The organism is Roseomonas sp. BN140053, assembly GCF_047690175.1.
GTDB lineage: Bacteria > Pseudomonadota > Alphaproteobacteria > Acetobacterales > Acetobacteraceae > Roseomonas.
The window spans coordinates 1-55,174 of the sequence record NZ_JBLLEB010000022.1; the positions used below are offsets into that span (position 1 = coordinate 1).

Here is a 55,174-nt window from a genome sequence, read left to right on the forward strand (position 1 = left end):
GCGGCCGGGGCCGCCGCGGGGGCGGCCGCCGGCGCCGCGGCCACCGCCGCCCCGCCCCGCCCGCCCGAGCCGCCGCCGGAGCCGGAACCCACGGTGGGCTCCGTCACCGGCCTGCCGCTGCCGCGCTTCGCGGCGCTGCGCGACGACGTGAACCTGCGCGTCGGCCCGGGCCTGCGCTTTCCCATCGAGTGGACCTACAAGCGCGGCGACCTGCCGGTGGAGATCGTGCGCGAGTTCGACCAGTGGCGCCGTATCCGCGACCTCGACGGCACGGAAGGCTGGGTGTCGCAGAGCGCCTTCCGCCTGGGCCGCCGCACCTTCATGGTGCGCGGCGAACAGCGCACCCTGCGCCGCACCGCCGATGACGGCGGCGTGGCGGTGGCGCGGCTGCAGCCCGGGGTGGTCGGCCGGCTGCGCAGCTGCCCCGCCGGCAGCCCGTGGTGCGAGGTGCAGGTGGGCGACCTCCGCGGCTGGCTGAAGCGCAGCGAGGTGTTCGGCGTCGGCCCGGACGAGGCGATCCCGAACTGACCCTGGCGCCGCGGCCTGCCGCGGCCGGATCGCGGGCCCGCTCCTCGCCGGCGCGTCGCGGCCCTGCCGCGAAGGGCTGGCATCCCGCGCCCGGCGCTCTATCCTGCGTTGCAGCATGACCTCCCTGCTGCACGATGCCGAACGCGACCGGCTGCTCCTGCTCCTGCGCCAGCGCCTGTTGCGCGACGCGGCGGTGGACGGCCGGGCGCACCGGGCCCTGGCCGCCACCGCCGCGTCGCGCGGGCCGCTGCCGGTGGGCGCCAACGCCGCGGCGCTGGAACTGTTCTGCCAGCCCGCCATCTGGCCCGCGGAAGCGGCGCTGGGGCGGGGCGTGCTGGACTTCCTGCTGGCGGTGAACAACGGCCCCGTGCCACCCCGCCGCTGGGTGCCGCCGCGGCTGGAGGTGCGCGACGACGACCCGCGCCGCTTCCTGGTGGTGTCCGGCACGGCGCGCTTCACCGGCGACCTGTCGCGCGGCGTGGTGATCGAGTCGCTGCACCCGCCCGAGGGCGACCGCGAGGGCCACGACCCCGACGCGGCGCGCCACACCGGCAACCTCGTGGAGTTCCGCCTCGGCCGCGTCCGGCACTGCCTGGACGTGGAGGACACGGTGACCGGCTACGGCCTGCGCCGCACCGCCGAGGGCGTGGTGCTGCACCACGAGAGCCGGCTGGTCGCCCCCGGCGGCGGCTGGCTGCGCCGCGGCAAGGTGCGGCCGGTGGTGCGCGTGCTCTACGAGTACCTGATCCGCGCCGACAGCCCGGTGCTGCGCCTGTCCGTGACGGTGCAGGCGGAACCGGGGGTGACGCTGCGTGACCTGCGCATCACCACCGCCTGGGACGAGATGAGCGAGGGTGGCGCCTTTGCCCGCGCCGTGGGGCTGCGCGACGGCGCCCCCGCCGCCGACTGGCTGCTGCCCGAAGGCGCGGCGCGGGACGCCGCCCCGCCCACCCGGCGCATGCTGTCCGGCCCGCTCGACCACTTGGCGCTGGTGCAGAACGGGCCGCCGGCGCGCGCCCTGGCGCTGCACGCCCGCATCCACGCGCCGGAGCGGCTGCTGAGCGTCACCGGCACGCGGCGCGACGACCGGCTGCACTGGGTGCTGACCCGTTACCGCCTGGACCGGCTCTCGGGGGGCGAGAGCGTTACGCTGCGCGAGGACCGGCTGCTGGTGGCGGGTGGGCGGCACGACGATCCCGCCGCCTATGCAGCCCTGCTGCGCGCCCCCGAACTGTGGCCGGGGCGCGACTTTTCCGCCGCCGAGGACGAGGGCGCCGCGCTGAGTGCCGTGGCCGCCGCCCTGCTCTTCGCCGCCGACGGCAGCCTGGCCGGGGCACCGTCCCCGGCCGCGCTGCGCGCCTGGGTGGAGCGGCAGCTGGACGGCTTGTTCCACGCCACCGGCGGCGGCGTTGCCTCGCTGGAACGCGCTTCCTCGCGCTTCCTGGCCTTTCTGGCGCTGGCGCTGGACGCGGCTTCGCGCGCCACCGGCGCCCCGCAGCACGCCGCCCGGCTGGCCGAGGTGGTGGAGCGCATCCTGCGCCGCCAGGACCCGGAGGAGGGCAGCTTCGCCACACCCGGCGAGGCGGCCGGCTTCGCGGGCCACGCCGCCTCCCTGCTGGCCCTGGCGCGGGCGGCGCTGCACGGCGTGCCCGACACCCGCCTGCCCGAGGCGGTGACGCGCGGGCTGCTGGCGATCCGCCCGGGGCGTGCCGAAGGAGGCCGCGCCGAGGGCCCCGAGGCGGAGGCCGCCGAGAGCCTGACGGTGCGCAGCCGCGGCCCCGATGGCCGCTGGCAGGCCGATGGCGCGCAGGCCACGGAAAAGCTGGGCCTGCTGCTGCGGGCGCTGGCGGCGGTGCGCCTGGCCGCCGAGGACGGCGCGCTGCCGCTGCCCGACGCCGCGCTGGACCAGGCCGACGCGCTGACCGAGGCGGCGCTCGAACTGCTGCGCGCGGTGCTGCGCGACCGCGGCCCGGCGGGACTGGAAATCCTGTCCCGGCCCGGCGCCGAGAACACCGACCTCGCCACCCAGGCCCGGGTGATGCTGGGCCTGCTGCAGCCCGATGCGGAGATCGCCGCCCGCCGCCCCGCCGCAACCGAGGCTCCCGAACTGGTGTCGGGCCTGGCGCGATGAGGACCCCCCCGTGGTGCCGGGCGGTGCTGGCCGCCCTGCCGGCGCTCGCCCTGGCCGCCTGCGCCACCCCACCCGCGCCGGTCGCCCCCCGCGCGCTGCGGGAAGCGCCGCTCTCCTACCCGCCCTCGGCCCGCGAGCGGGTGATCCGCTTCGCCCTGGAGGAATGGCGGGAATGGGGAAGCATCGTGGTGGAGCCCGGCCCGCGTCTCCCCACCCCCCCGGCGGCGATCGGGCCGGAAGGGTCGATCCCCTCCTTTCCGCGCGTGCTGGCCTATTGGCGCGCCGTGGAGGACGAGGGCGGCGCCATCGCCCGCAACCGCGCCCGCTATGCCGGCGTGCTGAGCGGCTTCGCCCCGGATCGCGGGTTGTGGAGCGAGCCGGCCTGGTCGGCGGCGTTCATCTCCTGGGTGATGCGCTCGGCCGGGGTGGACCGGCGCGAGTTTCCCGGCTCCGCCTCGCACGCCTTCTACCTGGACGGGTTGCTGGCCGATGCGCGGGACTTCCCCGCCACCGCGCCCTTCGTGCCGCACGACGTGGCGGCACGCGCCCCCGTGCCGGGCGACCTGGTCTGCGCCGACCGGTCTCGCCGGCCGCTGGTCGACTGGCGGCAGCGCCTGGCCGAGGCCGGGCAGTTCCGTCCCATGCACTGCGACATCGTGGTGCGCAGCGGTCCCTTCAGCGTGGAAGCGGTGGGCGGCAACATCGCCGACGCCGTGACGCTGTCCCGCCTTGCAGCGGACGCAGGGGGCTACCTCCTGCCACGGGCACCCGGAGCCCCCAGTTGGGTGGTGGTAATGGAAAATCGCCTGGGCTCCCTGCCGCCCTTCGACACCGCGCCGCGGTTCGAGACCGGGAGCCCCCCGCCGCCCGACGGAGTTCCCGGATCTTGACCGACACCCAGCCTGCCGCCGCCTCGCCCGGCCTGTTCGACCCGCTGGTGCAGCGCGGGGTGACGCTGCGCAACCGCATCGGCGTGTCGCCGATGTGCCAGTACTGCTGCGGCCCCGACGGCCGCCCCACCGAGTGGCACCTGCAGCACCTGTTGTCCCGCGCCCTCGGCGGCGCCGGGCTGGTGTTCACCGAAGCCGCGGCGGTGACGGCGGAAGGCCGCATCACGCCGCGCGACCTCGGCCTCTGGGAGGAAGCGCAACTCGCCGGCCATACCCGGCTGGCGGAAGGCATCGCGCGGCTGGGTTCCGTGCCGGGCATCCAGCTGTCGCATGCCGGGCGCAAGGGCAGCCGCAATCCCCCCTGGGTGCACGGCCCCGCCACGGTGAACCACTGGCAGCCGCTCGGCCCCAGCACTGTGCCCTTCGAGACCTACCTCGAACCGCGCGCCATGAGCGAGGCGGAGATCGGCGAAACGATCGAGGCCTTCGCCACCGCCGCCAAGCGCTCGGTGCTGGCGGGCTACCGGGTGATCGAGCTGCACGCCGCGCACGGCTACCTGCTGCACCAGTTCCTGTCCCCGCTGAGCAACACCCGCAACGACGGCTGGGGCGGCGACTTCGCCGGCCGCACCCGGCTGGTGCGGGAAGCCGCCGCCGCCGTGCGCGCGGCCATCCCGGCCGACGTGCCGCTCTGGGTCCGCGTCAGCCACACCGACTGGGTGGAGGGCGGCTGGACCACCGAGGACACGGTGGCGCTGTGCCAGGCGCTGGAAACTCTGGGCGTGGACGCGATCGACACCTCCTCCGGCGGGCTGTCGGCGAAGCAGCAGATCCCCGTGGGCCCCGGCTACCAAGTCCCGGGCGCCGAGGCGGTGAAGCGCAACACCGGGCTGCAGGTCGCGGCGGTGGGCATGATCACCGAGCCGGCCCAGGCGCAGGCGATCATCGCCGAGGGCCGCGCCGACCTCGTGCTGCTGGCCCGCGCCGTGCTGCGCGACCCCTACTGGCCCGTGCATGCGGCGCAGGCGCTGGGGCACGAGGCGAGCACCGCCATCCCGCCGCAGTACGAGCGCGGCTGGGGCGCGCTGCCGATGCGCGACGAGACCGCGGTGCCGATGCCGGCGCTCTGAAGGGAAGAAAGGCCGGGGGAGTGAACTCCCCCGGGCCCCCTCCTTTCTTCGGGAGTAAAGGAGGGACGGCAGGCACCGGCGCGCCCGAAAACTCCCGAAAATAGAAGGGGGTCCGGGGGGATACCTCCCCCCGGCTTTCCTGCCTCCGCACCAGGAGGCCCGACGCCACGGGTGAGTTCCGATCCATGCAAGATTTCGACGTCGTGATCCTCGGCGCCGGCGCGGCCGGGCTGATGTGCGCGATGGCCGCCGGGGCACGCGGCCGTCGCGTGCTGCTGCTCGACCACGCGGCGCAGGCCGGGTCGAAGATCCTGATCTCCGGCGGCGGCCGCTGCAACTTCACCAACACCGACACCGCGCCCGACCGCTTCCTGTCGGACAACCCGCATTTCGCGAAGTCGGCGCTGAAGCGCTACACGGCGCGGGATTTCGTGGCGCTGGTGGAAAAGCACCGCATCCCCTTTCACGAGAAGACGCTGGGCCAGCTGTTCTGCGACGGCTCGGCGCGCGCCGTGGTGGCGATGCTGCTGGCGGAATGCGACGCCGCCGGCGTGGACCTGCGCCTGAACCACCGCATCACCGAGGTGTCGCGCGCCGACCGCTTCCGGGTGGACACGGATCGCGGCGGCTTTTCCGCCACCTCGCTGGTGCTGGCCACCGGCGGGCTGTCCATCCCCAAGATGGGCGCCACCGGCTTCTCCCTCGACCTCGCGCGCCGCTTCGGCCTGCCGGTCACCGCCACGCGCCCGGCGCTGGTGCCGCTCACCTTCAGCGGCGAGGAACTGGAACTGATGCAGCCCCTCAGCGGCGTGTCGCTGGAGGTGGTGGCGCGCTGCGGCCGGCAAGCCTTCCGGGAGGCCATGCTGTTCACCCATCGCGGCCTGTCCGGCCCGGCGGTGCTGCAGGTCTCCTCCCTGTGGCGGCCCGGCGAGAGCCTGACCCTGGACCTGCTGCCCGGCACCGACGCCGCGGCCTTCCTGCTGGAACGCAAGTGCAGCCGCCCGCGGGCGGAACTGCGCACCGTGCTGGGCGAGGTGCTGCCGGGGCGCCTGGCGCAGGCGCTGGGCGCCGGGGCGGCGCAGGAGATGGGCAACCTTCCCGACAAGGCATTGCGCGCCGTGGCGGAAGGGCTGGGCCGCCGCCGCGTCACGCCCTCCGGCACGGAGGGCTACGCCAAGGCGGAGGTCATGGGCGGCGGCGTGGACACCGCCGCCCTGTCCTCGCGCACGCTGGAAGCCGCGGCCGTGCCGGGCCTCTACGTGGTGGGGGAGGCGGTGGACGTCACGGGCTGGCTCGGCGGCTACAACTTCCAATGGGCCTGGTCGAGCGGCTGGTGCGCGGGGCAGGTGGCCTGAACGCCCCGTCCCGAAGCGGCGCCGGGCGTTGCTGGGCGGCCGCGAGGTTCAGCGCGGGGCGGGCGCTTCGCCGGGCTCGAAGCGGAACAGCAGCAGCGTGACGGCGCGGCCGCGCGTGTAGTTGAAGCCGCCGACCTGCCCGTCCTCACGCAGTGGCAGCGCGCGCTGCGCCGCGGCGGCGGCCAGGGCGGCGCGAACCGGGGCGGGCACCGCCACCAGCCGCGCCTCGCCGCGCGCCTGCCCTTCGGCCAGGAACGCCATCGCGTCCGGCACGTCGCGCAGCAGCCGCACCCGCGTGCCGATCGCGAACACCCCCGAGGGCTCGTGGAAGCCCATCAGCCCGACCTGCTGCGCCGGCATGCCCAGCGCGTCGGCCGCCGCCGCCAGCCGCGGCGCGATCCAGGGCGCGTGCAGGCGCGGCAGCACGCCGCCCAGCAGCACCCATTGCAGCGGCACCGCCAGGACCGCCGCGGCCAGGCCGGCCCGCGCCCATTGCCCGTCGCGCCCGTGCAGCACCACCTGCCACACCAGCAGCCCCGCCGCCGGGATCGCCAGCAGCGCCACCGGGTCCACCCGGCGGTCGGCGATCCAGGGCAGCACCGCGGCCACGGCCGCCAGCCCCAGCGCCACCCCGCCCAGGGCCAGCCAGCCCAGCCCGGCCAGCCAGCGCGGCGGGCGGCGGCGCAATGGGTCCAGCGCCCAGGCGCCGGCCAGCAGCATCAGGGCGGGAAAGGCGGGCAGGACGTAGTGCGGCAGCTTGGTGCTCACCGCCTCGAACACCAGCCAGGTGGGGGCCGCCCAGGCGAGGAGGAAGCGCGTCGCGGGCTGCAGCCGGGCCGCCCAGGCGCCGGGAAGGGCGCGCAGCACCAGGAAGGCAGCGGGAAAGGCGGTCAGCCCGGAGATCAGCAGGTAGTAGCCCGGCGGCCCCCAGTGGGACTCCTCGCCGGAGCCGACCTTGCTGAGCATGTCGCCGCCCACCGCCTGGGCGAAGAAGCGGCCCTCCGTGGCGATGCCGATCGCCACCAGCCAGGGCACCGCCACGGCCAGCGCCAGCGGCAGCCCCCAGCCCGGGCGCAGCGCCCGCAACCAGGGCGCCCGGCGGTCCGACACGGCCAGGGTGATGCCCGCCAGCAGCGGCACCAGCGGCCCGATCGGCCCCTTGAGCAGGATGCCCACCCCCAGCGCCAGCCAGAACCCCGTCGCCTGCCGCGCCGAGAAGGTGCCGGGCGACAGGTAGGCCCGCCCCATCAGCCCCATGGACACCGCCACCGTGGCCAGCAGCGCCGCGTCGGTCTTGGCGATATGCGCTTCCACCCCCAGCAGCAGCGTGGAAGCCAGCAGTGCCGCCCCCAGGAAGGCCGCCCGCCGCCCCACCAGGGCGCGGCCCAGCCCGAAGGTCGCCAGCACCGCGATCCAGGCGCCCAGCGCCGAAGGGATGCGATAGGCCCAGATGGCGTCGCGGGCGGGCAGGCCCGCCGCGTCCAGCAGCGTCACCACGCCGGCCTGCGCCCAATGGATGCCCACCGGCTTCTTGTTGCGCTCCTCCTCCTGGTTGCGGATGCGCACCCAGTCGCCGCTCTCCACCATCTGGCGGGAGGCCTGGGCGAAGCGGCTCTCGTCGCGGTCGCCGGGGGGCAGGGTGAAGAAGCCGGGCAGCCACAGCAGCAGGCAGAGCAGGCTCAGCAGCAGCCGGGGCCGCCGCGTTTCCGGAAGCCGGTCGAGAAGTTGCGGGCCCATGACGGCCGCGCCTCTAGCACGCGCGCGCCAGGGGGGACATACGCACAACCCTGATGGCCCCATCCCCCCACAATCCCACGCGCCAGGCCGCGGCATCCCTGTTGAGCGCCGTGCTGGACCGGCACCGCGCGCTGGAAGAAGCCCTGGACGCCCTGCCGGCGCTGGAACCGCGCGACAAGGCGGCGGCGCATCGCCTGGCCTCCGCCGTGCTGCGCCGCCTGGGCACGCTGGACGCGGTGCTGGAACCCTTCCTGCGGCGCGAACCGCCGGCCCCCGCCCGGCTGGCACTGCGCATCGGCGCCGCCGACCTGCTGCTGCTCGGCACCCCGCCGCACGCCGCCGTGTCGGCCGCGGTGGACCTCGCCCCCAAGCCGCTGGCCGGGCTGGTGAACGCCGTGCTGCGCCGCGTGGCCGCGGCCGGGCCGGCGGCGATCGAGGAGCTGGACGGCGAGCGGCTGGACACCCCGCCCTGGCTCTGGTCCTCCTGGCACGCCGCCTACGGCCCCGCGGTGCGCGCCATTGCCCGCGCGCATCGCGACCCGGCGCCGCTGGACCTGTCGCTGCTGCCCGGCACCGCCCCGCCGGAGGGTGCGACCATCCTGCCCACCGGCACCGCCCGCCTGCCCGCCGGCACCCGCTTCGCCGACCTGCCGGGCATGGCGGAGGGCGGCTTCTGGGCGCAGGACGCCGCCGCCGCTCTGCCGGCCCGGCTGCTGGCCGTCCGCCCCGGCGAGCGCGTGCTCGACCTCTGCGCCGCCCCCGGCGGCAAGACCGCGCAGCTGGCTGCCGCCGGCGCCCGGGTCGCCGCGGTGGAGAAGGACGCCCGCCGCGCCACCCGGCTGCGCGAGAACCTCGCCCGTCTGCACCTGGAGGCGGAGGTGGTGGAGGCCGACGCCCTGTCCTGGTCGCCGGCCGAGCGCTTCGATGCCGTGCTGCTGGACGCGCCCTGCACCGCCACCGGCACCATCCGCCGCCATCCCGACGTGCCCTTCCTCAAGCGGGCCAGCGATGTGCACGGCCTGGCCGCGCTGCAGCGGCAGTTGCTGGAAGCCGCGGCCCGGCTGCTCGCCCCCGGCGGCCGGCTGGTCTTCGCCACCTGCTCCCTTCAGCCGGAGGAAGGCGAGGCGCATTTCGCCGCCGCCGCCTCCCTGGGCCTGGAACCCGACCCGATCCGCGAGGAGGAACTGCCCGGCCTCGCCGCCGCCCTGACCCCCGAAGGGGCCCTGCGCACCCGCCCCGACCTTTGGGCCGAGCAAGGGGGCATGGACGGCTTCTTCGCCGCCCGCTTCCGCAGCCGTCCCGCGAGCTGAGCCGTCGGAGGAGAACACCGTGCCGCAGAAGGTGATCGGGCTGCTCGGGGGCATGAGCTGGGAAAGCTCGGCCGAGTATTACCGCATCATCAACCAGGGGGTGCGCGACCGGCTGGGCGGCCTGCATTCCGCCTGCTGCCTGCTGTGGTCCTTCGACTTCGCCGATGTCGAGGCGCTGCAGCACGCCGGCCGCTGGGAGGAGGCGACGGCCCTGCTGGTCGAGGCCGCGCGGCGCTTGGAACGCGGCGGGGCGGATTTCCTGGTGCTCTGCACGGTCACCATGCACCGCATGGCGGACGACCTGCAGGTCGCCGTGCCTCTGCCGCTGCTGCACATCGCCGACCCCACGGCCGGGCGCATCCGCGCCGCGGGGCTGCGCCGCGTCGGCCTGCTGGGCACCGCCTTCACCATGGAACAGCCCTTCCTGCGCGGCCGCCTGAAAGACCGGCACGGGCTGGAGGTGCTGGTGCCCGAGGATGCGGACCGCGCCCTGGTGCACCGCGTCATCTACGAGGAGCTGGTGCAGGGCCGCGTCGAGCCCGCGTCCCGCGACGCCTATCGCGCGGTGATCGCGCGGCTGGTGGCGCGCGGCGCCGAGGCGGTGATCCTGGGCTGCACGGAGATCATGCTGCTGGTCCGCCCCGAGGACAGCGCCGTGCCGCTCTTCGACACCACCGCCCTGCATGCCGAGGCCGCGGTGGATCTGGCGCTGGCGGACGAACCGGCGCGCATCGATCAAACCCGGTTCAACGAGGGCTGAAACGGCCCGCGGCGCCGCGGCCTGCCGCAACCGGCCCTTCGGCCATCCTGTTGGTTCACCCGGATGCCGGCCACGACGGCGAGGCCCCAGGAAAACCCGCAGGGGAAACACACAGCATGCCGACGCGCCTGCCCACCCTCGCCGAGAGGGCTGCCACCCCCACCGCCAGCCACGACGGCGCCGGCCGCATCCTGCTGGAAGGGCTGCTGGCCGGCCTGGCCGGCGTGGCGGCGATGACACTGGCCGAGAAGCTGGAACAGGCCGTCACCGGCCGCCCGAACTCCTACGTCCCCGCGCATACGCTGGAACGGGTGCTCGGCCTGCCGCACCGCCCGGATAGCCAGCGGCTGGGCCTGAACTGGACCATGCACTGGGGGCAGGGGATCGTCCTGGGCGTGGTGCGGGCGGCCATGGCGCGGGGCGGCATCCGCGGCCCGGTGGGGTCCTTCCTGTTCCTCAACCTCCGCCTGCTCAACGACCAGACACTGGAAAACGCCACCGGCGTCGGCGCCCCACCCTGGACCTGGCCGGTGGGAGAGCAGGTGGTCGACCTGCTGCACAAGGGCGTCTACGCCTTCGTGGCCGGCGCCGTGGCCGACCGCCTCGTGCGCGGCGGCCGCCACCACCCCGGCGACCCCGACCGCAGCGCGCCCAGCCGCCGCCCGCGCCCGTTCTGACGACCCCGGCTGGGCGGGCGCGAAGAACTGCGCTCGCTGGCTCGCGTCGGGGAGTGACCTGCTCGGATCGGTTGCTCTCTGATGTTCGGACGGTGGCCAGGGGCGCTGCCCCTGGACCCCAAGGCAAAGGCAAAGCCTTTGCCCGAGCCGGGGAGTTACGAACTCCCCGGTGTCCCGCGGTGAGTGCCTCCGGCGGGGGCGGGATGGCCGACGGCAGCCACGATGGGCAGCGCTGTCCAGCCCGCCCCCGCCGGAGGCACTCATGAGGTCGAGGAGCCTAAGCTCCTCGCGGGGGCTCCAAGGGGGCAGAGCCTCCTTGGCCACGGCCGAACACCCCGGGACAACCCGACCCGACCCGCGCCACTCCCCGAAGCGACGCGGGCAGTGCCCGCCGTCCCGTGTTGCCGGCGGGCGTCAGCGCGACGGCACGGCCGCAGCCGGCACGGCGGGGCGGCGCAGGCGGCCGAGCCAGGCGCCGAGGTCGTCCAGCACCGCGTAGACCACGGGCACCACCACCAAGCTCAGCAGCGTGGAGGTGACGAGGCCGCCGATCACCACCAACGCCATGGGCGCGCGGAACTCGGCATCGGCACCGACGCCCAGGGCGATATGGGCCATGCCCGCGGTCATGGCGATGGTGGTCATCACGATGGGGCGGGCCCGCTTGCGCGCCGCTTCCACCAGCGCGGCGGTGCGCGGCATGCCGGCACGGCGCGCCTCGATGGCGTATTCCACCAGCAGGATCGAGTTCTTGGCCACGATGCCCATCAGCATCAGCACCCCGATCACCGCCGAGATGCCCAGCGCCTTCTGCGCGAGCAGCAGCGCCATCAGCGCGCCGCCCAGCGAGAGCGGCAGGGCCGACATGATGGTCAGTGGCTGCAGCACGCCGCCGAACAGCAGCACCAGCACGACGTAGACCAGGCCGACGCCGGTCAGCAGCGCGATCACGAAGCTGCCGAACAGTTCCTGCATGATCTCGGCATCGCCGGTGGCGCGCTCGCGCACCCCGGCGGGCAGGTCGCGCATGATCGGCAGCGCGGCCGCCAGCTTGGTGGCGTCGCCCAGCGCCAGGCCGTTCAGCTCGGCCTCCACCGTGGCCTTGCGCACGCGGTCCAGCCGTTCGATCTGCGCGGGCCCGGCGCCGTGGCGGATGCTGGCCACCGCGTCCAGCGGCACCGTCAGCCCGGCGCGGCCTTCCACCCGCAGGGAACGCAACGCCGACAGGTCGCCGCGCGCGGGCTGGTCCAGCATCACGCGGATCGGGATCTGCCGGTCCGGCAGGTTGAAGCGCGCGAGGTTCTGGTCCACGTCGCCGGTGGTGGCGATGCGCGCCGTGGCCGCGATGGCCGCGGGCGACACGCCCAGCTCCGCCGCCCGTGCCGCGTCGGGGATGATCTGCAGCTCCGGCCGCGCCAGCGAGGCGGTGGAGCGCGCATTGGCGAGCTGCGGGATGGTGCGCACCTGCCGTTCCAGGTCGCGCACCGCGCCGGCCAGCGCGTTTGCGTCGTCGGACACCAGCGTGACTGCGAGCTTGGCGCCGCTCTGCCCGTCGGCGCCGAAGCGGAAGCGCGCGCCGGGGATGCGTTCCAGCTGCGGGCGCAGCGCGGCTTCCACCTGCTGCTGCCGCAGCGCCCGCTGCGCGCGCGGCACCAGGGTGACGGTGAAGCTGGCCAGGCGCGGCTCGCCTTCCTGCGTGCTGCTGCCCAGGGCCGGGCCGCCGCCGGCGCTGCGCGTGCCCAGCGAGGCGAAGACCGAGGCCACCTCCGGCCGCGCCCGCAGGATCCGCGTGGCTTCCGCGGCGGCGGCTTCCGTGTCCGCCAGCGTGGCGCCGGGCGCCAGTTCCATGGCCAGCGAGGTGCGGCCGCGATCGGCGGCGGGCACGAAGTCCTGCGGGATCAGCGGCACCAGCCCGACGGACAGCGCGAAGAAGGCCGTGGCGCCGAACAGCGTCGCCCAGCGATGCCGCAGGCACCAGTTCAGCAGGCCCAGGTAGCGCCGGCCCACCATGCCGTCGCCGACCTCCTCGGACCGCGCGTGCTTCTTGGGTTTCAGGAAATACGCCCCCAGCAGAGGCGTCAGCATCCGCGCCACCACCAGGGAAAAGAACACCGCCGTCGCGACCGTCAGCCCGAACTGGCGGAAGAACTGGCCGGGGATGCCGGGCATGAAGGCCACGGGCACGAAGACCGCGAGGATGGTGGCGGTGGTGGCCACCACCGCCAGCCCGATCTCGGCCGAGGCGTCCAGCGCGGCGCGCATGACGTCCCCGTCGGCACGCTCGCGCAGGTGGCGGACGATGTTCTCGATCTCCACGATCGCGTCGTCCACCAGCACGCCCACCACCAGCGTCAGCCCCAGCAGGGTGATGTTGTTGACGGAGAAGCCCAGCCACTTCATCGCCAGAAAGGTCGGGATCAGCGACAGCGGCATCGCCAGGGAGGCGATGGCCGTGGCGCGCCAGTCCCGCAGAAAGGCCCAGACCACCAGCACGGCCAGCCCCGCGCCCACCAGCAGCGCCTCGATGGCGCCGTGATAGCCGGCGAGCACGAAGCTGACGGTGTCGGCGACCTTGCCGATGCTCACGCCGGGATGCGCCGCCTCCAGCGCCGCCACCTGCGCCGCCACGCCCTCGGCCACCCGCACCTCGGAGGAGCCGCGCGTGCGCAGTACCTCGAAAGCCACCACGGGGCGCCCGTCCAGCCGGGCGGCGGAGCGGACCTCGGCGGTGGCGTCCGACACCTCGGCAATGTCGCCCAGCCGCGCAGTGCGGCCGCCGGGCAGGACCATCGGCCGCTCGCGCAGCGCGGCAACGGAAGGGGCGGAGCCGAGGGTGCGGATCGCCTGCTCACCCTCGCCGATATTGCCGCGGCCGCCGGGAAGATCGACGTTGAGGGCGCGCAGCTGCTCGTTCACCTGGCCCGCCGTCAGGCCCAGCGCCACCAGCCGGTCGGGCCGCAGCGCCACGCGGATCTCGCGCGTCACGCCGCCGACGCGGTTGACCTGCGCCACGCCGGACACGGAGAGCAGCGACTTGGCCACCGTGTCCTCGACGAACCAGGACAGTTCCTCCTCCGTCAGGCGGGGGGAGGACACCGTGTAGGTCAGGATGGCGCCGCCGGTGGCCTCGACGCGGGTGATCACGGGGTCGCGGATGCCGGCCGGCAGGTCGGTGCGGATCTGCGCCACCTTGTCGCGCACGTCGTTCGTCGCGCGGTCGATGTTGGTGCCGACGGTGAACTCGATGGCGGTGGTGGAGGCGCCGTCCACCACGGTGGAGGTGATGTGCTTCACGTCGCCCAGCCCGGCGACGGCATCCTCCACCCGGCGCGTCACCTGGGTTTCCAGCTCCGACGGCGCCGCGCCCGGCTGGGCCACGGTGACCACCACGGCCGGCAGGTCCAGGTCGGGCGTGTTGTTGACCCGCAGCGAGGGAAAGGCGAACAGCCCGCCCACGGTGAGCAGTGCGAAGAGCACCGCCGTGGCCACGGGGTTGCGGATGGCCCAGGCCGACAGGTTGCGGTGGTCGGCGGAGGAAGCGGTCGGCATGGCGGGTCCTACCGGTCGAGGAGACGGACGCGGTCGCCGTCGCTGAGGAAGCCCGCGCCGGACACCACCACGCGCTCGCCCTCGGCGAGGCCATCGGTGATCTCCACCGCGTCCTCGCTCCGGCGGCCGGTGGACACCGGGCGCAGGGCCACGCGGTCCCCCGTCACGGCCAGCACGGCGGGGCGGCCGTCGCGGAACAGGATGGCCGATGGCGGCACGGTAAGGCCCGGGGCCTCGCCGGGGCTGACCGCGGCGCGGGCGAACATGCCCGGGCGCAGGCCGGAATCCGCGGGCAGGGCGACATGGACGATGCCCAGCCGCGTATCGGCCGACACGGTGGGCGCGATGGCCCGCACCTCGCCGGTCACCGCGCGGTCGCCATGCGTCACCTGCACGGGCTGGCCGGGGCGCAGCGCGGCCAGCTCCAGCTCCGGCACGCGGGCGTCCAGTTCCAGCCGGTTGTCGCGGATCAGGCGCAGCATCTCCTGCCCGGCGGAGGTGACGTTGCCCGGCAGCACGCTCCGCTTGGACACCACCCCGTCCGCCGGCGCCACGATCCGCGCCTGGGCGAGGCGCGCCGCCACTTCCTCCCGCCGTGCCACGGCGGAAGCAACGCGGGCCTCGGCCTGTTCCGCGGCGGCCTGCCGCAGTTCCAGCGTTTGTCGCGGCGCATTGCCGGTGCGCGACAGGTCGGCGGCGCGGGCTAGGTCCTGCCGAGCGTTGCGCAGTGCCGCCTGGGCTTCCGCCACCGCCGCCTCGGCCTGGCCGAGCACGGCGCGCAGCAGCGTCTCGTCCATGCGCACCAGCAGCTGCCCGGCCCGCACCGCGTCGCCTTCCTCCACGCGAACCTCGGCCACGCGCAGGCCACCGGCCTCGGCGCCGATCACCAGCTCCTGCCAGGCCACCACGGACCCGTCTCCCACAACCGTCCGCGCCAGGGTGCGCGGCGTCGCGGCGGCGACGGCCACGGTGAGGGCGGGCGGCGGCTCGGCGGCGACTACGGGGGCAGCGGGCGGCGCCGGGCGGTGCAGCAGCGCCGCGATCTCGCCGCGCAGGAACACGGCCGCGCCGAGTGCCGCCAGTGCCAGGAGCACCAGCAGCCAGCGGCCGCGGCGGCGGGCAGGCCGCCCTGCGGTGACGGCCGGGGAACCCAGGCCTGGAAGATTGTGATCCGGCATAGCAGAACGCGGTCCCGACACCTTGCCTATCGACCGAAGGGTCAATAGCTAAGGTGATATGGGCTTGTTGACGCTTCGGTCAATTGCCGATGGCCGCGGGAGGCGCGATTGGGCGAGGGTCTGACGGGAACCGGGGGCACGCCGCGCCGGCGCCTGACGCCGGCGGAACGGCTGCCGCAGATCCTGGACGCGGCGCTGGAGGAATTTGCCGAGCAGGGCTACGGCGGCGCCAGCATGGCAGGCGCTGCCGCCCGGGCGGGCGTCGCCAAGGGACTGCTCTACCACTACTTCCCCGGCAAGGCGGAACTGTTCGGCGCCGTCGTCCGCTCCTGCATCCAGGGCGTCTTCGCCGAGGCGGAGACGCTGGTGGCCGCCCATGCCGGTTCGCACGCGGCGCTGCTGCGGCAACTGATCGAGCTGGGCTACAGCCGCGTGGTGACGCAAGCGCGGGAAAGCCTGCTGTTCAAGCTGCTACTGACCGAGGCCGACCGCTTCCCCGAGTTGGGGGACTGCTACCAGCAGGAGGTGCTGTCGCGCAGCTTCGCGCTGGTGTCCGCGGTGGTGCGCGGGGGCGTGGCGGCGGGCGAGTTCCGCCCGGACGCGGCGGAGGAACCCGGCCTGGCCGCGGTGTTGCTGGCACCGATCGCCATGGCCTCGGTGTGGCGCGGCATGCTGGGGCCGGACAAGGCGCCCGCGCTGGAAGCGATGTGCGCGGCGCAGCTGAGCCTGGCCCTGAACGGCCTGAAGCGGGCCGAGCCGATGTGAGGACGGAAGGCCGGGGGAGTGAACTCCCCCGGGCCCCCTCCTTCTTTCGGGAGTTTCAGGAGACGCCATCGGCCAGGGGCGCGCACCCAGACTCCCGAAAATAGAAGGGGGTCCGGGGGGATACTTCCCCCCGGCTTGAAAGCGTACCCGCCCCTACCCCGGCGGCTCGCGCGCATCCTCGCGCGCCACGATCTGGTAGGCGCGCTCCAGCAACTCGAACAGCGTCTCGACCTCCGCCGGGGACAGCCCGTCGCGGATGCACTGTTCCGTGGCCTGGGCGGCGGCGGACATTTCCTGCATCAGTGCCTCGCCCGCCGGCGTCAGCGCCAGGCTGTTGCTGCGCCGGTCGATAACGGAGCGCGTCCGCACCGCCAGGCCCCGCTCTTCCAGCTGGTCCACGATGGCCACCAGCGCCGACTTGTCCAACCCGCCCTCGCGCGCCAGCCGGATCTGCGACAGGCCGGGATTGGCGGCGATCAATGCCATGGTGGTGAAGGTGCCCGGCCGCAGCCCGAAGGGCGCGAAGGCCGCCACCACGCGGGCGCCCAGCAGGTTCTGCAACAGCCGCATGCGGAAGCCGATGCGCCGCGCCATCAGGCCCAGCGCGAGGCCGTCGGCCGTTCTCGCCTCCCCACCCTTGTCGGCCGCGCTGCGCGGCAATGGCTTGCTCATCCGTCCGGACCGATCCCTTCCGCGCCTGTCTGGCATACCCGGTTGCAGGGAACAAAGGCCACAAAGATCGTCTGAAATAAAACGATCTGTTTGACAACGATACCGGCCCGGGCCTAGCTTCAACCTCGCATGGAGCGGGCCGGCCGAACACCGGCGCAGGCGGGCGAACCCGCCGCGAACAGGGGAGGGGAAGCATGAACGTCGTCACGCGTCCGGCGATTGCGGGCCAGGACCGCATGGTCGTCCACAACCCCGTCGGCTACCCGCCCGCGATCACGCCCAAATCGCCGGCGCCGCGCCTGGACAGCCTGGACGGCAAGACGGTGTTCCTGATCGACAGCCGCTTCGACGATTCCGTGGAGCTGCTGAAGCAGGTCGCTGCCTGGTTCGCCGAGAAGATGCCCGGCGTGGCCACGGAACTGGTCTCCCTCGCCAGCTATTACGGCCAGGACGACCCCGCGCTCTGGACGCGCATCAAGGCGGAAGGCCACGGCGCCATCATCGGCGTCGGCCATTGCAGCACCTGCGCCCCCGCGGTTTCCACCCACGCGGTCACGCTGGAAACCAGGTACGGCGTGCCCACGGTGGCGCTGCACACCAGCAAGTTCGACAAGGTCGTGCGCTCCGTCACCCGCATGGCCGGGCTGCCGATGGCGCCCTGCGTCTTCGTGCCGCAGCCCGTGATGGGCAAGACCGCCGCCGAGCTGCGCGCCTACGTCGAGGGCAACGACCCCATCACCGGCCGGCCCGTGATGGCCGAGGTGATCGAGGGCCTGACCGTGGGCCTCGCCGCCGCCGCGACGGCAGCCCCCTATGCCCGCACCACCCCCCGCCTGGTGGAGCCGGACACGGAGGACGCGCTGCACGAGCTGTTCCTGCGCGAGAACTGGACCGACAAGCTGCCGATCGTGCTGCCCACGGAGGAGCGGGTGACGGCGATGCTGCGCGGCACCAGCCATGCCCCGGACGAGGTGGTCGGCCGCATGCAGCCCACGCCCAATCGCGGGTTGTGGGAATGCACCGTGGAAAAGGTCGCGGTGAACGCGGTGATGGCGGGGGCGCGGCCGGAATACTTCCCGGTGATCCTGGCGCTTGCCGCCTCCGGCGTCACGGCGCGCGGCAGCACCTCCAGCTCCGGCTCCGCCATGGCGGTGGTGAACGGGCCCATCCGGGGCGAGATCGGCATGAATGCCGGCATCGGCGCCATGGGGCCCTTCAACCACGCCAATGCCACGATCGGCCGTGCCTACGGCTTGCTGTCGCAGAACCTGCAGGGCGGCTCCGTGCCGGGGGAAACCTTTCTGGGCTCGCTGGGCAACGGCTACACCTACAACAGCCTCACCTTCGCCGAGAATGAGGAGCGCAGCCCCTGGGAGCCGCTGCACGTCGGCAAGGGCTTCCGCGCGGAGGAAAGCGTGGTCAGCATCTTCTTCGGCTGCCGCTCCACCTCCTTCGGCCTCGGGCTGCGGGAGAAGTACTGGCGCGAGCACGTCCGCGACATGCTGCTCGCGGTGGACACGGTGACGGCGCCGGTGCTGCTGCTGGACCCCATCACCGCGCGGCAGTTCATCGACCGCGGCGGCTTCACGACCAAGCAGCAACTGGCCCGCTTCATCGCGGAAACGGCGCAGATGCCGGCCGGGCGGTACTGGGACATGCAGCTGGTGCAGAACTACATCTATCCCCGCGCCACGCTGGGCACGGAGCCGATGGCGAGCAAGCTCAAGGCGGCGGAGGACGAGCTGATCCCGATGTTCGCGGAAGACAGCGTCCGCATCGTGGTGGTGGGCGGCGAAACCAACGGCTACTGGCAGATCATGGGCGCGCGCGAGAGCGCCACCGTGTCGATCGACGCCTGGCGCTGAGCGGGCCGCACCGCTCGCATGGTGGACCTCGTCATCATCGGCGCCGGCGTGGCGGGGCTCTGTGCCGCCGCCACGGCGGCCGATCACGGGCTGGACACGCTGGTCGTGGAGCACATGGCCCCCGGCGGGCAGGTCGCCACGGCGGAGCGCATCGACAACGTCCCCGGCTTTCCCGACGGCATCGCCGGCTACGAGCTCGGCCCGCTGTTGCAGGGCCAGGCGGAGGCCAAGGGGGCCGCTTTCCTGTTCGAAACCGCCACGGCGGTGGAGCCCGACGGCAGCGGCTTCCGTATCCGCTGCGGCGGGCAGGTGCTGGACGCCGCGGCGGTGATCCTCGCCGCCGGTTCCCGCCACCGCGAACTCGGCATCCCCGGGGAGGCGGCGCTGCGCGGGCGCGGCGTGTCGCATTGCGCGTCCTGCGACGGCCCTCTGCTGCGCGGCAAGCCTGCCGTGGTGGTGGGCGGCGGCGACTACGCCTTCGACGAGGCGATCGTGCTGGCCGAGCACGCGTCGGAGGTCACGATCCTGCACCGCGGCGAACACCCGCGGGCGCAGCGCGCGGCGGTGAAGCGCGTTGCCGCCACCCCGAATATCCGCCTCCGTGCGGGCGCCGAGGTGGTGGCCGTGCTGGGCGAGAGCGGCGTGAGCGGTGTCGCCTTCCGCGCCGGCGGTGCGGAGGAAACGCTGTCCTGCGCCGGCGTCTTCATCTTCGCCGGGCTGGTGCCCAACAGCGAGTTCCTCCGCGGAGTGGTGGAACTGGACGCGGGGGGGCGGGTGCTGGTGGACCCGATGCTGCGCAGCTCGCGCCCGGGCCTCTTCGCGGCCGGCGACATCCGCGCGCAATCCTCGGGCATGCTGGCCTCCGTCGCGGGCGACGGCGCCACCGCGGCGGTGGCAGCCGCGCGCCACCTGCGCGGGGGATAATCGCCGCGCCGCGGCAGCACGGGCCGCAGCGCGGCGGGCGTGAAGATCGGGCTGCGCCGGCAGTGCCGGCCGAGCCACGAGGGCCGAGGATGCCGACAAGGCATCCCGGCGAGAACAGGGGGAGGAGGACCGAAGCATGCGCAACACCGCGCCCACCGCCGAAACCGCCGGCGCGTTCACCAGCGGGACGCCCCTGGGCCGCTCCCTGGCGTCCCCCTTGGGTCGCCGCGGCCTGCTCGGCCTCGCCGCCACGGCGACGGCGGGCCTCGCGCGGGCGGAAACCCCCTATCCCAACCGGCCGATCCGCATGTTCGTGCCCTGGACGGCCGGCGGCATCAGCGACGTGCAGATGCGCGCCCTGGCCTCGGGCGCCAGCCAGCGCCTGGGCCAGCCGATCGTGGCGGAAAACCGCACCGGTGCCAGCGGCGCCATCGCCGCGCAGCAGCTCCTGAACGAGCGGCCGGACGGCTATTGCATCTCGCAGATGCCGGAAAGCCTGTTCCTGTATCCCTTCATGTCGCCGCGCCCGGCCTTCGACCCGATCCGCGACTTCACCTACATCATCCAGGTCGCCAACCGCGCGCTGGGCATGGTGGTGCGGGCGGATGCGCCCTGGACCAGCGTGCAGGGGTTGATCGACTATGCGGCCGCCAACCCCGGCAAGATCAACATCGGCACTCCCGGCGTCGGCACGGTGATGCACATCGTGATCGAGGAGATTGCCGCGATGCGCGGGCTGGAATGGACGCATGTGCCCTTCCGCGGTGGCGCCGACAGCCTCAACGCCCTGCTGGCCGGGCAGATTCAGGCGGTGATCGACAGCGGCGGCTGGGCCGAGCAGGTGCTGCAAGGGCAGATGCGGCTGCTGGCCACGCTGGGCCCGACGCGCTCCCGCCGCTTCCCCGACGCGCCCACCCTGCGCGAGAGCGGCGTGGACCTGGAGGCAACCTCCGCCTACGGCTTCGTCGGTCCGCGCGGCATGGACCCGGCGGTGGTGCGCCAGCTGCACGACGCCTTCCACGCCGCGCTGGAAGACCCCGCGCACCTCCAGGTTCTGGAACGCTACAACATGGAGATCGACTACCTCAACACCGCCGATTACGAGGCGCATGCGCGGCGCCGCGTGGAAGCCAGCCGCGCGGTGATGCAGCGCGTCGGCGCGCGGCTGATCTGAGGCGCTGCGCCCGGCGGCAGCGGCATTTGCCCCGCCGCTGGGCCTCGGTTCATATGCGGGCCGTAGCCGAAGGCGGGCGAGAACCGATGATCAAATTCTACTACAACCTGGCGCCGAACCCGACCAAGGTGGCCCTGTGCCTGGAGGAGATGGGCCTCCCCTATGAGCCCATCCCCGTGGACACCCGCAAGGGCGAGCAGCACGCGCCGGAATTCCTGGCGATCAACCCCAACGCCAAGCTGCCGGCCATCATGGATGACGGCGTCACCGTGTTCGACAGCAACGCGATCCTGCTCTTCCTGGCGGAGAAGACCGGCCAGTTCCTGCCCGCGAACACCCCGGCCGAGCGCGGCCCGATGCTGTCCTGGCTGATGTTCGTGGCCACCGGCATCGGCCCCTATTCCGGCCAGGCCGTGCATTTCCGCGGCTTCGCGCCGGAGCCCAAGGAATACCCCCTGGCGCGCTACAATTTCGAGGCGCAGCGCCACTGGGGCATCCTGAACACCCGCCTCGCCGACCGCCGCTACGTGCTGGGCGACACCTACACGATCGTGGACATGGCGGTCTGGGGCTGGGCGCGCATGGCCTCCTTCGTGCTGGGGGCAGAGGAATACGCCAAGCTGCCGCACCTCGCCCGCCACCTGGAGGAGATCAACGCCCGCCCCGCCGCGGCCCGCGCCCTGGCGCTGAAGGAGCGGCACAGCTTCAAGGCGGAGATGGACGAGGAAGCGCGGCGCAGCATGTTCCCGCACACCGCGCGCTGAGCAGGAAGCCGGGGGGAAGTATCCCCCCGGACCCCCTTCTATTTTCGGGAGTTTGGGAAGTCCCCGTGGCAGCCGGGGCACTTTTACTCACGAAAGAAGGAGGGGGACCGGGGGAGTTCACTCCCCCGGCCTTCTATTCCCGCTGCCCGATCGGGCCGAGATAGTCCCGCTTGCCCACCGGCACGCCGAGATGGCGCAGGATGTCGTAGGCAGTGGTGACGTGGAAATAGAAGTTCGGCAGCGCGAAGCTCAGCAGGTAGTCCGCTCGCTGGAAGCGGATGCGCACCGGGCCGGCCGGCACCACGACCTCGCGCTCCTCCGAGCCTTCGAACTGCGCGGGGTCCAGCCCGCCCAGGTAGTCCAGCGTCTTGGCCACCCGCGCCCGCAGCTCGGGCAGGGTGGTTTCCGTGTCCTCGAAGCGCGGCGCCTCGGTCCCGCTCAGCCGCGCGGCGGAGAGCTTGGAGGTGTCGCTGGCCCGCTGTACCTGCCCGGCGAGCGTCAGCATGTCCGGCGCCAGCCGGGCGCCTACCACGGCGGCCGGGTCCATTCCCGTCGCCTCGGCATGCGCCGCCCCTTTGTCCAGCAGGGTGCCGAGCACCTCCAGCCCGCGGCGGAAACCGGGCACGGAGGCCTGAAACATCGACAAGGGCATGCGGCGGTTTCCTTCGCTGTTCGGGGGCGGCGCGGTCAGAACGGCTCGTTCCAGGGCCGCAGCTCGACCTCCATGGACCAAGCGTCGCGCGGCTGGCGCAGCACGTCGAGATAGCTGCGCGCCACCCCTTCCGCCGTCAGCGTGCCGTCGGGGCGGTCCGCGCGGTCGGGCCGCCGCTCGCTGCGCACGCCGCCATCGATCACGAAATGCGCGACGTGGATGCCCTGCGGCCAGAGCTCGCGCGCCGCGCTCTGCGCCAGGCCGCGCAGCGCGAACTTGCCCATGGCAAAGGCGGCCGAGCGCGGGAAACCCTTCACCCCCGCCGTGGCGCCGGTCAGCAGGATGGCGCCGCGCCCCTTCGGCACCATGCGCTTCGCCGCCTGCTGCGCCACCAGGAAGCCGCCGAACGCCGTGACCTCCATCGCGCGGCGGACCGCCTCCGGGTCCAGCTCGGCCAGCGGTCCGGGGACGCGGGCGCTGGGGTTGAACACCACCACCTCCGGCTCGCCGAGCCGCGCATCGGCCTCCGCGAAGAGCCGCGCCACCGCCGCCGGGTCCGACGCATCGGCGGCAAAGGTGAGGGCGCCGGTTTCCGCCGCCAGCGGCGCCAGCTTGGCCGCGTCGCGCGCCGCCAGCCCCACCCGCAGCCCCGCGGCGGACAGGGCGCGCGCCAGGGCGGCGCTGATGCCGGCGCCGGCGCCCACGATCAGGGCGGTGCTGTAGGGCAGATCGGCCATGCCGGGTTCCTCCGGGTGATGCGGCGCCAGAGGGCGGCGCCGGGGGGGCGGGTCAGACGGCTTCCAGCGCCAGGGCGATGCCCTGGCCGCCGCCGATGCACAGCGTCACCAGCCCGCGCCGCAGCTTCTCGCGCCGCAGGGCATGCAACAGCCGCGTGACCAGCACCGCGCCGGTGGCGCCGATGGGATGGCCATGCGCGATGGCACCGCCCTCGGCGTTGACGATCTCTTCCGGCAGTTCCAACTGCGCCGCCACGGCCAGCGGCACGGCGGCGAAGGCCTCGTTGATCTCCACCCGGTCGAGATCCGCGGCGCGCCAGCCCGCCCGTTCCAGCGCCCGGCGCACGGCGGGCACCGGGGCCAGGCCGAACATGTCCGGCTCCACCGCCGCCAGTCCGGCACCGGCCAGCCGGGCGAAGGGTTCCAGCCCCTGCGCCTCGGCGAAGCCGCGCTCCGCCACGATCATCGCCGCCGCGCCGCTGTTCAGCCCCGGCGCATTGCCGGCGGTGACCGTGCCTTCCGGCCGGAAAGCGGGCTTCAGCCTGGCCAACACCTCGGCCGTGGTGTCGGGCCGCGGCGCCTCGTCGCGCGCGAAGCGTTCCGGTCCCTTGCGGCCGGGCACCTCCACCGCGACGATCTCCGCCTCGAAATGCCCTGCCGCCTGCGCCGCCGCGAAACGCTGCTGCGAGCGCGCGGCCCAGCGGTCCTGCGCCTCGCGGCTCAGCCCCAGCCGGGTCACGAGATCCTCCGTGTGCCAGCCGGAATGCTTGCCGGAAAAGGCGTCCTCCAGACCGTCGTGCAGCATGCTGTCGTGGATCTCGGCCGGGCCCATGCGGTAGCCCCAGCGGCCGCCCTCCATCAGGTAGGGCGCACGGTCCATGTTCTCCATGCCGCCGGCCACCGCTGCCTCGTAAAGCCCCAGGGCGACCTCCTGCGCCGCCGTCAGGATGGCCTGGGCGCCCGAGCCGCAAACCCGGTTCACCGTCATTGCCGGCACCAAGACCGGCAAGCCGCCGCCGATCGCCGCCTGCCGCGCGGGGTTCATCCGGTTGCCGGCCTGGATCACGTTGCCCATCACCGCGCCGCCGATCCGCGCGGGATCGAGGCCGGAGCGCGCCAGCGTCTCGCGGATCGCCGCCGCGCCCAGCTCCGTGGCCGGCACGCCTTTCAGCGTGCCGTTATAGGTGCCGATGGCGGTGCGGACGGGGTGGCACAGCACGATGTCGGGGCTGCTCATCGGGAGGAACTCCTCGGCGCTGGCCGGCCCGGAAGGCCGGCGGGGGATCACGAAAAGGCGGGGGCGGGTTCCGGCGTGCTGGCGGCGGCGACCGCTGCGCGGCCCAGCGCTTCCCGCAGTGCCGCGGCCTCGGCGGTGCCGAAGCCGGCCTCGAATTCCGCCTGGGCGGCGCGCCACAGCGGTGCCGCCGCGTCCAGCCGCGCCCGCCCGGCCTCCGTCAGGTGCAGCGCTCGGGTGCGGCCGTCGCGGCCCGGTCCGATGCGCAGCAACCCGTCGCGCGACAAGGGGCGCAGCGCCCGGCCCAGCGTGGTGCGGTCCATCGCCAGCCCCGCGGCCAGCGCGCTGATCGGCGCTGGGCCGACCCGCCCCAGGCGCGCCAGCACGGAGAACTGCGTTGCCCGCAGCCCGGTCGGCGCGAGGTGGCGGTCATAGATCTGCGTCACCTGCCGCGCCGCCTGCCGCAGCGCCAGGCAGTTGCAGGCGGGCGGGGCGAGCTCGGGCGGTTCGGGAAGCATGCGGCGCGCATCCTCGGCCTCGGCGGGAAAGGCGCATATGCACTTGTTGCGAGGCCGTTCAAGGGAGGCCGTCGCGGGATGCCGTTCCGGCCGCGGATTGCCGCATGCCGGTGCTGCCCGGCCATCCCGTCGCATCGGTGCTTGACTCGTCAGCCCTGGCAGACGATCTCCGTGCGATATTGTATGGAAATGTTCGCTCAGCGCACAATGGCGCGCCTGGGCAGGGAAGCCGGGGAGGGCACGGATGACGGTGGAAGCGGGGCTGGTGGCGCTGTGCGATGCCGCCGAGGTTTCGGAGGACACCCCCGTGCGCGCCGACGTTGCGGGTGAAAGCTTCGCCGTGTTCCTGCTGGAAGGCGAGTTCTACGTCACCCAGGACCTGTGCACGCACGGCCCCGGCTCGCTGTCCGAAGGCTTCGTCGAGGGCTGCGAGATCGAGTGCCCCTTCCACCAGGGCAAGTTCGACATCCGCACCGGTGCCGCCACCTACGCCCCCTGCACCGAGGCGCTGCGGACCTGGTCCGCCCGGCTGGTGGACGGCAAGGTCTGCATCGACCCCTCCGAGCAGCGGAGCGCCGCATGAACGCGATCGATCCCCGCGGCGGCCTGCCGCGCATCGCCCTGGCCCTGGGCGACCCCGCCGGCATCGGGCCGGAGATCGCGCTGAAGGCCGTGCTGGACCCCCGCGTGCGCGCCGCCTGCCGCCCACTGCTGGTGGGCGACCGCGGCGCGCTGCGAACCCACGCCGCCGCCTGCGGCCTGGACGTGCCGATGACCGTGGTCCGCAACGCCGCGGAAACGCCGCCCGGTGAGGGCGTGGCGCTGCTGGACCTCGACCAGTTCCGCGAGGAACCGCTGCGCCTGGGCGAGATCAGCGCCGCCCACGGCCGCGCCGCGGTGGAAGCGGCGGAGGTGGCGATCCGCGCCGCCCTGGACGGGCAGGTGGAAGCCGTGGTGGCCTGCCCGCAGACCGAATTCGCCATCCAGGCGGCGGGCATCCGCTTCGACGGCTACCCGACCTTCGTGGCACGCTGCACCGGCACGCCGGAAGAAGACGCCTTCCTGATGCTGTGCTTCGACGACAAGCGCATCGTCCACACCACGCTGCATGTCGGCCTGCGCCAGGCCATCGACCTCGTCACCCCCGAACGCGTGCTGCGCGTGCTGGAAGCGACGCAGGCGGTGCTGCGCAAGCTGGGCGTGGCGGAACCCCGTATCGCCGTGTCCGGCCTGAACCCGCATGCCGGCGAGCACGGCATGTTCGGCACGGAGGAAGCCGACATCATCGAGCCGGCGATGGAGCAGGCGCGCGCGCGTGGTATCCGCTGCGAAGGCCCCTTCGGCGCCGACACCATGTTCCACAAATCCGGCTACGACGCCTTCGTGGTGATGGTGCACGACCAGGGCCACCTCGCCGCCAAGCTGCTGGCCACCAACCGCACCGCGGGGATGACCATCGGTACGCCGGTGATCTTCTCCTCCGTGGCGCATGGCAGCGCGCTGGATATCGCCGGGCAGAACAAGGCCAGCCCGGACGCCGTGGTGGAAGCCCTGTGTCGCCTGGCCGGCGCCGCCCTGCGCGCCCGCGACGCGGCAGCCACGGCCGCCTGAACCGCGACGGCCGCGGCGCCGTTTCGCCGCGGCCGTCGCGCCCTTCTCGCCGGGACCAGCGCGCCGCCCTCGGGCGGAACCGGTTCCGGATCGCGCAACCCCCTTCGGGAGTTCATCAACATGCTGCGGCAGGAACAGAACGACCTCGTCACGCAGACCGGCCCCGGCACGCCCATGGGCGAGCTGTTCCGGCGCTACTGGATCCCCGCCATGCTGGCCGAGGAGGTGGCGGAGCCCGGCGGCGCCCCGGTGCGCATCAAGCTCCTGGGCGAGCGGCTGCTGGCCTTCCGCGACAGCGAGGGACGGCTCGGCCTGATCGACGAGTTCTGCGCTCATCGCGGCGTGTCGCTGTGGTTCGGCCGCAACGAGGATTGCGGGCTGCGCTGCCCCTATCACGGCTGGAAATACGACATCACCGGCCAGTGCACCGAGGTGCCCTCCGAGCCCGAGAGCAGCGGCTTCCGCCAGAAGATCAAGCTGAAGTCCTACCCGCTGGTGGAGAAGGGCCACATCCTGTGGACCTATATGGGCCCGCCGGAGCACCAGCCGCCGCTGCCGGAATGGGAGTTCATCACCGTTCCGCCGGAGCAGACCTTCTCTTCCAAGCGCCTGCAGGAATGCAACTGGCTGCAGGCGATGGAGGGCGGCATCGACAGCGCCCATGTCTCCTTCCTGCACCGCGGCAACCTGAACAGCGACCCGCTGTTCAAGGGTTCCAAGGGCAACCAGTACAACATGAACGACAGCGCCCCGGTGTTCGAGGTGGTGGAGCACGGCTCCGGCCTCTTCATCGGCGCCCGCCGCAACGCCGAGGACGGGCACTACTACTGGCGCATCACGCCCTGGGTGATGCCGTGCTTCACCATGGTGCCGCCGCGCGGCGACCACCCGATCCACGGCCATTTCTGGATCCCCATCGACGACGAGAACTGCTGGGCTTGGAGCTTCGACTACCACCCCGTGCGCGCCCTGCGCGACAGCGAGGTGCAGGCGATGCGCGACGGCCACGGCATCCACGTGACCTACGTCCCCGGCACCTACCGCCCGGCCGCCAACAAGGACAACGACTACCTGATCGACCGCGCCGCCCAGAAGGCCGGCATCACCTATAGCGGCGTCGCCGGCATCGCCATGCAGGATGCCTCGCTGCAGGAAAGTATGGGTCCCATCGTGGACCGCACCAAGGAGAACCTGACCTCCACGGACAACGGCATCATCATGGCCCGCTTCCGGCTGATGAAGGCCGCCCGCGCGCTGCGCGACAAGGGCATCACCCCGCCCGGCACCACGCCGGAGGAGCAGAAGGTACGCTCCGCCGCGCTGGTGCTGCCGCCCGACCAGGCCTTCAAGGACGCCGCCCGCGACGCCCTGCGCGCCCGGCCCGGCGTCGCCCAGGCTTCGGTGTGAACGGAGCAGGGGTGATGCCCAGCGAGAGCGCCCGCGCCACCACCGCCGCGGAAGCCGCCTTCCGCATCCGCGCGCCCAACTCCGCGCCCCGCGCCACCCTGGTGGTGGCGCTGGACCGCGCCAGCCTGGCGGTGCTGGAGGATCTGGCCGGCAAGGACTGGAACGGCGCGGTGTTCTTCGCGCCCTCCTTTTTCGAGGCTTCCGACGAGGTGGAGGGCGACGTGCGCCGCTGGTTCTCCGGAATTGTCGGCCGCGCCCGCGACTTCGTGCAGGAGGTGGAAGCCTCCAACCAGGCGATCATGATCGCCACCGCCGGGCAGGATGCGCAGCTCGCTTCCGTGGTGGGCGACGCTTGCGCCGCCACCGGTACCCGCACCTGCGGCCTGATCCTGCACGACCCCGCCAGCGCCCCGCCCGCCGCGCTGTCGTCGGCGCTGGCGCAGCTGCGGCCCTACGTGTCCATGCTCAGCGTGGTCAGCGATGCCGGCTACGTCGAGGCCATGCTGGATGCGCTGCGCGCCTGAAACGGCGCGAAGCGCGCCTGGGGCAGCGCAGGGCGCGCCTGAGGCGGCGCGCCGTGCTTGACGGCAGGGCAGCGCACCCACAGCCTGTGCGACATGCGAACAGCTGACCCTGGGGAAGCACCCGCCGAGGACGCGGCGGGCGGGCGCGACTTCGTCACGGCCCTGGCCCGCGGCCTGTCGGTGATGCGCGCCTTCACGCAGCAGAACCAGGACATGACCCTGTCCGACGTGGCGCGGCTGGTGAAGCTGCCGCGCGCCACGGTGCGCCGCTGCCTGCTGACGCTGGAAACCCTGGGCTACGTGCAGTCCTCCGGGCATTTCTTCCGCCTGTCGCCGCAGGTGCTGACGCTGGCGCAGGCCTATCTCTCCTCCTCCGTGCTGCCGCGCGTGGCGCAGACCTTCCTGGAGCGCACCAGCGAGACATTGGACGATTCCTGTTCCTGCTCCATCCTGCATGGGGAGGAGGTGATCTACGTCGCCCGCTCCTCGCGCCGGCGTATGGGATCGCTGCACCGCGACGTCGGCACGCATCTGCCGGCCTACTGCACCTCCATGGGGCGCATCCTGCTCGCCGCCCTGCCGGCGCCCGAGCTGGACCGCTTCTTCCGCACCGCCACGCTGCGCCGGATCACCCCCTTCACCCTGCACCGCGAGGACGAGCTGCGCGCCGCGCTGGAACAGGTCCGCCGGGATGGCTACTGCCTGGTGGACCAGGAACTGGAGATCGACCTGCGCGGCCTGGCCGTGCCCGTGCACGACGCCGCCGGCCGCGTGGTCGCCGCCCTCAACGTGTCCACCCAGGCCGGCCGCACGCCCAAGCCGGCGCTGCTGGACACCTACCTCCCCGCCCTGCGCCAAGCCGTCTCCGCCATGCGCCCGCTGCTCGTGGGCTGACCCCCGAACGGTCGCGCGTTCAGGGGTGCGGCTGCGGTCCGGGTTGTTGCTGATGTTCAAGCGTAGGCCAGGGGCGCTGCCCCTGGACCCCGCCGGGGAGTTTAAACTCCCCGGCCCCCACTTGAGTGCCTCCGGCGGGGGCGGGATGGCCGACGGCCGCCATGATGGACAACGCTGACCATCCCGCCCCCGCCGGAGGCACTCATGAGGTCCAGGAGCCTAAGCTCCTGGCGGGGTGTCCAGAGGGGCAGGGCCCCTCCGGCCCAGGCCTGAACACCCAAGCGCCAACCCGAACCACAGCCGCACGCCCGCCAGCCGCACGGCGCGGGGCTTGCACGCCGCGGGCGGGCGGGGTGAGGAAGCCGGTGGCGGCCGGCCCGGTTGCGCGAGGAGATCACCATGGCGGCGCACCCAGCCCCGGCACCGAAGGCCCTGCGCGGCGCCGCCATCAGCATGCGTGGCGATCCCTTCGCGCAGGAGCCGCGACACTGCCTGCTGCACGAAGCCGACGCGCTGGTGCTGATCGAGGGTGGGCGCATCACCCGCTTCGGCCCGTTTCACGCCCTGCGCGACGACCTGCCCGTGGGCACGGAGCTGGTGGAGTACCCCGACGCCATCCTGTGCCCGGGCTTCGTGGACGCCCACGTGCACTACCCGCAGCTCGGCATGATCGGCGCGCACGGGGCGCAGCTGCTGCAATGGCTGGAACGCTACACCTTTCCCACCGAGGCGCGCTTCGCCGACCCCGCCCATTGCACCGCCGTGGCGCAGGCCTTCCTACGGGAGCTGCTGCGCGCCGGCACCACCACCGCCGCCGTCTACTGCACCGTGCACCCCCAGTCCGCCGACGCCTTCTTCGCCGAGAGCCACCGCTTCAACACGCGCATGGTGGCGGGCAAGGTGCTGATGGACCGCCACGCCCCCGCCGCCCTGCTGGACACCGCCCAGCGCGGCTTCGACGAAAGCGAGGCGCTGATCCGCCGCTGGCACGGGGTGGGCCGGCAGCACTACGGCGTCACGCCGCGCTTCGCCCCCACCAGCACCGAAGCCCAGCTGGACGCCGCCGGCGCGCTGCTGCGGGCGCATTCCGACCTGTTCCTGCAAACCCACCTCAGCGAGAACCGCGAGGAGGTCGCCTGGGTGCGGGAACTCTTTCCCCACTGCGACGGCTACCTCGACGTTTATGCCCGGGCCGGGCTGGTGGGGCCGCGCGCGGTGTTCGGGCACGGCATCCACGTGACGGAAGCGGAGCTCTGCACCTGCCACGGCGCCGGCGCGGCGCTGGCGCATTGCCCGACCTCCAACCTGTTCCTGGGCAGCGGGCTGTTCCGGCTGATGGACACGCTGGACCCCCGCCGCCCCGTACGGGTGGGCCTGGGCACCGACGTGGGCGCCGGCACCAGCCTGAGCCAGCTGCGCACCCTGGGCGAGGCCTACAAGGTGTCGCAGCTGCTGGGCCGCGGCCTCGACGCCGTGCAGGGCTTCTTTCTGGCCACATCGGGCGGCGCGCGGGCGCTGCACCTGGACGACCGGATCGGCCGCCTGGCGCCCGGCTACGACGCCGACCTCGTGGTGCTGGACCCCGGGGCGACGCCGCTGCTGCGGTTCCGCACCGCCCGCTGCGACAGCCTGGAGGAACTGCTCTTCGTGCTGATGACGCTGGGCGACGAGCGCGCCGTGCGCGCCACCTGGGCCGGCGGCCACTGCGTCTACGACCGCGACCGGGAAGGGGAGCCCTTCTCCTGTCCGGGCTAGCGGCCGGGCCGCCCCCCGTCAGGGGCGTGCGCCGTCCGGAACCATCGCCGGGTCGCCGCCCGGCGTGACCCTCAGCGCAGGCGCGGCTCCTGCCGGCCGGCGCGGCTCTCGGGCACCACGGGCGGCGGCGGGATCGGCACGCTGGCGCGCAGCGGACGGTTGTCGCGCGCCGGCAGGTCGCGGGCCGGCGGCGGGTCTTCCCAGCCACCCCCGGACATCCGGCGGCTGCCCGGATCGGGCAGCCGCAGCGCCAGCAGGCGGATTTCCTGCTGGATCTCGTCCAGCTGCTCCTCGATGGCTTCCAGCCGGCCCTTCACCCCGAAGACGCTGAAGGGCATCAGCAGGAAGGCCACCGCCGCCAGCAGCGCCAGCAGCAGCACCAGCAGCCCGGTCCATTCCGGCAGGCCCGGGATCGCCAGGCGGGACACGAGGTCGGCGGTCATGCGCGGTTCAGCCGCCCGTCACGGACATGTGCCGCCCCACGGCCGGGCGGGCGGCGCGGCGCTCGATCACGAAGTCATGCCCTTTGGGCTTGCGCAGCATGGCGTCGCGGATGGCCTGCCGCAGGTTCGCGTCGCGCTCACCCTCCGGCACCAGCGGGTCGCGCAGCGGGGCGCGCAGGTCGGCGGCATCGTCCTGGCCCAGGCACATGTAGAGCGTGCCGGTGCAGGTCACGCGCACGCGGTTGCAGCTCTCGCAGAAGTTGTGGGTCAGCGGCGTGATGAATCCCAGCCGCCCGCCGGTTTCCGCCACACGGTAGTAGCGGGCCGGGCCGCCGGTGCGGTGGCTGCTTTCTTCCAGCGTCCAGGTTTCGCGCAGCCGGGCCCGCACGGTGGACAGCGGCAGGTACTGGTCGGTGCGGTCGCCGGAAATCTCGCCCAGCGGCATGGTCTCGATCAGCGTCAGGTCGAAGCCGTGCTCGCCGCACCAGGCGATCATGCGGTCGAACTCGTGCTCGTTGACGCCCTGCATCGCCACGGCGTTGATCTTCACGGCCAACCCGGCCGCCTTGGCGGCGAAGATCCCGTCCAGCGTCTGCCCCAGCTTGCCCCAGCGGGTCACGGCGGCGAAGCCGGCCGGGTCCAGCGTGTCCAGCGACACGTTCACCCGACGCACCCCGGCGTCGTACAGCTCCCCGGCCAGCTTGGTCAGCTGGGTGCCATTGGTGGTCACCGTCAGCTCCTTCAGACCGCCGCCGTTGAGGCGCGCGCCGAGGGAGCGGAACAGGGAGATGACGTTCTTGCGCACCAGCGGCTCGCCGCCGGTCAGCCGCAGCCGCTCCACCCCGAGGTCGATAAAGGCGCCGCAGAGCCGGTCCAGCTCCTCCAGGCTCAGCACCTCGGCCTTGGGAAGGAACGTCATGTCCTCAGCCATGCAGTACACGCAGCGGAGGTCGCAGCGGTCGGTCACGGACACCCGCAGGTAGGAGATTCGCCGGCCGAACGGGTCCTCCATGGGCTCCACCCCGGCGAGCGGGCGAGCGGCTGCGGGCGAGGGCGGCAGGAGAAGCGTCACGATACCGAGGATGTGGCGGGAAGCAGGGGGCGCCGCAAGCCCCCGCGGGGGCCGGGGCCGCTCAGCGCCGCGGTTCGTCCAGAATGTCCAGCGCCACCCGGGCACCGTTGATCAGCACCTTGCCGGCATCCTCGAAGTTCACGGTGATGCGGTCGCCGGCCACGGACTGCACCTGCCCGGTGCCCCATTCCGGCCGCTGCGGATGCCGGACGCGCATCCCCGGCTCCAAGGTCTCGTTCATCAAGGCGCGAGGCTGCCCCCGAAGAGTGGCGGACGCCACCGGACATGTTATCACGCTGCCGCGATCTGGAAGCAGCGCTGAATTAGGAGGGCAGCAACCGAAACAGGTCGTTTCTGTGGAGATGAACCGAATGGATGACGACCTGGCGTTGGCGCAGGATCTTTGCGCCCGAATCTGCCACGACCTCGGGGGACCCCTGGGCAGCGTGACGGCGGCGCTCGACCTGCTCGGGCAGGAGCCCGAGGCCACGGAGGTCGCCCGGGACGGCGCCCGCATCTCCACGCGGCGGCTGCACCTGTGGCGCGTGGTGGCCGGGGCCGGGGGCGGCCCCCTGGGGCGGCAAGGCATCGCCGAGCTGCTGGATGGCGCCCTGCCCGGCGGGCGCACGCAGCCGGACGTGTCCGGCCTGCCGCCGGAGGACCTGCCCGCCGAAACCGCCCGCGCCGTGCTGGCCGCGGTGATGCTGGGGGCCGAGGCGCTGCCCCGCGGCGGAGTGGTGCACGTGGCTGGCACCGCCAACGGCCTCGCAGTCTGGCCCGAAGGGCGCAACGCGTCCTGGCCGCACGCCCTGACCGCGACCCTGGCGGGGGAAGCGGTGTCCGGCCCGCGCGAGGTGCTCTCGCCCCTGCTGCTGCGGCTGGCAGCGCGGGCAGGACTGCGCATGTCGCTGCTGCTGGGCCAGTCGGCCGGCTGCGCGCCCCTGATGCTGCAGCGTGGCTGATCCGGCTGCGGGATGGCAGGGGAAGGCCGGGGGAGTGAACTCCCCCAGACCCCCTCCTTCTTTCGGGAGTCTGCAGGTGCTCTGAAAGGCACCCCCGAACTCCCGAAAATAGAGGGGGTCCGGGGGGATACTTCCCCCCGGCTTGCTGCACCCCCTGGACCCGCGTTCACGGAATCTTCGTCGCCCCTGCCGCAGCCTACGCGTCCTGCATTGCCCGGGGCCCGCATGGACGACCTGCTCGCCGATTTCCTGACCGAAGCCAATGAGGGTCTCGCCGCGCTGGACACGGCGCTGGTCCGGCTGGAGCGCACGCCCGACGACGCACCGACCCTGGGCGAGATCTTCCGCCTGGTTCACACCATCAAGGGCACCTGCGGCTTCCTGGGGCTGACCCGGCTGGAAAAGGTGGCGCATGCCGCCGAAACCATGCTGGGCAAGTACCGCGACGGCGAACTGGCCGTGACCCCGGCCGGCGTCACGCTGATCCTCTCGGCCCTGGACCGCATCAAGGAGATCATCGCCGGCATCGAGCGCGGCGGCGAGGAAGCCCCCGGCAGCGACGCCGCCCTGATCGCCGAGCTGGACGCCGCCGCTGCCGGCAAGCTGCCGCCGGCACCGCCAGCCGCGGCCGCCGCGCCGCAGCCCGCCCCCGCTGCCCCGCCGCCCGTCGTCGCCGCCGCACCGCCGGCCGCGGCCACCTCGGGCGCAGCCGCCGCGCCGGACGAGGCCCCGGCCGACCCCGCCCCCGGCGGCGTCGCCGCGCCGCAGACCATCCGCGTCTCGGTAGAGGTGCTGGAAGGGCTGATGATGCTGGTCAGCGAGCTGGTGCTGACCCGCAACCAGCTGGTGCAGCTGGCGCGCGGCCGCGACGACGGCGAGCTGTCGGTGCCGTTGCAGCGGCTCAGCCACATCACCTCGGACCTGCAGGAAGGGGTGATGAAGACCCGCATGCAGCCGATCGGCAACGCCTGGAACAAGCTGCCCCGGCTGGTGCGCGACCTGTCGCACGAACTGGGCAAGAAGATCGAGCTGGACCTGCGCGGCGCCGAAACCGAGCTGGACCGCCAGGTGCTGGAACTGATCAAGGACCCGCTGACGCACATGGTGCGCAACAGCGCCGACCACGGGCTGGAGGACGCCGCCCAGCGCCGCGCCGCCGGCAAGCCCGAGGCCGGGCGCGTCCTGCTCAACGCCTACCACGAGGGCGGCCACATCGTGCTGGAGGTCGGCGACGACGGCCGCGGCCTAGCGATCGACCGCATCCGCGCCAAGGCGCTGAGCAACGGCCTCGCCACCGAGGCCGAGCTGGCCGGCATGAGCGAGCACGAGATCCGCCGCTTCATCTTCCACGCCGGCTTCTCCACCGCCGCCGCCGTGACCTCCGTGTCCGGCCGCGGTGTCGGCATGGACGTGGTGAAGACCAACGTCGAGAAGATCGGCGGCACCATCGACGTCGAGAGCCGCGAGGGCCACGGCACCACCTTCACCATCAAGATCCCGCTGACCCTGGCCATCGTCGCCGCGCTGATCGTGGAGGCCGGCGGCGAGCGCTTCGCCATCCCGCAGATCGGCGTGGTGGAGCTGGTGCGCTGCGGCGACGCGGCCGAGGGCAGCGTGCGCATCGAGCGCATCAAGGGCGCCCCCGTGCTGCGCCTGCGCGACCGGCTGCTGCCGCTGGTTTCGCTCAGCCGCCTGCTGCGCCTGGACGACGCGGCGGAGGAGGAGCGCGGCTTCGTGGTAGTGACGCAGGTCGGGCCCAATGTCTTCGGCATCATCGTGGACCGTGTCTTCGACACGGAGGAGATCGTGGTGAAGCCGGTGGCGCCGATCCTGCGCCACGTCACCATGTTCGGCGGCAACACCATCCTGGGCGACGGGTCGGTGATCATGATCCTCGATCCCAACGGCATCGCCCGCGCCACCGGCATCGGCGCGGAACGCGCGGACACGGCGGCGGCGGAAGCGGGGCGCGACGGCATGCGCTCGGACAGCCGCTCCGCCCTGCTGCTCTTCGCCGCCGGCGACAGCACGCCCAAGGCGGTGCCCTTGGGATTGGTGGCGCGGCTGGAGGACCTGCCCGCGGAGAGCATCGAGATGGCCGGCGGCCGCCCCACCGTGCAGTACCGCGGCCAGCTGATGCCGCTGGTCCCCCTGGCCGAGAACTGGGTCCCCGGCGCCCCCGGCACCCGGCAGGCGGTGCTGGTGTTCAGCGACCGCGACCGCTCCATGGGGCTGATGGTGGACACCATCCTGGACGTGGTGGAGGACCGGCTGCGCATCGAGAACGGCCCGGGCCGCCCGGGCTATCTCGGCACCGCCGTGATCGCCGGTCGCGCCACGGAGGTGGTGGACTGCGCCTGGTGGCTGCGCGAAGCCGCCGGCACCTGGTTCGGCGAGGAAGCCGGCGCCGCCACCCCCAGCGCCCGCATCCTGGTAGTGGAGGACAGCGCCTTCTTCCGCCACCTGCTGGTGCCCGTGCTGGCGGCGGCGGGCTTCGAGGTGGCGGCGGTGAACACCGGCATCCAGGCGCTGCGCCTGCGCGACAAGGGCGCGGTGTTCGACGCCATCCTCAGCGACATCGAGATGCCCGACATGGACGGGCTGGCCCTGGCCCGCGCCGTGCGCGCCGGCGGCGCCTGGGCCTCGCTGCCGATGATCGCGCTGACGTCCCGCGTGGAACCCGCCGCGGTGCGCGCGGGGCGGGAGGCCGGCTTCACCGACTACGTCGGCAAGTTCGACCGCGACGCGCTGCTGCTGTCGCTGCGGCAATGCCTGACCGCCCAGGCCGGGAACTGAGGGGATGAGCACCATGCAGGCCACCGCCGAACGCCGCGGCACCGCGTCGCGCACCCAGCCGCCTCGGGACGGTCTCGGCTTCGGCGGCGACGAGGGCTTCCTGACGCTGAACGTGGCGGGGCAGCTCTGCGCCGTGCCGGTGCGCAGCGTGCGCGACGTGCTGGGGCCGCAAACCATCACCCGCATCCCGCTGGCGCCGCCGGAAGTGGCGGGCAGCCTGAACCTGCGCGGCCGCATCGTCACCGCGGTGGACCTGCGCCGCCGCCTCGGCCTGCCCGACCGCGCGCCGGGGGAGGCGGGGCCGATGTCGGTGGTGGTGGAACAGGGCACGGAACTCTACGCCCTGCTGGTGGACTCCGTGGGCGACGTGGTGCCGCTGGCGGAGGAAGGCTTCGGCCAGAACCCGCCCACCCTGGACAGTGCCTGGCGCGACATGTCGCGCGGCGTGCACCGCGACGTGCCGGGCGAGGAGGGGCGGCTGCTGGTGGTGCTGGACATCGACCGCGTGCTGGCGATCGGCGGGGGTGCCTGAGCATGCAAACCTGCCTGGTGGTGGATGACAGCCGCGTGGTGCGCCGCGCGGCGCGGGGGATTCTGGAAAAGCATGGCTTCGCGGTGGAGGAAGCGGCGGACGGCGCGCAGGCGCTGCACCGCTGCCGCGAAGCCCTGCCCGACCTGGTGCTGCTGGACTGGAACATGCCCGTGATGGACGGCATCGAGTTCCTGCGCCACGCCCGCCGCGAATTCGGCCCCGACCGCCCGCCGATCATGCTCTGCACCACGGAAGCCAGCCTGGAGCGCATCGTGGAAGCGCTGGGGGGCGGCGCCCAGGAATACATCATGAAGCCCTTCGACGAGGCGATCCTGACGGGCAAGCTCGCCACCCTCGGCCTGCTGCCCGCCGAGGCCCCGTGAGTGCGCCGCCCGTGAGCGCGGAACCCGTGCGGGTGATGCTGTGCGACGACAGCGCGACCGCCCGCGCCGCCCTGGCCCGCGTGCTGGAAACCGACCCCGGCCTGCGTATCGTGTCGCGCGTGGGCGACGGCCGCGCGGCGCTGGCCGCCTTTGACGGCACCGACGCCGCGGGTCGGCCGGAAGTGGTGCTGCTGGACCTGGAAATGCCCGTCATGGACGGCCTGACCGCCCTGCCGCTGCTGCTGCGCGCCACCCCTCGGCCGATCGTGATCGTGGCCTCGGCGCTGACGCAGCGCGGGGCGGCGGTGACCATGGCGGCGCTGCGCACCGGCGCCTCGGACTACATCCCCAAGCCCGGGGCCGCGGCGGGCGGCATCGCCGACCCGGTGTTCCGCGCCGAGCTGCTAGAAAAGGTGAAGGGTTGGGGCCGCGTCGGCCGCACCCGCCCCGCCCCGGCCGCCCGCCCCACGCCGCGCCGGACGCCGGCCGGGACGCGGCCGGCCCGCGCCCTGATGCTGGGCAGTTCCACCGGCGGGCCGGAAGCCCTGGCGCTGCTGCTGCGCCACCTGCGCCCGGCGCCGCCAGTGCCCGTGCTGATGGTGCAGCACATGCCGCCGGGCTTCACCGCCATGCTGGCCGATCACCTGTCGCGCCTCGGGCCGCTGCCGGTGGCGGAGGCGCGCGACGGCGACCGGTTGCTGCCCGGCCGCGCCCTGCTGGCCCCGGGCAACCGCCACATGCTGGTGGAGCGCAGCGCCGAGGGGCAGCGCGTGCGCCTGACCGACGACCCGCCGGAAAATTTCTGCCGCCCGGCCGTGGACCCGACCCTGCGCAGCCTGTCCCACGCCTGCGACGGCCAGGTGCTGGCCGCCATCCTGACCGGCATGGGCCAGGATGGGCTGCTCGCCTGCCGTGACCTCGTCGCCGCCGGCGGCACGGTGCTGGCGCAGGACGAAGCCTCCTCGGTGGTCTGGGGCATGCCCGGCGCCGTGGCCCGCGCCGGCCTGGCCGAGGTGCTGCTGCCGCCGGACGCGCTGGCAGAGCGCATCCTGGCGCAGAACTGGGCGGGGAGCCGCACCGCGTACCGGGCGCCGGAGCGGGCGCCGGACCTGATGGCCGGCCGGGCGTCGGGCCGTGCCGCGGAACCGTCCCCCGCGCTGCCCGCACCGTTCCGGCGGGCCGCACCGTGACCGCGGCGGCCTTCGACAGCATCGCCCGGTTGGTGCGGGCGCGCTCCGGCATCGTGCTGACCGCGGACAAGGGCTACATGCTCGACACTCGCCTCGCCCCGGTGCTGCGCCGGCACGGGCTGAGCAGCCTAGAGGGCCTCGCGCTGCGTCTGGCCGCCCCGGGCGCGGAGCCGCTGGCGCGCGAGGTCACGGAAGCGCTGACCACCAACGAGTCCTCCTTCTTCCGCGACGGCAAACCCTTCGAGCACCTGCGCCAGATCCTGCCGCGGCTGGCGGCGACGCGCCCACTGGGGCAACGGCTGCGCGTCTGGTCCGCCGCCTGCTCCACCGGGCAGGAAGCCTATTCCGCCGCCATGGTGCTGGACGAGCTGGCGCCGCGCCTGGGTGGCCGGGCCGCGGAGATCCTCGGCACCGACCTCAGCAGCGAAGTGGTGGAGCGCGCCCGCTCCGGCTCCTTCAGCCAGTTCGAGGTGCAGCGCGGCCTGCCCGTGCAGCTGCTGGTGAAGCATTTCCGGCAGGAAAACGGCCGCTGGCAGGTGTCCCCGGCGCTGCGCGCGATGACCCGCTTCGAACAGGCCAACCTGCTGGACGACCAGCGCAGCCGCGGCACCTTCGACGTGATCTTCTGCCGCAACGTGCTGATCTACTTCGAGCTCGACACCAAGCGCCGCGTGCTGGAAGCCCTGGCGGAACGCCTGGCGCCGGATGGGGTGCTCTATCTCGGTGGCGCGGAAACCGTGCTGGGCGTCACCGACAAGCTGTTTCCCCTGGCCGGTGAGCGCAGCGCCCATGTGCGCGAACGCCACCTTGCCCTGGCCGGTTGACCCGGCCGTGTTGCGGGTCGCGCTGTCCGGGATGTCGTCGCTAGGGAAGCCGAGGGAAAACAGGGCCGCCCTGGCCCAGGCACGAACCCTCGCCGGTCCCCGCGACGGAGGGCCGCACGGCGCCTCCCCCATTGCCGCGGGCGGGCCACCGCAGGTTGCGGTGACCGTTCCGGCGGCATCAGGCGGCCGGCAGCGGCGCGGGCAGGGCGGCCAGGCCGGCGCTGCGGGTGGCCAGCGTCATCGGGTCGCGCATCACGTAGCCGCGGCCCCAGACCGTGCCGATCAGCTCGGAACAGCCGGCCTGGCTCAGCTTCTTGCGCAGCTTGCAGATGAACACGTCGATGATCTTCACCTCCGGCTCGTCCATGCCGCCGTAGAGGTGGTTCAGGAAGGCCTCCTTGGTCAGCACCACGCCCTTGCGCAGGGTCAGCAGCTCCAGGATGGCGTATTCCTTGCCGGTCAGGTGCACGGGGCGGCCGGCCACGGCGACCTCGCGCGAACCGAGGTCGAGGCTCAGCTCGCCCACCTCCAGGGTCGGCTGGCTGAAGCCCTTGGTGCGGCGCACGATGGCCTGGATGCGGGCGATCAGCTCGGCCTGGTCGAAGGGCTTCACGATGAAGTCGTCCGCGCCCATGCCGAAGCCCTTCACCTTGGCCTGCGGCCGGCTCAGCCCCGACAGGATCAGCACCGGCGTGTCGATGCGCGAGGCGCGCAGTTTCCGCACCACCTCGTAGCCCTCCATGTCCGGCAGCATCAGGTCCAGCACCACGATGTCGTAATCGTAGAGGCGCGCCAGTTCGAGCGCTTCTTCCCCGGTGTCGGCGGCGTCCACAATCATGGACACGCCCTTCAGCATGAGACTGATGCCCCGGGCGGCGATCAGGTCGTCCTCAACCAGTAGAACGCGCATTTTCCGCTCTCCACACTTAATGCGTGTATCATCTCAGAAAGTTGCTGCCCGTAAAGAGAGATTTCACGTAGAGGTTGTATTAAGAACAGGGCCGTATCGCAAAAAAGAGATAAAGATGCAGGGCTCCACACGGGGGCGGTTCTCGGCGGCAGCCGGTAACATGTTGTTAGTGGGCGGGTTTTCCTCGATCGGGCGGGTATCCTCGGTTGTGGGCGGCAGCGTCAGGGTATCCGGCCTGCACCCGCCGCCGCCGGTCGGCTCCGGCTTGGCGATATCGTCTCAAGGAAGAGACGGACTGCTCGCGGAGGTTGTGGGCGCGTCCGGCAACCAGATTCGCGCCTCGCTGCGCGGCGCGCCGGAAGGAATCGGACCGGGGCAGGCCGTGACCGTCACCGGCCCGGCGGTGCTCTCGCCCGGCGATGGCTGGCTGGGCCGGGTGCTGGACCCGCTCGGCGCCCCGCTGGACGGCAAGGGGCCGCTGCCGCCCGGCCCGGTGGCGCGCCCGCTGCGCGCGGCGCCGCCGGCGGCCGGGACCCGGGCCCGGCTGGGGCCGCGGCTGGACCTCGGCGTGCGGGCGCTGGACGGCTTCGCCACCTGCCGGCGCGGCCAGCGCCTGGGCCTCTTCGCCGCTTCCGGCGTGGGCAAGTCCACCCTGCTGTCGATGCTGGCGCGCGGTGCCGGCACCGAGGTCACCGTGGTCTGCCTGGTGGGCGAACGCGGGCGCGAGCTGCGCGAGTTCATCGAGGACGATCTCGGCCCCGAAGGCATGGCGCGCTCCGTGGTGGTCTGCGCCACCTCCGACGCGCCGCCGCTGCTGCGCCGCGACGCCGCCCTGGCCGCGATGACGGTGGCCGAACATTTCCGCGACCAGGGCCGCCAGGTGCTGCTGCTGATGGACAGCGTCACCCGCTTCGCCATGGCGCTGCGCGAGATCGGCCTCGCCGCCGGCGAGCCGCCCACCACCAAGGGCTACCCGCCCGGCGTTTTCGCCGAACTGCCGCGGCTGCTGGAACGCGCGGGTCCCGCGGCGGACGGCTGCCCCGGCGCCATCACTGGCCTGTTCACCGTGCTGGTGGACGGCGACGACCACGACGAGCCCGTGGCCGACGCGGTGCGCGGCATCCTGGACGGCCACATCGTGCTGGACCGCGCCATCGGCGAGGGTGGGCGCTATCCCGCGATCGACGTGCTGCGCTCCCTGTCGCGCACCGTGCCGGGCTGCCTGGAACCGGCGGAACGCCCGGTGCTGCTGCGCGCCCGGAAGATCCTGGCGCTGCACCGCGACATGGCGGACCTGGTGCGGCTGGGCGCCTACCGCGCCGGCACCGACCCGGCGGTGGACGAGGCGGTGCGCGCAGCCCCGCGCATCGAGGCGGTGCTGGCGCAGCGCAAGGACGAGCGCGGCACGGTGGCCGACACCTTTGCCCGCCTCGCCGCGGCGATGGAGGAAGCATGAGTCGCGACCCGCTGCTGGTGCTCAAGCGCTTGCGCGCGATGGAGGTGGATGCCGCCCGCCGCGCCCTGGCCGAGCAGCTCGGCACCCTCGCCGCGGCCGCGGCGCACACGGCGTCCCTGCGCGAGGCACTGCAGCGCGAAACGCAGGTCGCGGCGCCGCTGGACCTCGCCGCCTGGCTGCCGCGCGCCCTGGCCGAACGGGCAGCCGCCGCGCGGGCGGAAGCGCAGGCCGCCGCGGCCGCCGAAGCCGCGCGCGACGCCCTGGCCCAGGCGCGCGCGGCGGAACGCGCGGCGGAGCGCCTGGTGGAGAAGCGCGACGCGGCGGCACGGCTGCGCCTGAACCGCCGCGACCGCGCCGCGCTGGACGAGGCCGCGGCCAACCGCCGCTCCTGAAGGCGCGCGCTCCCGCGGCGGGCGGCGCTCAGCCGACCGGGCGGTCGGCGGGATCGCTGCCGCCCGGGGGGATCGGCGGCGCGCGCAGCGCCTCCTCCAGCAGGGCAGGGGCGGCCTCGATGGCGTCGAACAACTCGGCGAAGCGGCGGATCACGAAGAAGGTCGGCTGCAGCGTGTCGATGCGGTAGTCGCTGCGCAGCACCCGCCGGAGGTCGAAGCGCAACCGCCGCGCCGCGCTGGCGCCTTCGACAGGCGCCGCGCTGCCGCTTCCGGCCTGCGCCGCGCTGCCCTCGGCGGCCCGCACCGTGCCCCCGGCCGTGGCGTGCAGCGTTTCCGTGCGCGAGGACAGGATGCCGGCCCCGAAGGCGCGGATCTCGCCCTCCTCCTCGATCAGCCCGAACTCCACCAAGTGCCAGTACAGCCGCGCCAACGGCCGCAGCCGCTCGGACCCGCCCGCATCCCGACCCACCGCGCCGTAGCGCTGCAGGAAGGCGGCGTAGTCGGGCTGCAGCAGCAGCGGCACGTGGCCGAGGAAGTCGTGGAACACGTCCGGCTCCACGATGTAGTCCAGCTCCTCCGGCCGGCGGATCCAGGCGGTCACGGGAAAGCGCCGCCGCGCCAGCAGGTCGAAGAAGGGCGCCTCCGGGATCAGCCCGGGCACCGCGGCCAGGCGCCAGCCGGTGGCCGCTTCCAGCCGGTCGGAGGCGCGGGCGAAGTCCGGCACGCCGCCGGCGCAGTCCAGCTGCTTCAGCGCCTCGCGCCAGGCGCGCGCGGCATGGCCGGGAAACAGCGCCGCCTGCCGGGCATAGAGGGCGCGCCAAGTGGCGTGGTCCGCGTCCGTCGGCGGCCGCTGGTCCACCGTGCCGTCCGGCCGCGCCGCCGGGTAGTTGCCGCGCAGGCCGGCGGGCAGGCCGCCCGGAATGTTGCCGTCCATAACGCCCATCTCCTCCCGCAGCCCTGGGGGAACGAGGTTAGCGTGGCGCCGGGAGGGAAAAGCGGCGAAGCAGGGTGCCGGAACCGCGCGTGCTGGCGGAATCCGCTCGCGAAAGGCCCGCGCATGGCGAAATCTCCTCCGATCCTGGACCGCACGGACCGGCTGATCCTGCGCGCCCTGCAACGCGACGGGCGGCTGTCCGGGGTGGCCCTGGCCGCCGCGGTGGGCCTGTCGCCCACGCCCTGCGCGCGGCGCGTGAAGCGGCTGGAGGATGCCGGCGTGATCAGCCGCTACGCCGCGGTGGTGGACCCCGCCCGGGTCGGGCTGCCCCTGCAGGCCTTCGTGTCCGTGGCCCTGTCCTCGCACGCCGAGGAGGTGGTGTCCGCCTTTCACCAGGCCCTGGCGGCGCGGCCGGAGGTGCTGGCCGCCTACGCCATGTCGGGGGAGATGGACTACCTCCTCCACGTCGTGGCGGCGGATTTCGAAGCCTATGCCGCCTTCGCGCTGCGCGCCCTGCTGCGCATGCCGGGGGTCAAGGACACCCGCTCCTCCTTCGTGCTGAACGCGCTCAAGCCGGGCGGCGAGGTGCCGGTGGCGTGACGCGGCGCGGCCCCCCCGGGTCACATCAGCGGTAGCCACCGGCCCGTGTGTCAGGCCGGTGTCAAACTCCCCTGCGGACCGGACGTATAGGGAGACTGCGGTCAGCCGTGCGCCACAGAAACGGGCAAAAAAACAATGCACACCGAAAAGCCCGACGCGGTCAGCCGTCTGGAAGCCGAACTGGAACAGGCCCGCGTGGAGGCCGAGGACGCGCGCGACGAGGCCGCCGCGCTGCAACTGGAGCGCGACGCCGCCGTGAACCAGTGGCGGCAGGCCCAGGACGCGCTGCACCGGGCCGAGCTCCGGGCGCAGCAGCTGGCCGCCCAGCTCGCCTCCACCGAGATGCAGCTGCACCAGCAGCGCAGCCTGGACGCCACCACCGCCGAGGAGCTGCGCGTCGCCTTCGAGGAGCTGCGCGCGAATTCCGAGGAGATCGAGGAAGCCAACGACGCCCTGGTCCGCGCCAACACCTCCCTGGAGGAGCGGGTGGCGGAGCGCACCGCGGCGTTGGCGCTGGAAACCGCCCGGCTGCGCACCGCCACGGACGCGCTGCCCAACCTCGTCTGGGTGTCCCGCGACGGCGGCGACTGGAGCTGGGCCAACCGGCGCTGGGTGGACTACACCGGCCAGCCCGAGCCCGACACGCACGGGCTGGGCTGGCTGGACGCCATCCACCCCGAGGACCGCGAGAACACCATGGCGGCCTGGGCCGCGGCCCTGGAGCGGCGCGAGCTGCGGGTGGAACACCGCATCCGCGGGGCCGACGGGCGCTGGCGCTGGTTCGTCACCCATGCCCTGCCGGTGGTCCTGCCCGAGCCGGCCTTCGAGAGGGAGGAATGGTTCGGTGCCTGCACGGAGGTGGACGAGGCCCGGCGCACCGTGGCCGCCCTGCGCGACAGCGAGGCGCGGCTGCGCGGCTTCGCCGAGGCCACGCCGGACGTGCTTTGGATCATCGACGCCCGCAGCGGCCGCCTGGACTATCTCAGCCCCGCCTTCGAGCGCATCTGGGGCGAGCCGCCCGAGCGGGTCATGCGGGACCTGTCGCGCTGGTACGACATGCTGCACCCCGAGGACCGGGACCGCGCCGCGGCCGCGCTGAAATCCGTGCTGTCCGGGCAGCGGCGGGAGGTGGAATACCGCATCCGCCGCGCCCCGGACGGGGCGGTGCGCTGGATCCGCGACACCGGCTTTCCCGTGCTGGACAGCGAAGGCCGCGTCCACCTGGCCGCCGGCGTGGCCCGCGACATCACGGAACGCCGGCAGGCCGAGGAACAGCAGCGCCTGCTGATGCGCGAGCTGGACCATCGCGTGAAGAACGCCCTGGCCGTGGCCCAGGCCCTGGCGGCCCAGACCGCCCGCAGCAATCCCGCGCCGGCCGCCTTCGTGGATGCCTTTTCCGACCGGCTGCGCGCCTTCGGCCACGCACAGGACCTGCTGACCCGCGAAGGCTGGCGCGGCGCGTCCCTGGCCGATCTGGTGGCCATTACCCTGAAACCCTATGACGGCAAGGCGGACCGCGTGCGGGCGGAAGGGCCGCCACTGCGCCTGCCGCCCGCCACCGTGACGGCGCTGCACCTCGCCCTGCACGAACTGGCCACCAACGCGGTGAAGTATGGCGCCCTGTCCGCCCCGCAGGGCCGCGTGGAGGTGCGCTGGAACAGGGCCGGCGACAGGCTGCGCATCCTCTGGAGCGAGCAGGGCGGCCCGCCCGTGTCCGGCCCGCCGACGCGCCACGGCTTCGGCCTGCGGCTGCTGCAACGCGCCATTCCCCGCCAACTGGGCGGCACGGTGCTGCTGGACTATCATCCTGCCGGCGTGCAGTGCCGCATGGAGTTTCCATTCCCCACCGCGCCAGATGCCGGACCTGACCCATCGCGGCTGTAGGGCCGGGACCCTGATCGCGCTTTGATCGTGTACTCGCCTGCATCTTCCCTTATAACGGCCTCTGGCGGAGTGCCCTGCGGCGGGGATGCAGACACGGGCAATGACGGTTTTCCTGCTTTATCCGCGCAAATCCGAACTCCGGGACACGGCCTGGAAGAGCAGCGCCTACCAGGGCATCTGCCTGGTGGTGGCCGAGGGACCCCAAAGGGCGCGCCTCTACGCCGCGGCCGCCTTTCTGCACCCGATCGCCACGGATGACCCTCCGGAGGGCAGTGCACCGGAACAGGGCGGCGCTTGGCTGCAGCCGCGCCTGGTTCAGCTGCAGGAAGCATCGGACAATGCGGTGCGGACCTCGCTGCCCTTCGGCGCGATCATCGCGCCGGGCCATGCCTGCCCTTATCTGCGCGCGGACATGGCGCTGCACCTCGCCCGCACCGCCACCCCGCCGCACCGCGCGGCCGAGGAAAGCTCGGCGAGCAACCGGGACTTTTCCCTCGCGCCGGCCTAAAAAGGGTATCCGACCCCGTAACTCCTGGCCGGAGAGCGCATGCGCGAGCACGACATCATCGTCATCGCGGCCTCGGCCGGGGGGGTCGAAGCCCTGATGCGGCTGTGCGGCGGCCTGCCCGCCGACCTGCCGGCGGCGGTGTTCGTGGTGCAGCACGTCAGCCCCGCCTCGCCCAGCGCCATGCCCCAGCTGCTGGGACGCTCCGGCCCGCTGCCCGCCTGCCACCCCGCGGATGGCGAGGTGTTCCGGCGCGGCCAGATCTACGTGGCGCCCCCCGACCGCCACCTGCTGGTGACCCCCGACCGCGTGCTGCTGCGCCGCGGCCCGCAGGAAAACCGCACCCGGCCCGCCGCCGACCCGCTGTTCCGCTCCGCCGCCGTGCACCACGGTCCCAGCGTGATCGGCTTGGTGCTGACCGGGCTGCTGGATGACGGCACGGCCGGGCTGATCGCGGTGAAGCGCTGCGGCGGCATCAGCCTGGTGCAGGACCCCGACGACGCGCTGTGGCCGGACATGCCGCGCAATGCCCTGCTGCGCGACAGCGTGGACCAGCGCGCCAGCCTGGCCGAACTGCCGGCTCTGCTGGCCCGCCTCGCCCGCGAACCCGCCGGGCCGGTGCTGTCCGTGCCGGATGACGTGGTGCTGGAAGCGCGGATCGCGGAACAGGAGAGCACTGTGTCCCAGGGAACGACGGTGGGCACGCCGAGCCGCCTGAGCTGCCCGCAATGCGGCGGCGTGCTGAACGAGATCGAGGAGCCGAAATCGGTCCGCTTCCGCTGCCAGACCGGCCATGCCTACGGGCCGGAAAGCCTGGCCGCGGCGCAGGTGGACGGGCTGGAACACGCGCTGGCCGCCGCGGTGCGCACGCACCGGGAAAGGGTGGTGCTGTTCCGGCGCATGGCGGATGCGGCCCGCGCCCGCGGCATGAAGAGCGCCGCCGCCCGCTGGGAGTCCAAGGCCACGGAGGCGGAAGACTCCGCCGCGCTGATCGGCGGCGCCATCTTCGCGCTCAAGGAAGCGACCGAACCGGAACCCGGCGGCTAGGACGCGGATCGCGCCCCCGGGCGCGGATCGTGTTCCCTGGCGTGGATCAACGCCCCCGGGCGCGCGGATCGCGCCCCCGGGCGTGGATCATGCCGCCGGGCGCGGAGCGCGCCCGCGCCCCCGGGCGTGGATCACCCAACCGTGTCGGGCGGCGCGCCCCCCGGCCCAGCCTCGGCATCGAGCTGCACCCGGCCGGCGGCCTCGAACAGCTGCAACACCAGCACCGGCGGGTCTTCCGACCCGAGGTGGTGCAGGCAGAACACCGCCGGGGCCGTCTCGCCGTCGCGGCGGCGCAGCGACGCCTCGAACACCAGCTCCGCCCGCTCCCCCGCCACCAGCGGCGCCACCAGCGGCCACAGCGCGTCCCGCCCCACCCGCGGCAGCAGGTCTGCCAGCGTCAGCTGCTGCAGGTGCTCGACCGGGTAGCCGAGACGCTGCTCGGCCGCCGGGTTGGCCAGCCGGAAGCGCAGCGTGCCCGCGTCGAGCACGAGGGCCGCGTGGTGCGAGCTGCCGGCACTGCGCCCGAGATAATCGGCCAGCTCCTTGCCGCGCGTCACCCCGGTGATGTCCTCCAGCATCAGCACCACCCCGCGCAGGGCGCCGTCCTCGTAGCGCAGCGGGGTCAGGCGGATGCGGCAGCGCAGCAGCCGCCCGCGCCGGTCCAGCCCTTCCAGCGCCGTTTCCAGCTCCGGCGCATCGCCGGACAGCACGCGCTGGACGTCCTCGGCCAGCAGGGACACGGGCAGGCCGATATCCACCTCGTCCAGCGGCCGGCCCACCACCTCCTCGGCCCGCAGGCCCCAGGTGTTCTCGTTCCAGCGGTTCCAGGACCGCACCACCAGCGACCCGTCCAGCACCACGACGCCGCCATCGACGCTGCGCAGCACCGCCTCGACGTAGCGGCGGTATTCCGCGCTTTCCTCGGTTTGCCGCCGCAGCTCCTCCATCGTGCCGCCCATCTGCTCGTTGGCGGATTGCAGCTCGTCGTTGGTGGTTTCCAGCTCCTCGTTGGTGGACTGCAACTCCTCGTTGGTGGTTTCCAGCTCCTCGTTGGCGGATTGCAGCTCCTCCACCGTGGTTTCCAGCTCCTGCTGGGCGACATCCAGATCCTGCTGCAGCTGGAACTGCCGGGTGGTGTCCTGGACGGAGATCAGCACGCCCTGGGGCTGCAGCGCGCCGTTGCTCAGCGGCGTCAGCTCGATGGTCAGCCGGATGCTCTCGTTGGGAGAGCGGAAATGCTCCTGGTGCTCCACCCGCACCGTACGGCGCAGCCGCAACGCCTCCTCCATGCGGCCGCGCAGCTCCGCCGGACGATAGGAGATCACGAGGTCGTGGAAGGGGCGGCCCACGTCGTTCTCGTTCACCTCCAGCAGCCGGCGTGCGGCGGCGTTGGCCAGCACCAGGGTGCCTACCGTATCCACTGCCAGGAAGGCGGTGCTGGCGCTGTCCACCAGCGCTTCCAGCAGATGTAGCTGCTGCGAGTCGTGCCCGGGCAGGGCCGGCAGGGACATCTGGCCCATGTCGGCCCGGCCGCGGCGCCAGCTCTGCGCCACCTTGCGGAACAGCCGGTGCTTCAGGTCCACCGGCTCAAACAGCCGCGACCGCGCCAGCTGGGTTTCCGCCCGGCCCAGAAACAGCACGCCCTCCTCCGCCAGGGCATAGTGCAGCCGCGGCAGCACCGCGTTCTGGGTCTCGCTTTCCAGGTAGATCAGCAGGTTGCGGCAGGTCAGCAGGTCCAGCCGGCTGATCGGCGCGTCGTGCACGACGTTGTGGCGGCCGAAGATCACGCATTTCCGCAGCTCGCGCGCGACGGTGTAGTGGTTGCCGCCACGCTCGAAATAGCGCTCCAGCAGCGCCGCCGGCACGCTTTCCACCTCGCGCGGGGTATAGGTGGCCATGCGGGCGGTGCTCAGCGCCGCCTCGTCCAGGTCGGTGGCGTAGATCTTCACGCGGCGGGAAAATTGCTCCACCCCCAGCGCCTCAGCGAACAGCATGGCCAGGCTGAAGGGCTCCTCGCCGCTGGCACAGCCGACGCTCCAGACCCGGATCGGCTGCCCCGACGCGTCGGAACGCGCCACGATGCGCGGCACCACCTCCTCGCGCAGCGCGTCCCAGGCTTCGGCGTCGCGGAAAAAGGCGGTCACGTTGATCAGCACCGTGTTCAGCAGCTCGATCAGCTCCGCCGGCCGGGCTTCCAGAAAGGCGCGATAGGCGGGAAAGCTGTCGCACCCCACCTCCTCCATCCGCTTCAACAGGCGCCGGCGCAGGCTGCTGCGCTTGTAGCCGCGGAAATCCACGCTGCGGCTGTTGCCGATATACTCGATCAGCTCTTCCAGCCCCGGTTCCATGGGGACGTCCTGCTTCTTCAATGTTTCCCCCCGGGTATCCCGGCCACCAGCGCCGCCCCGCCTGCATAGCAGAGCGGCCCGGGACGCGCGCTACCTGCCCGGGGCCTTCCCCGGGCCGATCCATCCGGGGTGGGGGAGACAAAAACCAACTTGCGGCAGCGGCGAAAGCGCCGATACAGAGGGCTGCTCTCGAAAGGGTGAGGCTATTTCCGTCAGCAAGCCGGAAACGTCGGGATCGTGGCAGGCCGAGGCGGAGCTGGAGCAGCTGCGCGTCGCGTTGGAGGATCTGCGCGAGGAAGGCGCCATCCTGGCCGCCGAGCGCGACGGCCTGGCCGCCGAGCTGGGGCGCCGCACCGCCCGCCTGCGCGAGGTGGAAGCCCTGCTGCGCGGCCGCGAACAGGCTTCGGCCGAGGCGCAGGCCTGGCTGGCCGCCCGTTCCGCCCCCGGCAGCCTCGCCGGCCGCGACGCCCAGGGCGACGAGGAATTGCAGGTAGCGCTGGAGGAGGTGCAGGTCATCGCCGAGGAGCTCGGCGAGGCCAATGCCGCCCTGCAGCACGCCAACGAGGTGCTGGAACAGCGTGTCCACCAGCGCACCGCGGCGCTGGAAGCGGCCAATGCCGACCTGCGCGCTTCGGAGGAACGGCAGCGGCTGATCCTGGACAGCGCCGCCGACTACGCCATCCTCACGATCGACGAGGCCGGCCGCATCACCTCCTGGAACGCCGGGGCGCGCAACGTGCTGGGCTGGGACGCCGCCGCCGCCATCGGCATGCCGGCCTCGCGCATCTTCACGCCCGAGGACCTCGCCATCGGGGCGGACGAGGCGGAAAAGCAGCAGGCTCTGCGCGAGGGGAGCGCCGCCGACGAGCGCTGGCACCTGCGCCGCGACGGCAGCCGCTTCTGGGGCGAGGGCAAGATGCACCCGCTGCGGCCGGGGCGCAGCCTGCCGGGCGGCTTCCTCAAGATCCTGCGCGACCGCACCCAGCAGCGCGAGGTGGAGCAGGCGCTGCACGCCGCCCTGGCCGAGCGCGACCTGCTGATGCGCGAGGTGCACCATCGCGTGAAGAACTCCCTGCACCTCGTGCAGGGGCTGCTGACGGTGCAGGCCCGCGCCCTGGAAGGCAGCGAAGCCGCCACGCAGCTGCAGGAAGGCGCCGCCCGGGTCCGCATGGTGGCCGCCATCCATGACCGCCTGTACCGCTCCGCGGCGGGAACCCTGCAGGTGGAGCTGCATGCCTACCTGTCGGGCCTGGTGGAGGACCTGCGCGCCGCCATGACCGCCACCGGCGAAGGGCGCGACGTGCAGCTGGAGATCGCCGCCGCGGCGACCTGGCCGGCCGATGCCGTGCCCACCCTGGGGCTGGTGCTGACCGAACTGGTGACCAACGCCCTGAAATACGGCGCCGGCCACGTCACCGTGCGCTTCCGCGACGTGTTGGGCGAACCCGTGACCCTGGCCGTGGAGGACGAGGGCCGCGGCCTGCCCGCAAGCTTCGACCCCAGCGCCAGCCACGGCCTGGGCATGCGGCTGGTGGCCGGGCTGCTGCGCGGCGAAGGCGCCCGCCTCTGGGTGGACCGCAGCGTGCCCCACACCCGCTTCGTGGCCCAGTTCGCCCCGCCCGAAGGCCGCCCGCCGGTCTGACATCGCCCGGGCGCGCCGGCTGGGGGCGGTCTGTCGCGTTTGGGGCTGGGTTGTTCCTGGTGCCTCTGGCGTCGGCCAGGGGCGCTGCCCCTGGACCCCGCCGGGGAGTTACGAACTCCCCGGACCCCGCGTTGAGTGCCTCCGGCGGGGGCGGGATGGCCGACGGCAGCCAGGATGGACGGCGTTGCCCAACCCGCCCCCGCCGGAGGCACTCAACGCGGGGTCCGGGAGCCTAAGCTCCTGGCGGGGTGTTCGGGCAGGGCCCCTCTGGCCCCGGCCCGAACACCCAGAACCAACCCACCCCACCCGCACACCACCCAACCGTCACGACCAGGCGTGCCGGGACCCTGCACGGCCAGTCACGGGTGGGGCGCTGCGGGCCGGCCGGTGGAATCGGCGCGAGGGCTGCAATTCCCGCGGCCCGGGCGCGTTGCAACAGGGCCTGCCCGGGCTGGCGTCGCTGGCTGCGGACGGGCGCGTCCTGCCGGCGGGCTGCCGCCCTTCCCATGACGGGACGGGCGCCACGCGTCGCGGCGCCGTCTCCAGCACCGGGATCCCCACGATGTATCTGGCCCGCTTCTCCTACGACGTCCTGCCCGTGCACCGGCAACAGGCGATGGAATTCATCCGCGGCGAGGTGGAGGCTGCGCGCAACAGCGGCCTGGGCACCCGGCTCCTGGTGCCGCTGACGCGCAGCCAGGGCGGCGCCGCCCTGCAGTTCGAGGTCGAGCTGACCAGCCTCGACCAGCTGGAACAATTTCGCCAGCGCGGCGGCGGCGGGCGCGAGGCCGGCTGGATGCGCGCCTTCAGCGAGATCCTGCTGTCCCCGCCGGTGGTGGAAATCCTGCGCGTGGACGAGGCCCGGCCGGAGGCCGACCCCGGCGTGCAAACGGCCTGAACCGCGCCGCCGGGCCTGCCGCGGCGCGGCCCCGGCCCGCCGCCCGGCCTGTCACGGCGTGATTCCGGCCCGCTGTGGCGCAGTGCCGGCCCACCGCGCGGTTCCCTGCGGCGCGGTCCTGGTCCGTCGTGGCGGGGGCGCCCTACAGCACCAGGCCCGAAGCCGGGTCGAGCAGGTGCATGTGGTTGAGGTCGGCGGTCATGGGCAGGGGCGTGCCGGGCTGGGCCGAGGTGTCGGGGGCCAGCCGGGCGCAGGCCGCCACCCCGGCCAGGGCGAAGTGCACCAGCGTTTCCGCCCCCATCGGCTCGGTCACGGCCGGCGTGGCCGTGAACGCCGCCACCCCCGGCCGACCCGCCTCGCGCGCGTCGCCGAAGTGCTCGGGGCGCAGCCCCAACACCACCTCGCGCCCGGCCTGGGGGGCGTGGCGCGCCCGCAGCACCTCGGGCACCGGCAGGGCGGTGCCGTCGGCCAGCCGCAGGCGCAGCGCCTCGTCCGCGCCTTCCAGCCGGGCGGGGAGGAAGTTCATCCCCGGGCTGCCGATGAAGCCCGCCACGAAGCGGGTGCGCGGGTGGTGGTACAGCTCCTGCGGCGGGCCGACCTGCTCGATGCGGCCCTCGTTCATCACCACCACGCGGTCGGCCAGGGTCATCGCCTCCACCTGGTCATGCGTGACGTAGACGGTGGTGGTGGGCACCAGCTGGTGCACCCGCTTGATCTCGGTGCGCATCTGCACCCGCAGCTTGGCGTCGAGGTTGCTCAGCGGCTCGTCGAAGAGGAACACCTGCGGGTCGCGCACCACCGCGCGCCCCATCGCCACCCGCTGCCGCTGCCCGCCCGAGAGCGCGCGGGGCTTGCGGTCCAGCAGCGGTGTGATGTCGAGCATGCGCGCCGCCTCCTCCACCCGGGCCGCGATCTCGGCCTTGGGTCGTTTGCGCAGGCTGAGGCTGAAGGCCATGTTCTCGCGCACGCTCATGTGCGGGTAGAGGGCGTAGTTCTGGAACACCATGGCGATGTCGCGGTCGCGCGGGGCGACGTCGTTGACCACGCGGCCGCCGATGCTGATCTCGCCCTCCGAGATCTCCTCCAGCCCCGCGATCATGCGCAGCGTGGTCGACTTGCCGCAGCCCGAGGGGCCGACAAGGACCACGAACTCGTGGTCGGCGATCTCCAGGTCGATGCCCTTCACCGCCTGCCCGCCCCCGCCCTCGTACTCCTTCACCACGCCGCGCAGTACGACCTCAGCCATTCCACCCCTCGTGGCGCCGCGCGCCGCTCACTGCTTCAGCCCCGCGCCGGCGGCGCTCTTGATGAAGTAGCGTTGCAGGAAAGCGTAGACGAGGATGATCGGCAGCACCGCCAGCGTCGCCGCCGTCATCAGCTGCGGCATGTCCGTGCCGTAGCGGTCGTCCTGCAGCAGCGCCAGCCCCAGCGACAGCGTGCGCATCCCCTCGCTGTTGGTGGCCACCAGCGGCCACAGCAGGCTGTCCCATTCGCTGAGGAAGCGCAGGATGGCCAGCGACACCAGCGCCGGCACGTGCAGCGGCACCACGATGCGGAACAGGATGCGCCATTCCCCCGCGCCGTCGATGCGCGCCGCGTCGATCAGCTCGTCCGGCGTGTCGGCGAAGGCCTGACGCATCATGAAGATGCCGAAGCTGCTGACCGCGAAGGGCAGGATCAGCGCGGCATAGGTGTCCAGCCAGCCGAGGTCGCGCACGATGATGTATTGCGGGATCAGGATCACGATGAAGGGCACCATCATGGTGGCCACGATCGCCCCGAAGATCGCATCCCGCCCGCGGAAGCGGTACTTGGCCAGCGCGTAGCCCGCCAGCGTGGAGAAGAACAGGTCCAGCAGCGTGATCGCCGTGGACACGGCCAGGCTGTTCAGGAAATAGCGCCCCAGCGGCACGCGGCTGAACACCTGCCGGATGTTCTCCCCTAGGTGCGAGCTGGGCGGGATCCACCAGGGTGAATGGGTGAAGACCTGGTCGTGCGACTTGAAGGCGGTCAGCGCCATCCACAGCAGCGGCAGGATCACCAGGGCGCAGACCGCGATCAGCACGGCATGCACCGCCAGCGTGCCCCAGCGCAGCCGCCGTGAGCGCCGTTGGCCGGCCGGACCCGCCGCCCGCCCCGCCGCGGCGGGCGCGAAGAAAGCCTGCGGCACGGGCGACAGGCCTGCGGATGCGGGCGGTGCGGCCGCCCGTGCGCTGCGCGCGACGTCTGCCTCCTCCGGCACCCGCTGCGGCCCGCCGCTCATCCGCGGCTCCGCAGCAGGCGGAACTGGATCACCGTCAGGATCAGCAGCGCGAAGAACATCAGCACCGCCATGGCGGAGGCGTAGCCCATGCGGTTGAAGCCGAAGGCGACCTCGTAGATCAGGTAGGGCAGCACCTTGGTGGCATCCGCCGGCCCGCCGCCGGTGAGCGCGTAGATCAGGCTGAAGGCCTGCGAGGTGCGGATGATCGACACCACGGTCACGAACAGCAGGAAGGGCCGCAGCAGTGGCAGGGTGATGCGCCGGAAGGTGGCCCAGGCCCCGGCGCCGTCGATGCGCGCGGCCTCGTACACCGTGGCGGGGATCGCCTGCAGCCCGGCCAGGAAGATGATCATGTAGTAGCCGACATTCTTCCACAGGCTGGCGATGATCAGCGCCGGCATCGCGAGATTGCGGTCGTTCAGCCATTGCAGCCCGCCCAGCCCCAGCGGCTCCGTCACCATCAGGGCCAGCCCGCCCAGCGGCGCGAACACCACGCGCCACAGCATCGCCACCACCACCATGGTCAGCACCACGGGGGCGAAGATCACCGCCTGGTAGAAGGCGCGGCCCTTCAGCTTGCGGTCCAGCAGGATCGCCAGCCCCAGCGCCGCCGGCAGCTCGATCGCCAGCAGCCCGAAGGTGTAGACGGCGGTGACGCGGATGGCGTTGAGAAAGTTCGCGTCCTCCAGCAGACGCTCGTAATTCCGCAAGCCGATGAAACGCTGCGGCCCCACGAGATCCCAGGAGGTCAGGCTGACCCAGAAGGCGTTGCCCACCGGGTAGATCAGGAAAACGGAAAAGAACACCACCACCGGCGCCAGCATCAGCCAGGCGGTACCGACGTGGCGCTGCGCCTGCCGCCGCCGGCGCGGCCGTGCCGCGACGCTGCGCGCGGCACCGACAGGCGCGGCACCGGCCAGCGCGGGACCAGCCTGGGCGGTACCGGCCGACGCGGCCCCTACGGCCTCCGCCGACGACGCCGCGCCCCCCGCCATCATGCCCACCTCGCCGCGGCGCGTCGTGCCGGCATCAGCTGTCCAGCAGCCGGTCCACCTCGCGCGCGAGGTCGGGCACCACCACCTCCGGCCGGTCGCCATTGGCCGAGATCCGGTCGTAGCTCTTGGCCACGGCGGAGGCGAGCTCGATGAAGCGGTGCGTTCGCGGCATCGGCTTGCCGATCCGCAGGTCTTCCAGGAAAGTGTTGAGGTAGGGGATCGCCCGCATCGCCGGGTCCTCTGCGAAGCCCTTCCAGGGCTGCACGTATTGCGCCCGCGTCAGCCAGATCGCGCGGTTCTCCGGCTTGGCGGTCATGTAGGCCACGAACTGCCAGGCCTCGCGCTGCAGCCGCGACT

51 protein-coding genes (1 of these 51 cut by a window edge) are annotated in these 55,174 nt (G+C 73.2%); 33 read left to right on the forward strand and 18 right to left on the reverse strand.

The window, feature by feature from the left end; genetic code table 11:
* The 5 genes from ACLIBK_RS17565 to ACLIBK_RS17585 all read left to right on the forward strand — a co-directional run.
* Positions 1 to 528, forward strand: a 528-nt coding sequence (locus ACLIBK_RS17565) for an SH3 domain-containing protein (RefSeq protein ID WP_415388586.1), incomplete at its 5' end; no start/stop codon positions are given.
* 115 nt (positions 529 to 643) lie between these two features.
* Positions 644 to 2,659 carry a hypothetical protein gene (locus tag ACLIBK_RS17570; RefSeq protein ID WP_415388587.1) on the forward strand — a complete coding sequence of 672 codons (2,016 nt, stop codon included), beginning with the start codon at positions 644 to 646 and terminating at the stop codon, positions 2,657 to 2,659.
* Complete coding sequence (locus ACLIBK_RS17575; protein WP_415388588.1) at positions 2,656 to 3,549, forward strand: DUF2272 domain-containing protein; 894 nt, start codon at positions 2,656 to 2,658, stop codon at positions 3,547 to 3,549. Before ACLIBK_RS17570 ends, ACLIBK_RS17575 begins: the two co-directional genes overlap by 4 nt.
* The gene (locus ACLIBK_RS17580) at positions 3,546 to 4,679 is read left to right on the forward strand and encodes an NADH:flavin oxidoreductase/NADH oxidase (RefSeq protein WP_415388589.1); all 1,134 of its coding nucleotides are present in this window, start codon (positions 3,546 to 3,548) and stop codon (positions 4,677 to 4,679) included. The genes ACLIBK_RS17575 and ACLIBK_RS17580 overlap by 4 nt, the downstream gene beginning before the upstream one ends.
* A 185-nt stretch (positions 4,680 to 4,864) precedes the next feature.
* Positions 4,865 to 6,034: an NAD(P)/FAD-dependent oxidoreductase gene (locus ACLIBK_RS17585; RefSeq protein WP_415388590.1), complete on the forward strand. Its 1,170-nt coding sequence runs from the start codon at positions 4,865 to 4,867 to the stop codon at positions 6,032 to 6,034.
* 48 nt (positions 6,035 to 6,082) lie between these two features.
* Here ACLIBK_RS17585 and ACLIBK_RS17590 read toward each other — a convergent pair whose 3' ends face one another.
* Positions 6,083 to 7,771 carry an ArnT family glycosyltransferase gene (locus ACLIBK_RS17590; protein ID WP_415388591.1) on the reverse strand — a complete coding sequence of 563 codons (1,689 nt, stop codon included), beginning with the start codon at positions 7,769 to 7,771 and terminating at the stop codon, positions 6,083 to 6,085.
* Between the two features lie 53 nt (positions 7,772 to 7,824).
* Between ACLIBK_RS17590 and ACLIBK_RS17595 the strand changes: the two genes are divergently transcribed.
* The 3 genes from ACLIBK_RS17595 (at position 7,825) to ACLIBK_RS17605 (ending at position 10,518) form a co-directional block, all read left to right on the forward strand.
* On the forward strand, positions 7,825 to 9,081 hold the full coding sequence (locus ACLIBK_RS17595; RefSeq protein WP_415388592.1) for a transcription antitermination factor NusB: 1,257 nt from the start codon (positions 7,825 to 7,827) through the stop codon (positions 9,079 to 9,081).
* Between the two features lie 19 nt (positions 9,082 to 9,100).
* Positions 9,101 to 9,841, forward strand: a complete 741-nt coding sequence (locus ACLIBK_RS17600) for an aspartate/glutamate racemase family protein (RefSeq protein ID WP_415388593.1) — start codon at positions 9,101 to 9,103, stop codon at positions 9,839 to 9,841.
* A 116-nt stretch (positions 9,842 to 9,957) separates the two neighbouring features.
* Positions 9,958 to 10,518, forward strand: coding sequence for a hypothetical protein (locus tag ACLIBK_RS17605; RefSeq protein ID WP_415388594.1), 561 nt, complete (start codon positions 9,958 to 9,960; stop codon positions 10,516 to 10,518).
* Positions 10,519 to 10,932: 414 nt separating this feature from the next.
* Here the strand turns inward: ACLIBK_RS17605 and ACLIBK_RS17610 are convergent, their stop codons facing one another.
* Together ACLIBK_RS17610 and ACLIBK_RS17615 are read right to left on the reverse strand one after the other, a co-directional pair.
* A complete protein-coding gene (locus ACLIBK_RS17610) occupies positions 10,933 to 14,067 on the reverse strand; it encodes an efflux RND transporter permease subunit (RefSeq protein ID WP_415388595.1) in 3,135 nt (1,044 codons plus the stop codon).
* Positions 14,068 to 14,075: 8 nt separating this feature from the next.
* Positions 14,076 to 15,245, reverse strand: a complete 1,170-nt coding sequence (locus ACLIBK_RS17615) for an efflux RND transporter periplasmic adaptor subunit (RefSeq protein WP_415388596.1) — start codon at positions 15,243 to 15,245, stop codon at positions 14,076 to 14,078.
* A 108-nt stretch (positions 15,246 to 15,353) separates the two neighbouring features.
* On the opposite strand from ACLIBK_RS17615, the gene ACLIBK_RS17620 reads away from it, so the two are divergent.
* Positions 15,354 to 16,010 (forward strand): TetR/AcrR family transcriptional regulator, encoded by a 657-nt coding sequence (locus tag ACLIBK_RS17620; protein ID WP_415388597.1) that lies wholly within the window; start codon positions 15,354 to 15,356, stop codon positions 16,008 to 16,010.
* 153 nt (positions 16,011 to 16,163) lie between these two features.
* Here ACLIBK_RS17620 and ACLIBK_RS17625 read toward each other — a convergent pair whose 3' ends face one another.
* The gene (locus ACLIBK_RS17625) at positions 16,164 to 16,682 is read right to left on the reverse strand and encodes a MarR family winged helix-turn-helix transcriptional regulator (protein WP_415388598.1); all 519 of its coding nucleotides are present in this window, start codon (positions 16,680 to 16,682) and stop codon (positions 16,164 to 16,166) included.
* A 194-nt stretch (positions 16,683 to 16,876) separates the two neighbouring features.
* On the opposite strand from ACLIBK_RS17625, the gene ACLIBK_RS17630 reads away from it, so the two are divergent.
* The 4 genes from ACLIBK_RS17630 (at position 16,877) to ACLIBK_RS17645 (ending at position 21,409) form a co-directional block, all read left to right on the forward strand.
* Entirely contained in the window at positions 16,877 to 18,547 is a 1,671-nt protein-coding gene (locus ACLIBK_RS17630) for a UGSC family (seleno)protein (RefSeq protein ID WP_415388599.1), read from the forward strand.
* An 18-nt stretch (positions 18,548 to 18,565) separates the two neighbouring features.
* Positions 18,566 to 19,471: an NAD(P)/FAD-dependent oxidoreductase gene (locus ACLIBK_RS17635; protein WP_415388600.1), complete on the forward strand. Its 906-nt coding sequence runs from the start codon at positions 18,566 to 18,568 to the stop codon at positions 19,469 to 19,471.
* A gap of 136 nt (positions 19,472 to 19,607) precedes the next feature.
* The gene (locus ACLIBK_RS17640; RefSeq protein WP_415388601.1) at positions 19,608 to 20,645 is read left to right on the forward strand and encodes a tripartite tricarboxylate transporter substrate binding protein; all 1,038 of its coding nucleotides are present in this window, start codon (positions 19,608 to 19,610) and stop codon (positions 20,643 to 20,645) included.
* Positions 20,646 to 20,731: 86 nt separating this feature from the next.
* Positions 20,732 to 21,409, forward strand: coding sequence for a glutathione S-transferase family protein (locus tag ACLIBK_RS17645; protein ID WP_415388602.1), 678 nt, complete (start codon positions 20,732 to 20,734; stop codon positions 21,407 to 21,409).
* A gap of 133 nt (positions 21,410 to 21,542) precedes the next feature.
* Here ACLIBK_RS17645 and ACLIBK_RS17650 read toward each other — a convergent pair whose 3' ends face one another.
* The 4 genes from ACLIBK_RS17650 to ACLIBK_RS17665 are packed head-to-tail and all read right to left on the reverse strand — an operon-like array spanning position 21,543 to position 24,550.
* A complete protein-coding gene (locus ACLIBK_RS17650; protein WP_415388603.1) occupies positions 21,543 to 22,061 on the reverse strand; it encodes a DUF1993 domain-containing protein in 519 nt (172 codons plus the stop codon).
* 35 nt (positions 22,062 to 22,096) lie between these two features.
* Entirely contained in the window at positions 22,097 to 22,798 is a 702-nt protein-coding gene (locus ACLIBK_RS17655; protein WP_415388604.1) for an SDR family NAD(P)-dependent oxidoreductase, read from the reverse strand.
* Between the two features lie 52 nt (positions 22,799 to 22,850).
* Complete coding sequence (locus ACLIBK_RS17660) at positions 22,851 to 24,035, reverse strand: thiolase family protein (RefSeq protein WP_415388605.1); 1,185 nt, start codon at positions 24,033 to 24,035, stop codon at positions 22,851 to 22,853.
* A gap of 47 nt (positions 24,036 to 24,082) precedes the next feature.
* On the reverse strand, positions 24,083 to 24,550 hold the full coding sequence (locus tag ACLIBK_RS17665) for a MarR family winged helix-turn-helix transcriptional regulator (protein WP_415388606.1): 468 nt from the start codon (positions 24,548 to 24,550) through the stop codon (positions 24,083 to 24,085).
* Between the two features lie 244 nt (positions 24,551 to 24,794).
* Between ACLIBK_RS17665 and ACLIBK_RS17670 the strand changes: the two genes are divergently transcribed.
* From ACLIBK_RS17670 to guaD, 6 genes are all read left to right on the forward strand, one after another.
* Positions 24,795 to 25,133 (forward strand): non-heme iron oxygenase ferredoxin subunit, encoded by a 339-nt coding sequence (locus tag ACLIBK_RS17670; protein ID WP_415388607.1) that lies wholly within the window; start codon positions 24,795 to 24,797, stop codon positions 25,131 to 25,133.
* Entirely contained in the window at positions 25,130 to 26,161 is a 1,032-nt protein-coding gene (locus tag ACLIBK_RS17675; RefSeq protein WP_415388608.1) for a PdxA family dehydrogenase, read from the forward strand. The genes ACLIBK_RS17670 and ACLIBK_RS17675 overlap by 4 nt, the downstream gene beginning before the upstream one ends.
* A 120-nt stretch (positions 26,162 to 26,281) precedes the next feature.
* The gene (locus ACLIBK_RS17680) at positions 26,282 to 27,568 is read left to right on the forward strand and encodes a Rieske 2Fe-2S domain-containing protein (RefSeq protein WP_415388609.1); all 1,287 of its coding nucleotides are present in this window, start codon (positions 26,282 to 26,284) and stop codon (positions 27,566 to 27,568) included.
* A 14-nt stretch (positions 27,569 to 27,582) separates the two neighbouring features.
* Positions 27,583 to 28,092, forward strand: a complete 510-nt coding sequence (locus ACLIBK_RS17685; RefSeq protein WP_415388610.1) for a hypothetical protein — start codon at positions 27,583 to 27,585, stop codon at positions 28,090 to 28,092.
* 93 nt (positions 28,093 to 28,185) lie between these two features.
* The gene (locus ACLIBK_RS17690) at positions 28,186 to 28,986 is read left to right on the forward strand and encodes an IclR family transcriptional regulator C-terminal domain-containing protein (protein ID WP_415388611.1); all 801 of its coding nucleotides are present in this window, start codon (positions 28,186 to 28,188) and stop codon (positions 28,984 to 28,986) included.
* Positions 28,987 to 29,385: 399 nt separating this feature from the next.
* Entirely contained in the window at positions 29,386 to 30,741 is a 1,356-nt protein-coding gene (gene guaD / locus ACLIBK_RS17695) for a guanine deaminase (protein WP_415388612.1), read from the forward strand.
* 71 nt (positions 30,742 to 30,812) lie between these two features.
* Here the strand turns inward: guaD and ACLIBK_RS17700 are convergent, their stop codons facing one another.
* The 3 genes from ACLIBK_RS17700 to ACLIBK_RS17710 form a co-directional block, all read right to left on the reverse strand.
* Positions 30,813 to 31,184, reverse strand: coding sequence for a hypothetical protein (locus ACLIBK_RS17700; RefSeq protein ID WP_415388613.1), 372 nt, complete (start codon positions 31,182 to 31,184; stop codon positions 30,813 to 30,815).
* Positions 31,185 to 31,191: 7 nt separating this feature from the next.
* Complete coding sequence (moaA, locus tag ACLIBK_RS17705) at positions 31,192 to 32,196, reverse strand: GTP 3',8-cyclase MoaA (protein WP_415388614.1); 1,005 nt, start codon at positions 32,194 to 32,196, stop codon at positions 31,192 to 31,194.
* Between the two features lie 121 nt (positions 32,197 to 32,317).
* On the reverse strand, positions 32,318 to 32,497 hold the full coding sequence (locus tag ACLIBK_RS17710) for a DUF3553 domain-containing protein (protein ID WP_415388615.1): 180 nt from the start codon (positions 32,495 to 32,497) through the stop codon (positions 32,318 to 32,320).
* A gap of 130 nt (positions 32,498 to 32,627) precedes the next feature.
* Between ACLIBK_RS17710 and ACLIBK_RS17715 the strand changes: the two genes are divergently transcribed.
* The 6 genes from ACLIBK_RS17715 (at position 32,628) to ACLIBK_RS17740 (ending at position 38,943) form a co-directional block, all read left to right on the forward strand.
* Entirely contained in the window at positions 32,628 to 33,218 is a 591-nt protein-coding gene (locus tag ACLIBK_RS17715; protein ID WP_415388616.1) for a histidine phosphotransferase family protein, read from the forward strand.
* 225 nt (positions 33,219 to 33,443) lie between these two features.
* Positions 33,444 to 36,014 (forward strand): chemotaxis protein CheW, encoded by a 2,571-nt coding sequence (locus ACLIBK_RS17720; RefSeq protein WP_415388617.1) that lies wholly within the window; start codon positions 33,444 to 33,446, stop codon positions 36,012 to 36,014.
* A gap of 4 nt (positions 36,015 to 36,018) precedes the next feature.
* The gene (locus tag ACLIBK_RS17725; RefSeq protein ID WP_415388618.1) at positions 36,019 to 36,546 is read left to right on the forward strand and encodes a chemotaxis protein CheW; all 528 of its coding nucleotides are present in this window, start codon (positions 36,019 to 36,021) and stop codon (positions 36,544 to 36,546) included.
* A gap of 2 nt (positions 36,547 to 36,548) precedes the next feature.
* On the forward strand, positions 36,549 to 36,929 hold the full coding sequence (locus ACLIBK_RS17730; RefSeq protein ID WP_415388619.1) for a response regulator: 381 nt from the start codon (positions 36,549 to 36,551) through the stop codon (positions 36,927 to 36,929).
* A gap of 11 nt (positions 36,930 to 36,940) precedes the next feature.
* Positions 36,941 to 38,119, forward strand: a complete 1,179-nt coding sequence (gene cheB / locus ACLIBK_RS17735; protein WP_415388620.1) for a chemotaxis-specific protein-glutamate methyltransferase CheB — start codon at positions 36,941 to 36,943, stop codon at positions 38,117 to 38,119.
* On the forward strand, positions 38,116 to 38,943 hold the full coding sequence (locus ACLIBK_RS17740) for a CheR family methyltransferase (RefSeq protein WP_415388621.1): 828 nt from the start codon (positions 38,116 to 38,118) through the stop codon (positions 38,941 to 38,943). The genes cheB and ACLIBK_RS17740 overlap by 4 nt, the downstream gene beginning before the upstream one ends.
* Before the next feature lie 178 nt (positions 38,944 to 39,121).
* On the opposite strand, the gene ctrA is transcribed toward ACLIBK_RS17740, so the two are convergent.
* Entirely contained in the window at positions 39,122 to 39,853 is a 732-nt protein-coding gene (ctrA, locus tag ACLIBK_RS17745) for a response regulator transcription factor CtrA (protein ID WP_415388622.1), read from the reverse strand.
* Positions 39,854 to 40,013: 160 nt separating this feature from the next.
* On the opposite strand from ctrA, the gene ACLIBK_RS17750 reads away from it, so the two are divergent.
* Entirely contained in the window at positions 40,014 to 41,309 is a 1,296-nt protein-coding gene (locus ACLIBK_RS17750; protein ID WP_415388623.1) for a FliI/YscN family ATPase, read from the forward strand.
* Positions 41,306 to 41,701 (forward strand): hypothetical protein, encoded by a 396-nt coding sequence (locus tag ACLIBK_RS17755; protein WP_415388624.1) that lies wholly within the window; start codon positions 41,306 to 41,308, stop codon positions 41,699 to 41,701. The genes ACLIBK_RS17750 and ACLIBK_RS17755 overlap by 4 nt, the downstream gene beginning before the upstream one ends.
* Positions 41,702 to 41,729: 28 nt before the next feature.
* Here the strand turns inward: ACLIBK_RS17755 and ACLIBK_RS17760 are convergent, their stop codons facing one another.
* Positions 41,730 to 42,635, reverse strand: a complete 906-nt coding sequence (locus ACLIBK_RS17760) for a hypothetical protein (protein WP_415388625.1) — start codon at positions 42,633 to 42,635, stop codon at positions 41,730 to 41,732.
* A gap of 123 nt (positions 42,636 to 42,758) precedes the next feature.
* On the opposite strand from ACLIBK_RS17760, the gene ACLIBK_RS17765 reads away from it, so the two are divergent.
* The 4 genes from ACLIBK_RS17765 (at position 42,759) to ACLIBK_RS17780 (ending at position 46,671) form a co-directional block, all read left to right on the forward strand.
* Positions 42,759 to 43,235 carry an Lrp/AsnC family transcriptional regulator gene (locus ACLIBK_RS17765; protein ID WP_415388626.1) on the forward strand — a complete coding sequence of 159 codons (477 nt, stop codon included), beginning with the start codon at positions 42,759 to 42,761 and terminating at the stop codon, positions 43,233 to 43,235.
* A gap of 135 nt (positions 43,236 to 43,370) precedes the next feature.
* Entirely contained in the window at positions 43,371 to 45,119 is a 1,749-nt protein-coding gene (locus tag ACLIBK_RS17770; protein ID WP_415388627.1) for a PAS domain-containing protein, read from the forward strand.
* Between the two features lie 100 nt (positions 45,120 to 45,219).
* Complete coding sequence (locus ACLIBK_RS17775) at positions 45,220 to 45,627, forward strand: hypothetical protein (protein WP_415388628.1); 408 nt, start codon at positions 45,220 to 45,222, stop codon at positions 45,625 to 45,627.
* 39 nt (positions 45,628 to 45,666) lie between these two features.
* Entirely contained in the window at positions 45,667 to 46,671 is a 1,005-nt protein-coding gene (locus ACLIBK_RS17780; RefSeq protein WP_415388629.1) for a chemotaxis protein CheB, read from the forward strand.
* 131 nt (positions 46,672 to 46,802) lie between these two features.
* Here the strand turns inward: ACLIBK_RS17780 and ACLIBK_RS17785 are convergent, their stop codons facing one another.
* Positions 46,803 to 49,019 carry a CheR family methyltransferase gene (locus ACLIBK_RS17785; RefSeq protein ID WP_415388630.1) on the reverse strand — a complete coding sequence of 739 codons (2,217 nt, stop codon included), beginning with the start codon at positions 49,017 to 49,019 and terminating at the stop codon, positions 46,803 to 46,805.
* Positions 49,020 to 49,296: 277 nt separating this feature from the next.
* Here ACLIBK_RS17785 and ACLIBK_RS17790 point away from each other — a divergent pair, with 277 nt between their 5' ends.
* Positions 49,297 to 50,661, forward strand: coding sequence for a sensor histidine kinase (locus ACLIBK_RS17790; protein WP_415388631.1), 1,365 nt, complete (start codon positions 49,297 to 49,299; stop codon positions 50,659 to 50,661).
* A 562-nt stretch (positions 50,662 to 51,223) separates the two neighbouring features.
* The gene (locus ACLIBK_RS17795) at positions 51,224 to 51,559 is read left to right on the forward strand and encodes a hypothetical protein (RefSeq protein WP_415388632.1); all 336 of its coding nucleotides are present in this window, start codon (positions 51,224 to 51,226) and stop codon (positions 51,557 to 51,559) included.
* Positions 51,560 to 51,701: 142 nt separating this feature from the next.
* Here the strand turns inward: ACLIBK_RS17795 and ACLIBK_RS17800 are convergent, their stop codons facing one another.
* The 4 genes in view from ACLIBK_RS17800 to ACLIBK_RS17815 are tightly spaced (at most 31 nt apart) and all read right to left on the reverse strand, a layout consistent with a single transcriptional unit that may run on beyond the window.
* Complete coding sequence (locus ACLIBK_RS17800; protein ID WP_415388633.1) at positions 51,702 to 52,805, reverse strand: ABC transporter ATP-binding protein; 1,104 nt, start codon at positions 52,803 to 52,805, stop codon at positions 51,702 to 51,704.
* Between the two features lie 27 nt (positions 52,806 to 52,832).
* Complete coding sequence (locus ACLIBK_RS17805; protein WP_415388634.1) at positions 52,833 to 53,822, reverse strand: carbohydrate ABC transporter permease; 990 nt, start codon at positions 53,820 to 53,822, stop codon at positions 52,833 to 52,835.
* Entirely contained in the window at positions 53,819 to 54,820 is a 1,002-nt protein-coding gene (locus ACLIBK_RS17810; protein ID WP_415388635.1) for a carbohydrate ABC transporter permease, read from the reverse strand. Before ACLIBK_RS17810 ends, ACLIBK_RS17805 begins: the two co-directional genes overlap by 4 nt.
* Positions 54,821 to 54,851: 31 nt before the next feature.
* Positions 54,852 to 55,174, reverse strand: the end of a protein-coding gene (locus ACLIBK_RS17815; protein WP_415388636.1) for an extracellular solute-binding protein. Its footprint extends 985 nt past the window's final position; the window shows 323 of its 1,308 coding nt (coding positions 986-1,308); its start codon lies off the right edge, out of view; the stop codon is at positions 54,852 to 54,854.

Coding starts and splice junctions, on each gene's coding strand:
- ACLIBK_RS17655 (WP_415388604.1), bottom strand. CDS start 22,798: ATGGCCGATCTGCCCTACAGCACCGCCCTGATCGTGGGCGCCGGCGCC.
- ACLIBK_RS17630 (WP_415388599.1), top strand. CDS start 16,877: ATGAACGTCGTCACGCGTCCGGCGATTGCGGGCCAGGACCGCATGGTC.
- ctrA (WP_415388622.1), bottom strand. CDS start 39,853: ATGCGCGTTCTACTGGTTGAGGACGACCTGATCGCCGCCCGGGGCATC.
- ACLIBK_RS17605 (WP_415388594.1), top strand. CDS start 9,958: ATGCCGACGCGCCTGCCCACCCTCGCCGAGAGGGCTGCCACCCCCACC.
- guaD (WP_415388612.1), top strand. CDS start 29,386: ATGGCGGCGCACCCAGCCCCGGCACCGAAGGCCCTGCGCGGCGCCGCC.
- ACLIBK_RS17635 (WP_415388600.1), top strand. CDS start 18,566: ATGGTGGACCTCGTCATCATCGGCGCCGGCGTGGCGGGGCTCTGTGCC.
- ACLIBK_RS17805 (WP_415388634.1), bottom strand. CDS start 53,822: ATGAGCGGCGGGCCGCAGCGGGTGCCGGAGGAGGCAGACGTCGCGCGC.
- ACLIBK_RS17700 (WP_415388613.1), bottom strand. CDS start 31,184: ATGACCGCCGACCTCGTGTCCCGCCTGGCGATCCCGGGCCTGCCGGAA.
- ACLIBK_RS17585 (WP_415388590.1), top strand. CDS start 4,865: ATGCAAGATTTCGACGTCGTGATCCTCGGCGCCGGCGCGGCCGGGCTG.
- ACLIBK_RS17675 (WP_415388608.1), top strand. CDS start 25,130: ATGAACGCGATCGATCCCCGCGGCGGCCTGCCGCGCATCGCCCTGGCC.
- ACLIBK_RS17755 (WP_415388624.1), top strand. CDS start 41,306: ATGAGTCGCGACCCGCTGCTGGTGCTCAAGCGCTTGCGCGCGATGGAG.
- ACLIBK_RS17595 (WP_415388592.1), top strand. CDS start 7,825: ATGGCCCCATCCCCCCACAATCCCACGCGCCAGGCCGCGGCATCCCTG.
- ACLIBK_RS17785 (WP_415388630.1), bottom strand. CDS start 49,019: ATGGAACCGGGGCTGGAAGAGCTGATCGAGTATATCGGCAACAGCCGC.
- ACLIBK_RS17570 (WP_415388587.1), top strand. CDS start 644: ATGACCTCCCTGCTGCACGATGCCGAACGCGACCGGCTGCTCCTGCTC.
- ACLIBK_RS17625 (WP_415388598.1), bottom strand. CDS start 16,682: ATGAGCAAGCCATTGCCGCGCAGCGCGGCCGACAAGGGTGGGGAGGCG.
- moaA (WP_415388614.1), bottom strand. CDS start 32,196: ATGGAGGACCCGTTCGGCCGGCGAATCTCCTACCTGCGGGTGTCCGTG.
- ACLIBK_RS17640 (WP_415388601.1), top strand. CDS start 19,608: ATGCGCAACACCGCGCCCACCGCCGAAACCGCCGGCGCGTTCACCAGC.
- ACLIBK_RS17590 (WP_415388591.1), bottom strand. CDS start 7,771: ATGGGCCCGCAACTTCTCGACCGGCTTCCGGAAACGCGGCGGCCCCGG.
- ACLIBK_RS17800 (WP_415388633.1), bottom strand. CDS start 52,805: ATGGCTGAGGTCGTACTGCGCGGCGTGGTGAAGGAGTACGAGGGCGGG.
- ACLIBK_RS17770 (WP_415388627.1), top strand. CDS start 43,371: ATGCACACCGAAAAGCCCGACGCGGTCAGCCGTCTGGAAGCCGAACTG.
- ACLIBK_RS17730 (WP_415388619.1), top strand. CDS start 36,549: ATGCAAACCTGCCTGGTGGTGGATGACAGCCGCGTGGTGCGCCGCGCG.
- ACLIBK_RS17725 (WP_415388618.1), top strand. CDS start 36,019: ATGAGCACCATGCAGGCCACCGCCGAACGCCGCGGCACCGCGTCGCGC.
- ACLIBK_RS17715 (WP_415388616.1), top strand. CDS start 32,628: ATGGATGACGACCTGGCGTTGGCGCAGGATCTTTGCGCCCGAATCTGC.
- ACLIBK_RS17795 (WP_415388632.1), top strand. CDS start 51,224: ATGTATCTGGCCCGCTTCTCCTACGACGTCCTGCCCGTGCACCGGCAA.
- ACLIBK_RS17650 (WP_415388603.1), bottom strand. CDS start 22,061: ATGCCCTTGTCGATGTTTCAGGCCTCCGTGCCCGGTTTCCGCCGCGGG.
- ACLIBK_RS17710 (WP_415388615.1), bottom strand. CDS start 32,497: ATGAACGAGACCTTGGAGCCGGGGATGCGCGTCCGGCATCCGCAGCGG.
- ACLIBK_RS17720 (WP_415388617.1), top strand. CDS start 33,444: ATGGACGACCTGCTCGCCGATTTCCTGACCGAAGCCAATGAGGGTCTC.
- ACLIBK_RS17690 (WP_415388611.1), top strand. CDS start 28,186: ATGCGAACAGCTGACCCTGGGGAAGCACCCGCCGAGGACGCGGCGGGC.
- ACLIBK_RS17760 (WP_415388625.1), bottom strand. CDS start 42,635: ATGGACGGCAACATTCCGGGCGGCCTGCCCGCCGGCCTGCGCGGCAAC.
- ACLIBK_RS17810 (WP_415388635.1), bottom strand. CDS start 54,820: ATGATGGCGGGGGGCGCGGCGTCGTCGGCGGAGGCCGTAGGGGCCGCG.
- ACLIBK_RS17680 (WP_415388609.1), top strand. CDS start 26,282: ATGCTGCGGCAGGAACAGAACGACCTCGTCACGCAGACCGGCCCCGGC.
- ACLIBK_RS17780 (WP_415388629.1), top strand. CDS start 45,667: ATGCGCGAGCACGACATCATCGTCATCGCGGCCTCGGCCGGGGGGGTC.
- ACLIBK_RS17765 (WP_415388626.1), top strand. CDS start 42,759: ATGGCGAAATCTCCTCCGATCCTGGACCGCACGGACCGGCTGATCCTG.
- ACLIBK_RS17645 (WP_415388602.1), top strand. CDS start 20,732: ATGATCAAATTCTACTACAACCTGGCGCCGAACCCGACCAAGGTGGCC.
- ACLIBK_RS17615 (WP_415388596.1), bottom strand. CDS start 15,245: ATGCCGGATCACAATCTTCCAGGCCTGGGTTCCCCGGCCGTCACCGCA.
- ACLIBK_RS17670 (WP_415388607.1), top strand. CDS start 24,795: ATGACGGTGGAAGCGGGGCTGGTGGCGCTGTGCGATGCCGCCGAGGTT.
- ACLIBK_RS17750 (WP_415388623.1), top strand. CDS start 40,014: ATGTTGTTAGTGGGCGGGTTTTCCTCGATCGGGCGGGTATCCTCGGTT.
- ACLIBK_RS17775 (WP_415388628.1), top strand. CDS start 45,220: ATGACGGTTTTCCTGCTTTATCCGCGCAAATCCGAACTCCGGGACACG.
- ACLIBK_RS17575 (WP_415388588.1), top strand. CDS start 2,656: ATGAGGACCCCCCCGTGGTGCCGGGCGGTGCTGGCCGCCCTGCCGGCG.
- ACLIBK_RS17660 (WP_415388605.1), bottom strand. CDS start 24,035: ATGAGCAGCCCCGACATCGTGCTGTGCCACCCCGTCCGCACCGCCATC.
- ACLIBK_RS17610 (WP_415388595.1), bottom strand. CDS start 14,067: ATGCCGACCGCTTCCTCCGCCGACCACCGCAACCTGTCGGCCTGGGCC.
- ACLIBK_RS17665 (WP_415388606.1), bottom strand. CDS start 24,550: ATGCTTCCCGAACCGCCCGAGCTCGCCCCGCCCGCCTGCAACTGCCTG.
- ACLIBK_RS17685 (WP_415388610.1), top strand. CDS start 27,583: ATGCCCAGCGAGAGCGCCCGCGCCACCACCGCCGCGGAAGCCGCCTTC.